Source organism: Pseudomonas sp. UMAB-40 (genome assembly GCF_900095275.1).
In the GTDB taxonomy this organism is placed as follows: Bacteria; Pseudomonadota; Gammaproteobacteria; order Pseudomonadales; family Pseudomonadaceae; genus Aquipseudomonas; species Aquipseudomonas mandelii_B.
In genome coordinates this window covers 1-57671 of record NZ_LT607565.1, presented here as the reverse complement: position 1 = coordinate 57671, position 57671 = coordinate 1, and the positions used below count along the sequence as shown (strand labels likewise).

Sequence of the window (57671 nt, the reverse complement as noted above, 5' to 3'; positions counted from 1 at the left end):
GATAAGCGGTTTCCATGGTGGCCATGCCGCGCACGGCAGAGGTGTGCTCACGTGCTTCTTCAAGGCCAAGCCCGACGGCTTCCTCGATCAGCAGGCCTTCAAGGCCTTTGGGGCAAGTGAGAAAGATTTCGAATTGATCGGACATTGGAATTTCAGAGCCTTTAGCTAAGTGAACCGGCAACGCATTGCCGGCCCGGTTTTCAATCAGGCGCTTTTCTAAAAGAGCGCCCGCGTGGCACGAAGGTGTGCCGTCCCACCTGTGCTGCTCAGGTTAGAAGAGCTTAGATGCACAGGCAGATAAAAAAGTTGATGCAACAAAATGTCATAAGTCGACCCTTCGTCGAATAGTCCTCTTGCTTAACAGGAGCGATTCTCACAAAGGATTAACCCCATCATTCTGTGGGGGGCCGATCATACAGGGCTTTGGCCAATAAACACGGGACAAACATCGTGTTACTTATGGCCTTAGCATCTTTATGGTTACGTTCTTATGACAAAACGATCATTCCCTCGATGTGACGCATTGGTTAGAACTCAACACAGGTTGACGCCGCAACGACGTCAACACCTTGGCTCGCGACGCCGGCAGCGAGCCCCAACGGCAGGAGTTTTTCTGCCAGACCTCAATTGAGGTCGACGCGATAAATACAGTCAACAAGTGAGGGCAACACCCTATGAGAAGACTTAAGCGTGATCCGTTGGAAAGAGCATTTTTGCGCGGATATCAATATGGCGTTGGTGGCAAATCCCGTGAGCTTTGCCCATTTACTCTACCGTCGGTACGCCAAGCCTGGATTAACGGCTGGCGAGAAGGACGCGGCGACAACTGGGACGGTATGACCGGCACTGCGGGAATCCACAGACTCAACGAACTTCACGCCGTCGGCTAACACAGGGCACACACTCCGACACGACAATCTGATTACGTAACGACTTAACACGCACGCCCCATCCGGGCGGCGGGCTCCGGCCCAGGGGCTCCTTCGAGGAGCCCTTTTTTATGCCTGCTTTTCGCCGAAATACAATTCCCTGTGTAGAAGCCGGCTTGCTGGCGATGGCGTCCTAAAGATCGCTATCGCCAGCAAGCCGGCTCCTACACAGGGTTCAGCGCAGGGCCGCGATGGCGTCGACACACTCGCGAATCAGCGCCGGGCCTTTGTAGATGAAGCCGGAGTAGATCTGCACAAGGCTCGCCCCTGCGGCGATTTTCTCAGCCGCGTGCTTGCCTTCGGTGATGCCGCCTACGGCGATGATCGGCAAGCGACCGGCCAGTTCGGCTGCCAGCACCTTCACGGTGTGGGTGCTCTTGTCGCGAACCGGTGCGCCGGACAGACCGCCCGCCTCGTCACCATGCTCCATGCCTTCGACGCCTACGCGACTCAGGGTGGTGTTGGTGGCGATCACCGCGTCCATCCCGGTTTCGATCAACGCTTGCGCGACCTGCGCGGTTTCTTCATCGGTCATGTCCGGCGCGATCTTGATCGCCAGCGGTACATGTTTGCCGTGGCGCAACGCCAGTTCTGCGCGACGGGTCGCCAGATCAGCCAGCAATTGCTTGAGCGAATCGCCGAATTGCAGGCTGCGCAAGCCCGGGGTGTTCGGTGAGCTGACGTTGACCGTCACATAGCTGGCGTGGGCGTAGACCTTGTCCAGGCAGATCAGGTAATCGTCGACCGCACGCTCAACCGGCGTATCGAAGTTCTTGCCGATGTTGATGCCCAGCACGCCCTTGTACTTGGCCGCCGCCACGCGCGCCAGCAGGTGATCGACGCCGAGGTTGTTGAACCCCATGCGGTTGATGATTGCCTCGGCTTCCGGCAGGCGGAAAATCCGTGGCTTGGGGTTGCCCGGCTGCGGACGCGGGGTGATGGTGCCGATTTCGACAAAACCGAAACCCAGCTGGGCAAACCCGTCGATGGCCGCACCGTTCTTGTCCAGACCGGCCGCCAAACCTACCGGGTTCGGAAACTCCAGGCCCATGACGTTCACCGGCATTTTCGCCGGCGCCTTGCACAGCAAACCGTTGAGGCCCAAACGCCCGCCCGCGCCGATCAGGTCCAGGGACAGATCGTGGGAGGTTTCCGGGGAAAGTTTGAACAACAGCTGACGGGCCAGGGTGTACATGGGCGGTTTTGACTCGAATGGCGGCGAAATGAGGCGGCGATTATAGCCGGGCATCGGTGTCGCAAGCGAGGCGCGCGACAAAATCAACGGGCGATGGCATATGCCTTGCACCGTCACTGACATCAGCACTCATGCCAACGGCGGGATGAGTCGAAAGACAAAGGCGTCGTCACCTGGCCTTGCCCCTGGCAAGCAGCCCGGTACGACGCTTTTTTTTTGGAAGGTGTTTAACCATGAATGAAACCACAGCGGGCCCACTGGCCTGGGTCAATGGCAGCGATGCCCCGGAAAAGACTGAAATCAACCTCGGTTTCATGGCCCTGAGTGATTGCGCCTCGGTGGTGGTCACGGCCACGCAGGGTTTCGCGCAGCCTTACGGCCTGACCCTGAACCTCAAGCGCCAGTCGTCCTGGGCCAACTTGCGGGACAAACTGGTCAGCGGCGAACTCGACGCCGCGCACAGCCTGTACGGCCTGATCTACGCCGTGCACCTGGGCATCGGCGGCGTGGCGCCGACCGACATGGCGGTGCTCATGGGCCTGAACCAGAACGGCCAGAGCATCAACCTTTCTCATGGTTTGCAGGCCTTGGGGGTGACCAGTCCTGAAGCACTGGACCGGCACGTGCACCAAAGTCGCCCAAAACTGACCTTCGCCCAGACATTTCCGACAGGCACCCACGCCATGTGGCTGTATTACTGGCTCGCAAGTCAGGGCATTCATCCGTTGCAGGACGTCGACAGCGTGGTGGTGCCGCCGCCGCAAATGGTCGCGCACCTGCAAGCCGGGCGCATTGATGGTTTCTGCGTCGGCGAGCCGTGGTCCGCCAGCGCGGTGAAGCAGAACCTGGGGTTCACCCTGGCAACGACCCAGACCATCTGGCCCGATCACCCGGAAAAAGTCCTCGGCTGCACCCGCGCCTTTGTCGAGCAGTACCCGAACACCGCCCGGGCGCTGGTGATGGCGATCCTCGAAGCCAGCCGCTTCATCGAAGACAGCAGCGAAAACCGCCGCAGCACCGCGAAGCTATTGAGCGCGCCCGAATACCTTGACGCACCGCTCGATTGCATCGAACCGCGCTTGCTCGGCGACTACGCCGATGGCCTCGGCAATCGCTGGCAGGACCCGCACGCGCTGCGCTTCCATGCGGGCGGTGAGGTCAACGTGCCGTACTTGTCCGATGGCATGTGGTTCATGACACAGTTCCGCCGCTGGGGCTTGTTGCGCGACGACCCGGATTACCTCGGCGTGGCCCGTGAGGTCCAGCAACTGGACGTGTACCGTGAGGCCGCCGGCGCAGTCGGTGTTGCCGCCGAGGGTGAGGACATGCGCAGCAGTCAATTGATCGACGGCAAAATCTGGGACGGCTCCGACCCGACCGGCTATGCCCGCAGTTTCAAGCTGCACGCCATGAGCGAAAGCTCGCCCCTTCTCGCCAGCCGCTGACAGGAGACTGCGAATATGTTGCGTATCCTGCTGATCAACGACACTGCGAAGAAAGTCGGTCGCCTGAAAGCGGCCCTGACCGAAGCCGGGTTCGAGGTGATCGACGAATCAGGTCTGACCATCGACCTGCCCGCGCGCGTCGAAACGGTGCGTCCGGACGTGATTTTGATCGATACCGAGTCACCCAGCCGCGATGTGATGGAGCAAGTGGTACTCGTGAGTCGCGACCAACCGCGGCCGATTGTGATGTTTACCGATGAACATGACCCCGATGTGATGCGCCAGGCGATCAAGTCCGGGGTCAGTGCCTACATCGTCGAAGGCATTCACGCACAACGCTTGCAGCCGATTCTCGACGTCGCCATGGCACGCTTCGAAAGCGACCAGGCCCTGCGCGCCCAGCTCAACGCCCGCGACCAGCAACTGGCCGAGCGCAAGCGCATCGAACTGGCCAAGGGGCTGCTGATGAAGATGAAGGACTGCAACGAGGAAGAGGCCTACACCCTCATGCGCCGCCAGGCCATGAGCCGGCAGCAGAAACTGATTCAGGTGGCGGAGCAGATTATTGCCATGAGTGAATTGCTTGGCTGAAGCCTTGCGGAGCCTATGAAGACGCCTTCGCGGGCAAGCCTCGCTCCTACAGGTCTTGTGTCGCCCACACCCTCTGAACTCACCAAAAAACCCGTAGGAGCGAGGCTTGCCCGCGAATGGCCACGACGCGGTTTCACCTGTTGGCACAGATCTCGCTAAGCAATCACTACAGGTAACCAACGGCGGTTGCCCCACCTACGACAAAGACGTCGCTCACCTCATTTGCCCATGGCGAATCGGGTGGCGGCGTTTTTTCGTTTTGGCCCCAGAGATCGGGGCCGGTGGTGCGGCCGAGGCGGCGCCCCACCTGCAAGCTCCTGACTCCTTCTCGAGACTCCCTACAGCTGAGGTGCGCGATGAATTCAAGCTTCTGGAAATCTGGCCATACCCCGACATTGTTCGCGGCCTTCCTCTATTTTGACCTGAGTTTCATGGTCTGGTACCTGCTCGGCCCCTTGGCGGTGCAGATCGCCGCCGACCTGCACCTGACCACCCAACAGCGCGGGCTGGTGGTGGCCACGCCGATTCTGGCCGGCGCCGTGCTGCGCTTTGTCATGGGCCTGCTGGCGGATCGCCTGTCGCCAAAAACCGCCGGACTGATCGGCCAGGTGATCGTCATCTGTGCGCTGTTCGGTGCCTGGAAACTCGGCATTCACAGTTATGAACAAGCCTTGGTGCTGGGACTGTTCCTCGGCATGGCCGGTGCGTCATTCGCCGTCGCGCTGCCGCTGGCCTCGCAATGGTATCCACCGCAGCATCAAGGCAAGGCCATGGGCATCGCCGGTGCTGGCAACTCGGGCACCGTGCTTGCCGCATTGATCGCCCCGGTGCTCGCGGCAGCCTTCGGCTGGAGCAACGTATTCGGCTTCGCCCTGATCCCGCTGATCCTGACCCTCATCGTGTTTGCCTGGCTGGCCAAAAACGCCCCTGAGCGGCCGAAAGCCAAGTCCATGTCCGACTACTTCAAGGCCTTGGGCGACCGCGACAGTTGGTGGTTCATGTTTTTCTACAGCGTGACCTTCGGTGGCTTCATCGGCCTGGCCAGCGCCCTGCCCGGCTACTTCAACGACCAATACGGCCTGAGCCCGGTGACTGCCGGCTACTACACCGCGGCCTGCGTGTTCGGCGGCAGCCTGATGCGTCCACTGGGCGGCGCCTTGGCCGACCGTTTCGGCGGGATTCGCACGTTGCTGGGGATGTACACGGTTGCAGCGATCTGCATCGCCGCGGTGGGTTTCAACCTGCCGAGTTCCTACGCGGCACTGGCACTTTTCGTCTGCACCATGCTCGGTTTGGGTGCGGGTAACGGCGCAGTGTTCCAATTGGTCCCGCAGCGTTTTCGTCGCGAGATTGGTGTGATGACCGGTTTGATCGGCATGGCCGGCGGTATTGGTGGATTTGCACTGGCAGCGGGCATGGGCGCGATCAAACAAAGCACCGGCAGCTATCAACTGGCTCTGTGGTTGTTCGCCAGCCTCGGCGTGCTTGCCTGGTTCGGCCTGCACGGCGTGAAGCGTCGCTGGAGAACCACCTGGGGTTCGGCCGCAGTGACCGCTGCCCGGGTCTGAGACCGCAATGAGCCTGCAACTGAGTTTTGCCGAAGCGAGCGCCATTGGCCCTCGCGAGGAAAATCAGGACGCCCTGCGCCTGGTCACTCCGGCCCCGGCGCTGGCGGCGAGCAAGGGTTACCTGTTCGCCATCGCCGACGGGGTCAGCCAGTGCGCCGATGGCGGTCTCGCCGCCCGTTCGACCTTGCAGGCCCTGGCGCTGGACTATTACGCCACCCCGGAAACCTGGGGTGTCGCGCAAGCGCTGGATCGCCTGCTGCTGGCGCAGAATCGCTGGTTGCAGGCCAATGGTGGTGGGCAACCGCTGCTGACCACGGTCAGTGCCTTGGTCATGCGCGGCAGGCGTTTTACCTTGGCTCATGTGGGCGATTGCCGGGTTTATCGCTGGCACGCCGACACCTTGCAACGGGTCAGCGAAGATCATGTCTGGGACCAACCGGGCATGCAGCATGTGCTCAAGCGTGCGCTGGGGCTCGATCAGCATTTGGTCCTGGACTTTCTCGACGGTGAACTTCGCCTCGATGAGAGCTTTGTGCTGCTCAGCGATGGCATCTGGGCGGTGCTGGGCGACACGGCCATTGCGGCGATTCTGCGCGACCAACCGGACCTGCACAGCGCTGCGCAAACCCTGGTCAGCGCAGCGCATCTGGCCGGCAGCCAGGACAATGCCAGCGCCCTGCTGGTGCGGGTCGATGCCCTCGGTGAAACGAGCATCGGCGATGCGCTGATTCATCTGCAGCAATGGCCGCTGCCACCCGCGCTGAAACCGGGCCAGACGTTCGAGGGTTGGCAGGTCGAAGGGATTCTCGGCCAGAGCCAGCAATCGTTGCTCTATCGGGTTCGCGACAGCCAGCAACAACCCTGGCTGCTGAAAACCTTGCCCGCTGCACTGCGCGACGATCACCTCGCCGGGCAGGCATTGCTGTCGGAGGAATGGTTTCTCAAGCGCGTGGCCGGACGGCATTTTCCTGAAGTCCATGCCGCCAGTCAGCGTCAGCATTTGTATTACGTGATGCGCGAATATTCCGGCTCCACTCTGGCGCATCTGCACGAACGGGTTGCCGCGCTGCCGCTGGCGCAATGGCAGGATCTGGCCGAACGTCTGCTCAAGGCCGTCGGCATGCTGCATCGCCGGCAGATTCTTCATCGCGACATCAAACCGGAGAATCTGTTGCTGGGCGACGACGGCGAGCTGCGCCTGCTGGATTTCGGCCTCGCCTACTGCCCCGGTCTTTCAGAAGATCAACCCACGACCTTGCCCGGCACGCCGAGCTACATCGCGCCGGAAGCCTTTGCCGGTGAGGCTCCGACACCGCAACAGGATTTGTACGCCGTCGGTGTGACCCTGTATTTCCTGCTGACCGGGCATTATCCCTACGGCGAAATCGAAGCCTTCCAGCGTCCACGGTTTGGCGTGCCTGTCAGCGCCAGCCGCTACCGCCCCGACCTGCCGGACTGGATCGCGCAAAGCCTGGAGCGCGCGGTGGCGGCGGATCCGGGTGAGCGCTTTGAAACGACGGAGGAATGGTTGCTGCTATTGGAACAGGGCGAGCGGCGCAGTTTGAGTGTGCGGCCCAGACCGCTGCTGGAGCGCGAGCCGTTAAAGGTCTGGCGGACGTTGGCGCTGGTGTCGTTGGTGGTGAACCTGGTGCTGCTGGTTTTGGTGTTTCACTCATCCTGACTCGAACCAGATCCACTGTGGCGAGGGAGCTTGCGCCCGTTCAACCGCGCAGCGGTCGCAGAATGTTTGGGTCTGCTTCGCAGCCCAGCGGAAGCAAGCTCCCTCGCCACAGGTTCGACATGCGCCAAGACCGGGCGGCCCGCCTCGAATCGGTGCAGAAAAACAGTGAATCTGATCCTGAAATCCTGCTCAGAACCCACTAAAGCCGAACCCTGAACGACTTGGCACAACCACTGCATTACCTCTCCCAACAGACATAAAGCCCAGCCTTCAACGATGAAGGGTGCGCTTCCCGAGAGAACGGGACCAGGACAAAGGCGTCCTCGCTAGGCAACTAGCGGGACGCCTTTTTTGTTTGCGCAAAATATGTCGAGCAAGACCTGACAGCCCTGATGAGGCGGGTCCGAGCTCCCCGGAGAACCTGATGAAAAAACTAAAACTGGTGATGATCGGCAACGGCATGGCCGGGGTTCGTACCCTGGAAGAACTGCTCAAGCTGAGCAACGAGCTGTACGACATCACGGTCTTCGGCGCCGAACCCCATACCAACTACAACCGCATCCTGCTGTCACCGGTACTGGCCGGTGAACAGACCTTCGACGAGATCGTACTGAACGATCTCGACTGGTACCTGGACAACCACATCAAATTGCTGCTCAACCGCAGAGTGGTGGAGATCGACCGGATCAAACGCAGGGTCATCGCCGACGACGGCACCGAAGCGGAATACGATCGCCTGCTGATCGCGACCGGCTCGACCCCGTTCATCCTGCCGATCCCCGGCAACACTTTGCAGGGTGTGATTGGCTATCGCGACATCGCCGACACCCAGGCCATGATCAACACTGCGAAAACCCACAAGCATGCCGTGGTGATCGGTGGCGGCCTGCTCGGCCTGGAAGCTGCCAACGGCCTGATGCTGCGCGGCATGCACGTCACCGTGGTGCACATCGGCGAGTGGCTGCTGGAGCGGCAGCTGGACAAAACCAGTGGTCAACTCCTGCAAACCGCCCTGGAAGCCCGCGGCCTGCATTTTCGTCTGAGCGAACAGACCCAGGCCCTGCACGATGCCGGCAACGGCCGGGTCGGCTCGGTTGAATTCAAGCATGGCGACATCATCCCCGCCGACCTGGTGGTCATGGCTGCCGGCATTCGCCCTAGCACTGAACTGGCGGAAAAATCCGGCATTCCCTGCCATCGCGGGATTCTGGTCAATGACACCCTGCAAACCTATGACCCACGGATCTATGCCATCGGCGAATGCGCCAGCCACCGAGGAACCGCCTACGGCCTGGTCGCGCCGCTGTTCGAGCAAGCCAAGGTTTGCGCCAACCACCTCGCGCAACTGGGCTTCGCCACCTATAAAGGCTCGGTGACCTCGACCAAATTGAAAGTCACGGGCATCGACCTGTTCTCCGCCGGCGACTTCATGGGCGGCGAAGGCACCGAAACCATCACCCTCTCCGACCCGATCGGTGGGGTCTACAAAAAACTGGTGATCAAGGATGACGTGCTGGTCGGTGCCTGTCTGTACGGCGATACGGCCGATGGCGGGTGGTATTTCCGACAGATTCGTGAAAATCACGACATCGACGAGATCCGCGATCACCTGATGTTCGGCGACGCTTCGTTCATGGAGCAGGCCATCGGCGACGCAGGACACTCAGGCAGGGAAGCAAGCTGATGAACCAGATTACCGCTTCCACCTGCTGCTACTGCGGGGTCGGCTGCGGCGTGCTGATCGAGCATGACGGCGAGCGCATTCTCGGCGTCAGCGGCGATCCGAGCCACCCGGCGAACTTCGGCAAATTGTGCAGCAAAGGCTCGACCTTGCACCTGACGGGCGACTTGACCGCGCGAGCGTTGTACCCCGAACTGCGCCTGGGCAAAGGCCTGGCCCGCAGCCGCACCGACTGGGACACCGCCCTCGATCACGCGGCCAATGTCTTTGCCCGAACCATCGCCGAACACGGCCCGGACAGCGTGGCGTTCTACATTTCCGGACAGTTGCTGACCGAGGACTATTACGCCTTCAACAAACTGGCGCGGGCGCTGGTGGGCACCAACAACATCGACAGCAATTCGCGGCTGTGCATGTCGTCCGCAGTGGTCGGCTACAAGCGCAGCCTCGGGGCCGATGCGCCGCCATGCAGCTACGAAGACCTGGAACTGAGCGACTGCGTGATGATCGTCGGCAGCAACATGGCCTACGCCCACCCGGTACTGTTTCGTCGCCTGGAAGAAGCCCGGTCCCGTCGCCCGCAGATGAAAGTCATCGTCATTGACCCCCGTCGTACCGACACCTGCGATTTGGCCGACCTGCACCTGGCGATTCTTCCCGGGACCGATGTCGCCTTGTTCCATGGGATTTTGCACCTGTTGCTGTGGGAAGACTGGGTCGACCGCGACTTCATCCAGGCTCATACCGAAGGTTTGGCCGAACTGAAAAATCTTGTACGCGATTACACGCCGTCAATGGTGTCGCAGCTGTGTGGGATCGAGGTCGAGCAATTACAGGAATGCGCCAAGTGGGTGGGCACCTCCACGAGTTTTCTGTCGCTGTGGTGCATGGGATTGAACCAGTCCACCGCCGGGAGCGCCAAAAACAGCGCGCTGATCAACCTGCACCTGGCCACCGGGCAAATCGGCCGGCCGGGTGCAGGACCTTTCTCCCTGACCGGTCAGCCAAATGCCATGGGCGGACGGGAAACCGGCAGCCTGTCGAACTTGCTGCCTGGCCATCGCGAAGCGGCCAATGCCTTGCATCGCGCGGAGGTCGCGGCCTATTGGGGCGTTGATCAACTGCCGGAAAATACCGGGCTCACCGCGATCGAGTTGTTCGAGCAGGTTCGCAGCGGAACAATCAAAGCCCTGTGGATCGCCTGCACCAACCCCGCGCAATCACTGCCAGACCAAACCGCCGTGCGCGCCGCCCTGGAGGCCTGCCCTTTTGTGGTGTTGCAGGAAGCCTTTCGCACCACCGAAACCGCCGCGTTCGCCGACCTGCTGTTGCCTGCCGCCAGTTGGGGCGAAAAGGACGGCACGGTGACCAACTCCGAACGGCGCATTTCCCACGTTCGCCGGGCCATCGTCGCACCGGGTGAAGCGCGTTCCGACTGGGCGATCACGGTGGATTTCGCACAACGCCTGGAAAAACAGCTGCGCCCCGGGCAAAACAGTTTGTTTGCCTTTGAAACGCCGGCGCAGGTCTTTGACGAATACAAACTCCTGACCTGCGGGCGTGATCTGGATTTGTCCGGCATCAGTCATGAGCTGATCGATCGCCTCGGACCACAACAATGGCCCTTCCCCACTGGCGCCAGCGAAGGCACTGCACGCCTTTATCTCGACGGTATTTTCCCGACCGCCAGCGGACGCGCTCAGTTTGTGGCCGATCCATATCGCGCGGCCAAGGAACAACGCGACGCACACTTCCCGCTGACGCTGATCACCGGCCGCTTGCGCGATCAATGGCACGGCATGAGCCGCACCGGCACCGCCGCGCAGCTGTTCGGTCATGTCAGCGAAGCCGTGTTGAGCCTGCACCCGGATGAATTGCGTCGGCATCGCTTGCAACCTGGCGATCTGATCAGTCTGAAAAGTCGTCGTGGCGCGGTGATCGTGCCGGTCGCCAGCGACGACAGCGTGCGGCCTGGCCAGGCCTTTCTGCCGATGCATTTTGGTGACCGTTTTCTCAAGGGTGGTGTGAACACCCTCACCCTGCCCGCCTTCGATCCACTGTCGAAACAACCGGAACTCAAACACAGCGGCGTGCGACTTGAGCCGGTGCAGTTACCGTGGCAGCTGTTCGCCCTGGTCGAAGGCAATGTTCAACAACATTTTGAGACGCTACGACCGCTCTGTGAGGCGTTTTCCTACGCCAGCCTCAGCCTTGTCGGCCGAGAACGTCCTGCGCTGCTGATACGCGCTGCCAGCGCCATCGCGCCTGATCCGCAACTGCTGCGTGACATCGACCAATGCCTGGCGCTCAACAACGGTCCGGTACTGGCCTACGACGACCCACGGCGCTCCATCGGCAAACGCGTGCGGATCGAGAACGGGCGGATCACCGCGATTCGCCTGGCCGGCGAAACACTCGCCCAACACTGGCTGCAAAACCTCTGGCTTGAGGGACGCGTCGACGAACAACTGCGGCGCTGGCTGCTGGCACCGCTGAGCGCGCAACCGGGTAACGCGGGTACAGCGGCCACTGGCACGAAAACCCTGTGCAACTGCAAGAACGTCAGTCAAAGCGCGGTCTGCGTCGGCATCAGCCGTGGCCTGGACTTGCAGGGCCTGAAACAAGAATTGGGCTGCGGCACGCAATGCGGCTCCTGCGTACCGGAAATCAAACGTCTGCTGGCTGCCACTGCGCAGCCGATCGCCGTCATCTCGTGAGGAAAATACGATGAGCGCAAAAGTCTGGCTGGTGGGCGCAGGTCCTGGCGACCCTGAATTACTGACCCTCAAGGCTGTTCGGGCGTTGAGAGAAGCGGATGTGGTGTTGATCGACGATCTGGTCAATGACGCGGTGCTGGAGCATTGCCCCGGCGCGCGGATCATTGCCGTGGGCAAACGCGGCGGCTGTCGCTCCACGCCTCAAGCCTTCATTCATCGACTGATGCTGCGTTATGCGCGCCATGGCAAATGCGTGGTGCGGCTGAAGGGCGGCGATCCGTGCATCTTTGGTCGCGGTGGGGAGGAGGCGCAGTGGCTGCGCGAGCGCGGCGTTGAAGTCGAATTGGTCAACGGCATCACTGCCGGGCTGGCGGGTGCTACGCAATGCGATATTCCGTTGACCCTCAGAGGCGTTGCCCGCGGCGTGACGCTGGTCACCGCCCATACGCAGGATGGCAGCAGCCTGAACTGGCAAGCCCTTGCCCAAAGCGGTACGACGCTGGTGATCTACATGGGTGTGGCGAAACTGAGTGAGATCCGCGAGCAGCTGCTGGCCGGGGGGATGGCTGCGGATACGCCGGTGGCGATGATTGAAAACGCGTCCCTGCCGCACCAACGGGAATGTCGGAGCGATTTGACGACCATGGAACAGGATGCCTCAGCGTTTGAATTAAAAAGCCCGGCCATCCTGGTAATAGGCGCTGTTGCAGCCCGCTCTGCGTTTTACTGTGGGAACGAGCCTGCTCGCGAGGAGGCCTTGTCCGTCGACATCAATGTTGGATGTCGACGCGTCTGACGGTTTGCCCCTCACCAAATCGCAGACAAAGAAAAGCCCGGCCTAAGCCGGGCTTTTCTCAGAGCTGCGGGCTAATTACTTAGCTTGAGCTTCAACCTGCGCTTCTACGCGACGGTTTACAGCGCGGCCAGCTTCAGTTTTGTTGTCAGCAACTGGGCGGGATTCGCCGTAGCCAACAGACTGAACGCGGGACGATTCAACACCGTACTGGTTGGTCAGAACTTGCTTAACGGCGTTTGCACGACGCTCGGACAGTTTCTGGTTGTAAGCGTCAGGACCGACGGAGTCAGTGTGACCTTCAACAGTGGTGCTGGTGGATGGGTACTGCTTCATGAAGTCAGCGAGGTTCTTGATGTCGCCGTAGCTGTTAGGCTTGACTACCGACTTGTCGAAGTCGAACTTCACGTCCAGCTCAACACGAACAACTTCAGCAACTGCTGGGCAGCCATCAGCGTCAACAGTTACGTTGGCTGGGGTGTCCGGGCACTTGTCAACGTTGTCGCAAACGCCATCGTTGTCGCTGTCGGAGCAGACTTCAGCTGGTGCTGGAACTGGAGCAGCAGCAGGCTTGGAGCCGCCACCGAAGTTCACACCGATACCGACGCTTGGAGCCCACTCGGTGTCGCCCTGGTCGATGTTGTATTGAGCTTCAACGCCAGCACGGGCGTAGAAGTTCTCGGTGAAGTACAGCTTAGCACCGCCACCAACGTTGGCGAAGGTGGAACGGTTACGACCACTCGAACCGTTCTGACCGATGCTCTGATCGGAGAAACCAGCCGATACGTACGGACGCAGCATGTCACCTGGGTTGTTGAAGTGGTACAGAGCGTCCAGAGCGGTGTTAGCGCCCTTGATGTTACGACCGTCGTCGGAACGCACGTTGTGCACTTCGTCGTAGCCCAGACGCAGTTCAACGTCGTCGGTCAGGAAGTAACCAACGGAACCGCCGAACAGGTTGCCGTTGTTCTTGAAGTTACGAGCGCTGTCGAATTGCTCTTTCTTTGCGAAGCCTTCGATTTCAACTGCGCCTTGGCCTTGTGCCAGAGCGCCGAACGAAGTGGCGGCAATCAAAGAACCAATGGCCAAGCCCAAGGTGTTTTTCAGTTTCATCCGTTAAATCCCCATCTGGTGATTGTGAAGCAGTCCCGCAAACCGGGGGACAACTCGGCGGCAAGTCTATCAGAACTTGCCTACACGTAAGAGATATTTGCGCCGAACTAAGTTTCAGCAATGCCTGCAAATTTCTCACGCAATTTATCTAGAGCGCGTTTGTACCGCATTTTTGTTGCACTCAAACCCATGTGCATGATGTCTGCGATCTCCTGAAATTCCAGCTCTGCGACAAATCGTAGCACCAGAATTTCACGGTCAATCGGGTTCACATACACCAGCCAGCGATCGAGTCCGCCCTTGTCCTCGGGTTTCGGCATCTTTTCTTCAGACGCTTCCTCGAGGGGGTCCAGACTCAAAGCATCCATCAAGCGACGCTTTCGCCGTTCCTTCCGATACTGTGTGATGCATTCGTTGTACGTGATGCTGTAGAGCCAGGTCTTGAACTTCGATTTCCCCTCAAAGTTCTTCAGGCCATACAACACCTTCAACATCACTTCCTGACAGACATCGTCTGCGTCGCGATCGTTCCCCAGATATCGTGCACAGACGTTAAATAATGTTCGTTGGTAACGCCGCATCAGTTCTTCATAGGCGCGTGTTACGTGAAACAGCTCGGTATGCGAGCGCGCGACCAACTCCTCATCAGAGAGCTCGCGGGGGTCGTAGCGCGTGGAGAGCGATTGAGCTTTATTCAAAACAAGTCGGGCCGACAGTCAGGTCAATGTCCGCCGCGGCCCTTACAGGGCCATTTGCGGCGGCATACATTAGCAGGGTTTGCCGGGTTAGCGGCTACTCACATGCTGCTCCAGGAGGATCCGATTGGAGAGAGAGACTAGCTCACCCTCATCGGTCAGCAATGTGGTTTTAACCGTGCCGATCTCTTCGATCTGACCTTCGACCTCGCCAACACGCACTTGTTGCCCAACCTGATACAACTCACGCACATAGATTCCCGCAAGAATCTGACCGGCGATTTCCCGGCTTCCCAACCCCATGGCCAGCGCAACCGCCAGACCAACGGTAATCAATACGATCACAATCACGTGGTTGAGCAGGTCAGTCTTGACCTCCAACTGGCTGATCGCGACCGAAATACTGATGATAATAACCAGCCCCTGGGCAATTCGCCCCAGGCCCGCAGCGTAATCCAGACCTACGCCCTCTGCGGCACCACGCACCAGCCCATTGGCCAGTTGCGCCAGCAAAACACCCACCAGCAACACCAGCGCGGCGCCAAATACTTTTGGCAAATACAGCGCAAGCATGTCAAGCGTAGCCGAAACTCGCTCAAGTCCAAGGGATTCTGCGGCAGAAACCAGAAAAATCAGCAGAACGAACCAATAGACAATCTTGCCAATCAGGGTCGAGATCGGCACTTGCAGGCCGGCCCGGGACAGCAACTTGGTCAGACCGGTGCCGCCCATCAGGCGATCAAGGCCCAGCTTGGCGAGCAACTTGGACAGCAAAGTATCCAAAAGTTTCGCAACGACAAAACCCAACAGCAGCACGACCAGTGCGCCGAACAGGTTCGGGATGAAATTGGCCACTTTGGTCCACAACGCAGTCATTGCAGTGACGAGGCTCTGAGTCCAGAGATCAAGTTCCATATTCAATCAGCCTTATCAGCGGTGCGAACGGTAGGTTTACGGTGACGGGATACCGGCGAGACATGGGCCGAGCCGTTATTGAGAGCAATCATCAGCGCGGGCAACCAGCGGCCCAGCAGGCTGAACAGATCGCCGGCGCCGACCTGGCGGTTGGCGGTTTTCAGGACACGCCCAAGGCACGCATCGTCGTCACGGGTGGACGGCGAAGCGTTCAGCATGTCGCGCAAAGACTGTTCAAACGGATCGTGCATACGCACCTCTCGTGATGTCTGTGAAAGACGCGGTCAAATTTGCCCGGGTCACATGGCTCATCGTCACACCCAGCGCAAACGTCGAAATAACCACCACTGCCCGAGCGCCACCGAGACCATCATCAGGCAGGCAATCAGGAAGCCATACGGGCTTGCCGAGAACGGAATGCCGCCGACATTGATGCCCAGGAGGCCGGTGAGGAAACTCATCGGCAGGAAGATCCCGGTGATGATCCCGAAGCGGTACATCGTGCGGTTCATGCGCACGCTCAAACGTCGGTCTTCGGCCTCGAGGACCAGCCCCACCCGCTCCCGGGTCAATTCCAGCTCCTCGAGATATCGGGTCAGGCTGTTGTTCAATTCGTTCCAGTAATCGCCATCGTCTTCGACGAACCAGGGCAGTTTTATCCGCGTCAGCTGTCCGAAAATTTCCCGCTGCGGAGCAAGGAAACGTTTCAGTGCTGCAGCCCGGCGACGGATCTGCAAAATGGCGCCGTGCTCGGGGGTATACCGTTCGTCGGCATCCAGCTTTTCTTCTTCCTCATCGACCACTTCCGAGAGGCAACTGACCAGATCCTGCACCTTATGGGTGAGGTACTGAGCCATATAAAGGATGAGTTCGGAGGCGGTTTTCGGCCCTTTGCCTTCGGCCAGCGTCACCAGCAACTCATCGGTGGCGCGCAATGGACGCAGACGAAGGGAAATCACACGCTGGGCGGAGGCAAAGATGCGCACCGAGACCATGTCTTCCGGTTCTGCGCCCGGGTTGAGGTTGACCCCACGCAGAAACAGCAGCAGTTCGGAGTCCGGCAGCGGCAGAAGGCGCGGACGGGTGTTCTCTTCAAGCAGCAAGTCACAGCTGAATTCACTCAGACCGCTTGATTTGCGCAGCCAGGTCTGGGTTTGCGGGTGACTGCGATCCCAGTGCAGCCACAGGCTTTCATGGGCCTGTAGCTGCAAGTCATCGAGTTCAGTCCGGGCTATCGAACGCGCACCGCCTTTACCATCCAGCACCAGGGCATGCACCAGGCCCCACTGCGCGTTTTCTTCCTCGAACATCCTCACCCCTTTGTTGGTCTTGCGCTTTATTCAGGCATCTTCAGCGGGCTTGGCGAGATGATCACGCCGTTGTTGTCCGCATAAATGTAATGGCCTGGATGGAAGGTCACGCCCGCAAAGGTCACCGCCACGTTGAGATCGCCAATACCGCGCTTGTCGGTCTTCATCGGGTGGCTCGCCAAGGCCTGAACCCCCAGGTCGGTTTGCGCAATGACGTCGACGTCACGGATGCAACCGTAGATCACCAGCCCTTCCCAGCCGTTATTCGCGGCCTTCTCGGCGATCATGTCGCCCAGCAGCGCACGACGCAGGGAACCGCCACCGTCGACCACCAGCACCTTGCCATTGCCCTTGAGCTCGGCTTGTTCCTTTACCAGCGAGTTGTCTTCGAAGCACTTGATGGTCACGATTTCGCCGCCGAACGAGTCACGGCCGCCGAAATTGCTGAACATCGGTTCCAGCACCTGTACCAGCTCCGGGTAGGCGTCGCACAGGTCAGGCGTAAGGTAATGGTTCATCGAGAAACTCCTGTAAAGAGGAAGACAATCGAGTGTGTCGCAAAGTGACCGGAACAGCTCAATGCGTCATATCTTAGCCTCAAGCCGAACAGAGCGAAATGCCCTTGTTAGAGCATCAGGCTCAGACTGCCGTGGCCAAATTCGGCTTTTCTCCCAGTAAAGGCGTTTGCTGATCGACCAGCCAGCGCGCCACCAACGGCCAGACTTCGGCTTGCGCGGCTTTGCTGACGAGCATTTCAACGTGACCGAAATTATCGCCAAAGCCCTGCTCGCGGCCAAGGTTGATGAATTGCTTGTGTTCGCAACCCACCTGATCGAACAACTTGCGACAAGCCCAGGTCGGGTCCTGGTGATCGCCGGCGGCGCTCACGGCCAGCACCGGCAGTTGAACCTCAGCCAATCCCGCCCACCAGTCCTTGTCCGCATCGCCAAAGCGCCCGAACAGGCCATACCAGCGCATGCTTTCCAGGGCCAGGCCAATCGGCTCGTCCTCCGGGCCGCGCTTGAGCCGTGAACCGGACAGTTGGGCAAAACGCTTGAGAATGAAGCGCCCGCTCCACTCCACCGGTGGAATTTTCAATGGCCAGTAGGTGCGACTGACTTGCGTACCGAAGAACGCCGCAGACGCGACAACAGGCTCGCCGATGTATTGCCCACCCAGTGCCGCCGCCAGTGTGATGCCGCCCAGCGAGTGACCGATCCAGTGAGGAACCTGGCCGCTCTGCTCACGCACGAACGCGCCAATCGCCGGCAGATCGTAACGGGCGTAGTCGGCAACACGGTTCTTGCGGTAGTTCTGATTACGCTGGGACAGACCGTGACCGCGCATTTCGGGAATCCAGACATCGAACCCCAGACGCGCCAGGTAGGCGCCCAGCCCGAGCCCTTTGGGCGAGAACCAGAACCGGCGATTGGAAAAACTGCCGTGCAACAAAATCACCGGCACGCCACGCACGGACGGTTCATCAGCCATGCCAAGGCGCGTTACAGCCAGTTCGACGGTGCCGTCAGGGCTGTTGCCAGGTTTCAAACGATAGACATCTTCGCTCAGATCGCCGCGACGCTCGGCGCTGATCAGGGCGACAGGAAATAGGTTGCTGCTGCTTTGCATAATGCTCTTGCACAAAAAAGGGCGGCTTCCAGAGGAGCCCGCCCTGCTTGAATCTCTAAAAAGACCGCCCCTTGTGGGAGCGAGCCTGCTCGCGAAAGCAGTATATCCGCCGACACCTCTGTTAGATGTCAGTCCGTCTTCGCGAGCAGGCTCGCTCCTACAGGAGAGCGGCCCTTTCACTCACACCATCAAACTGCAGCCTGACCTTCAGCCAGGAAGAACCAGGTTTCCAGTACGGAATCGGGGTTCAGCGAAACGCTTTCGATGCCCTGCTCCATCAGCCACTTGGCCAGATCAGGGTGGTCCGAAGGGCCCTGACCGCAAATGCCGATGTACTTGCCAGCCTTGTTGCAGGCCTGAATCGCGTTGGCCAGCAGCTTCTTGACCGCCGGATTCCGCTCGTCGAACAGGTGCGCGATGATCCCGGAGTCACGGTCCAGGCCCAGCGTCAGCTGAGTCAGGTCGTTGGAGCCGATGGAGAAACCGTCGAAGAACTCGAGGAACTCTTCAGCCAGGATCGCGTTGGACGGCAGTTCGCACATCATGATGATGCGCAGACCATTTTCGCCACGCTTCAGACCGTTCTCCGCCAACAGGTCGATGACCTGGCTGGCTTCGCCGAGGGTACGGACGAACGGCACCATGATTTCGACGTTGGTCAGGCCCATCTCGTTGCGCACGCGCTTGAGGGCACGGCATTCGAGTTCGAAGCAGTCGCGGAAAGATTCGCTGATGTAACGCGAGGCGCCACGGAAACCCAGCATCGGGTTTTCTTCTTCCGGCTCGTAGAGCTTGCCGCCGATCAGGTTCGCGTATTCGTTGGACTTGAAGTCCGACAGACGCACGATGACTTTTTTCGGGGTGAACGCAGCGGCCAAGGTGCTGATGCCTTCAACCAGTTTCTCGACATAGAAACCGACCGGATCATCGTAGCCGGCAATGCGCTTGTCGACGCTGTCCTTGATGTCCTGCGGCAGCCCGGCGTAGTTCAGCAGCGCCTTGGGGTGCACGCCGATCATGCGGTTGATGATGAATTCCAGACGGGCCAGGCCCACACCGGCGTTCGGCAGTTGCGCGAAGTCGAATGCACGGTCCGGGTTACCGACGTTCATCATGATCTTGAACGGCAGATCAGGCATGGCATCGACGGAGTTTTTCTTGATGTCGAAGCCCAGTTCGCCTTCAAAGATGTAACCGGTGTCGCCTTCAGCGCAGGAAACAGTCACGCCCTGGCCGTCTTTCAACAGCTGGGTGGCGTTGCCGCAACCGACCACGGCCGGGATGCCCAGTTCGCGAGCGATGATCGCCGCGTGGCAGGTACGACCGCCACGGTTGGTGACAATGGCGCTGGCGCGCTTCATGACCGGTTCCCAGTCCGGGTCGGTCATGTCGGAGACCAGAACATCGCCTGGCTGGACTTTGTCCATCTCGGACACGTCCTTGATGATGCGGACCTTGCCGGCGCCGATGCGCTGGCCGATGGCGCGACCTTCAACCAGCACGGTGCCGGTTTCTTTCAACAGGTAGCGTTCCATGACATTGGCCGAGGTGCGGCTCTTCACGGTTTCAGGACGGGCCTGAACGATGTAGAGCTTGCCGTCGTCGCCGTCTTTGGCCCATTCGATGTCCATCGGGCACTTGTAGTGCTTTTCGATGATCATCGCTTGCTTGGCCAGTTCGCTGACTTCGGCGTCGGTCAGGCAGAAACGGGCGCGATCAGCCTTGTCCACGTCGATGGTCTTGACCGACTTGCCGGCCGTGGCGACTTCGCCGTAGATCATCTTGATGGCCTTGCTGCCCAGGTTGCGACGCAGGATGGCCGGACGACCGGCGGCCAGCGTGCCTTTGTGGACGTAGAACTCATCCGGGTTCACCGCGCCTTGTACGACGGTTTCACCCAGGCCGTAGGCACCGGTGATGAACACCACGTCACGGAAGCCCGATTCGGTATCGAGGGTGAACATCACGCCGGCGGTGCCGGTTTCGGAGCGGACCATGCGCTGCACGCCGGCCGACAGGGCGACCAGCTTGTGGTCGAAGCCCTGGTGGACGCGGTAGGAAATCGCGCGGTCATTGAATAGGGACGCGAACACCTCTTTGGCGGCGCGAATGACGTTTTCGACACCACGGATGTTCAGGAAAGTTTCCTGCTGACCGGCAAAGGAAGCGTCCGGCAGGTCTTCGGCGGTAGCGGAAGAGCGCACGGCCACGGCCATGTCAGGGTTGCCGGCTGACAGCGTGGCGAACGCGGTGCGGATCTCGGCGTTGAGCTTCTCGGGGAATTCGGCTTCCATGATCCATTGACGGATCTGGGCGCCGGTCTTGGCCAGGGCGTTGACATCGTCGACGTCGAGAGCGTCGAGGGCAGCGTGGATCTGATCGTTCAGGCCGCTCAGTTCCAGAAAATCACGATAAGCCTGAGCTGTCGTGGCGAAGCCACCGGGCACCGATACACCGGCACCTGCAAGGTTACTGATCATCTCGCCCAGGGATGCGTTCTTGCCCCCTACGTGCTCTACATCATGGACGCCGAGCTTATCGAGGGAAACTACGTACTCTACCAAGGTGATCTCTCCACTAACTGTGTTGGAAAAGCTCAGAAGCCGGCTGCTCGGGGGAGCGTTTGCCGGCTGTATGGCCTGGACCTGGAAAATAAGTGAGAATGCGGACCACTGGCGGCCGGCAAATCGCGCCTATCATATCCAAGATTCGTTACTAGCTTAAGGCCCAAGGTGCAAATGAAACGATCTGCTTTCTTTATTTCCGACGGTACTGGCATCACAGCCGAAACCCTCGGCCAAAGCCTCCTGGCGCAGTTCGAAAACATTACCTTCAGCAAATTCACGCGTCCGTACATCGACAACGTGGATAAAGCGCGGGCCATGGTACAACAAATCAACAAAGCCGCCGAAACCGACGGCTTCCGGCCGATTATCTTTGACACCATCGTCAATCAGGACATCCGTGAGATCCTCGCAACGTCCAATGGTTTCATGATCGACATTTTCTCGACCTTCCTGGCGCCGCTTGAACAGGAACTGACCGAGCATTCTTCCTACACCGTCGGCAAATCCCACTCCATCGGCACCAACTCCAATTACATGGAGCGGATCGAGGCGGTGAACTTCGCCCTCGACAACGACGACGGCGCGCGCACGCATTATTACGACAAGGCCGACCTCATCCTAGTGGGCGTGTCGCGTTGTGGTAAGACACCGACGTGCCTGTACATGGCCATGCAATTCGGCATCCGCGCGGCCAACTACCCGCTGACCGAAGACGACATGGAGCGCCTGCAACTGCCGAACGCCCTGCGCGCCCACCAGCACAAGCTGTTCGGCCTGACCATCGACCCGGACCGTCTCACCGCCATCCGCAACGAGCGCAAGCCCAACAGCCGCTATTCCAGCTACGCGCAGTGCGAGTTTGAAGTGCGCGAGGTGGAGAACCTGTTCCGCCGGGAGAACATTCCGAACATCAATTCCACGCATTTTTCGGTGGAAGAGATTTCGGCGAAGATCCTTGTGGAGAAAGGGGTTGAGCGGCGTTTCAAGTAGTTATTGCGCGATAGTTACACCGTCTTCGCGAGCAAGCCCGCTCCCACATTCGACCGAGTCGTGACAGAGGAACACGGTCATATGTGGGAGCGGGCTTGCTCGCGAAGAACGATCACGCGGTCTCCCTCAACGCCCCCACCAACGCTTCAAACCCTTCCAGCAACAACCGATCATCCCCCGCCGAATTACACACACTCGCCCTGATGAACTGCGGCACCGCCCCATGCCCGACCGCAAACGCCTCGGCGGTGGCCACCAGGTAATTGTTCTGTTTGAGCTCCGCCGCAATCTGCGACGCCCGCCACGGCTCGGGCACTTCGATCCAGAAGTGTGGGCTGTGGGGATGAGTCTTGTATCCGACCTCTTCTAACATTGGGCTGACCAAACGCTTGCGGCGACTGATTTCAGCAATCTGCTGCCTCAGCAACTGCTCGGCGATACCGTTTTCGATCCACGCCGTCGCCAGCTCCATCGACAGCGGATTCGCCATCCAGCACGTCCCGCGCACCGCTGCGCTCAGCCGTCCGATCAACGGTTGCGGCGCGTGCAGATAACCCGCACGCAAACCCGCCGAAACCGCTTTGCTCAAGCTGCCGATCAACACCGAACGCTCCGGGGCAAAGTGACTCAAGGGCAACGGACGCTGCTGCGCCAGCACGGCGTGGGCTTCGTCCTCGATGATCAGCAGATTATGTTGGCGACAGACCTCGGCAATCGCCTCACGTCGTGGGACAGACATCACCGCCGCGGTAGGATTCTGGATGGTCGGCGTGCAATACACCGCAGATACCCGATGATGTTGGCAAATCTCCGACAACGCGTCGGGCAGCAATCCCTCGTCATCCATCCCGACGCCGATCAGCTTTATGCCGAGCATGCGGGCGACGCTGATCAGCCCGGGGTAAGTCAACTGCTCGGTGACCAGCGTGTCGCCGGGCTTGAGCAACGCCATCAACACGCAGAGCAAGCCGTGCTGGCCGCCATTGACGCAAATGACCTGCTCGGCGCTCGGTACGAACGCCTGATGCCGAAGCCAATGGGCACCTGCCGCACGATGGCGGGGTAATCCGGCATCGGCCGTGTAACCGCTGATCATCTGCAAGGTGTGCGGATCGCTCGCGAGGGTCTGCAGGCTTTGACTGAGAAAAGCGCCTTCCTGCCCCGGAATCGGCTGATTCCGACTCATATCGAAGTAAGGCTGTGGCTCGTCGCTGACATTGCGAAAGCCGGAATCCCGCGGCCGCTCCATCCCGCGCTGACGCACATAGGTGCCATCTCCTACACGAGCCACGACCAACCCTACCCGCTCCAGTTCGCCATACGCACGGCTGATAGTGCCGATGGTCACGCCCACGCTGTCTGCCAACAAACGATGGGGCGGCAATTTGCTGCCGGGCTCGATCAAGCCTTCGCCGATGCTCTTTTCGAGGGCCTCGGCCAGGCGTTTGTACTTCACGCCGCGCCCCAGAGCCAGGCCTTCGCGTAGAATTGACACCGTTGCAATACTTGTTTTGACAGTCATTTCCATCCCGAATAGCGTGCTTAAAACCGGTTCAATCAGGAATAGACCCATTTGGTAACCGGGTCAATTTCGACGACGAAGGAGCACGATCATGTTCACGGCCCTCAGCGCCTCTTCCAGCATCCGAAAACCCTGGCTGGCCGGACTGGTCACCAGCGTACTGTTCCTGATCGTTTGCCTGAGTTGGGGCACGACGTGGCTGGGCATCAAGATTGCCGTCAAAAGTGTGCCGCCGCTGACCGCCGCCGGGCTACGTTTTCTGATCGCCTTTCCGCTGTTTTTGAGTTTCGCCCTGCTGCGTCGCGAGCCGCTGCTGTTTCCCCGGCAAAGCCGCTGGTTTTTTGTGTTCGTCACGCTGTCGTATTTCAGCCTGCCGTATTACTTGCTCAACTACGGCGAGATGCACGTGTCGTCTGGCCTGACCGCGCTGCTGTTCAGCTGCATGCCGGTGTTCATCCTGCTGTTTTCCGCCGTGTTTCTGCGGGAGAAAATCTACCCCTCGCAAGTGATGGGCATCGCCATCGGTTTTGGCAGTCTGTTCATGATTATCCGCAGCCAGGGGCTGCACCTGGACCAGGCCGAATTCTTCGGGGTGCTGGCGATTCTGGCGGCGGCGGTCATGCATGCGCTGTGTTACGTGATCACCAAGAAGCAAGGCAGTGCGATCAGCGTGATTACTTACAACACACTGCCCATCGGCCTCGCGGGTTTAATGCTGTTTGTGGCGGGGCTGAGCGTTGAAGCGCCAGTGTTCGATGACATCACCACGCGCTCGTGGGGCGCCCTGCTCTACCTGGGGCTGGTGGCGTCGGTGGGCGGGTTTATCGTTTACTTTTTGCTGCTCAAACGACTGAGCCCGATCATTCTGTCGTTTGTGTTCATTATTTTTCCGGTGTTCGCGGTGGTGATTGGCGCGTGGTACGAAGGGCAAAGTCTGAGCCGGGAGTTGATGGGGTATTCGGCGGTGCTGCTGACCGGGTTTGCTGTCACCAAATTACCCGTCGAAAAATGGCTCAAGGGCTGAGCACCTTCCTGTAGGAGCCAAACCGTGGCTCCCCCAGGTTTATGTACATGCGATCAGATGACGAACAGGTCCATAAAGCGGTTGACCGGTGTCGCTTCAAGGGCTGCCTGATCCTTGCACAACGCAAAAATTTCCGTACTGCGCTGGGCGGTAAAGCGTGTCGCCAGGTTGGCCTTGAACTTGTCCTCCAGCAACGGAATGCCAGCGGTACGGCGACGGCGATGGCCGATCGGATATTCCACCACGACCTTCTCGGTGCTGGACCCATCCTTGAAAAACACCTGGATCGCGTTGGCAATGGAACGCTTGTCAGCCTCCAGGTATTCGCGGGTGTACTGCGGGTCTTCGATGATGACCATTTTTTCGCGCAACACATCGATGATCGGGTGCGCCGTGTGGAAGCTGTCTTCGTACTGCTCGGCGACCAGATTGCCAAAGGCCAGCGGCACCGCCGTCATGTATTGAATGCAGTGGTCGCGGTCGGCCGCGTTGGCCAACGGGCCGACCTTGGAAATGATGCGGATCGCCGATTCGTGGGTGGTAATGACGATTTTGTCGATCTCATGCAGACGATTTCGAACCTGCGGATGCAGGGTCACTGCCGCTTCGCAGGCGGTTTGTGCGTGGAATTCAGCGGGGAAACTGATTTTGAACAGCACGTTTTCCATCACGTAGGTGCCGTATGGGCGGGAGAAGCTGAAGGCGCGTTTGTCTTCGGGCTTGAGCGCCAGATCGTTGTTGGTGTGGCTGAACAACACGTCGTAAAAGCCCCACTGTCTGGCCGTCAGCACGCCGGGAATCCCCATCTCGCCGCGCATCGCCATGTCCGCCAGACGCACGCCGCGACTGGACGCATCGCCCGCCGCCCAGGACTTGCGCGACCCGGCATTCGGCGCATGCCGATACGTGCGCAGCGCCTGGCCGTCGGCGAAGGCGTGGGACAACGCTGACAGCAACTGCTCGCGATTGGCGCCCATGAGTTTGGCGGTGACGGCGGTCGAGGCGACTTTCACCAGGATGACGTGATCGAGCCCTACCCGATTGAAGGAGTTTTCCAGTGCGATCACGCCTTGAATCTCGTGGGCCATGATCATGGCTTCGAGCACCGCGCGAACGGTCAGCGGCGCATCGCCATTGGCCAGGCGCTTTTGCGACAGGTGATCGGCCACGGCGAGAATGCCGCCGAGGTTATCGGACGGATGGCCCCATTCAGCGGCAAGCCAGGTGTCGTTGTAGTCGAGCCAGCGCACGATGCAGCCGATGTCCCATGCCGCCTTGACGGGATCGAGCCGGAATGGGGTGCCTGGCACGCGTGCACCGAACGGGACGATGGTGCCTTCCACGATAGGGCCCAGGTGTTTGGTGCATTCGGGGAAGCGCAGGGCCAGCAGGCCGCAGCCGAGGGTGTCGATCAGGCAGTTGCGGGCGGTGTCCAACGCTTCTTTGGATTCGATTTTGAAGTTGAGGACGTAATCGGCAATGTCCTGCAGGACGGTGTCGTAGTCGGGGCGGTTGTTCAGGTCGACGTTGGCGCTCATGTTCGATTCACTCGGTTAGTGGTTCGTTGATGGGACCTCGGTTCAGGGCAATCTCGATTAGTTACAACATGCTTAGTATTGAAACGCAGTCCTGTGGGAGCGGGCTTGCCCGCGATGGCGGTGTATCACCAACTTGGATGCCGAATGTGAAGGCCTCATCGCGGGCAAGCCCGCTCCCACAGGGTTTAGTGTTTATCTCGGGACTTGTGTCAGAACGAATCGCCCGGCACTCGCACGAAGCCTTCCATCAACACCCGCGCACTGCGGCTCATGATGGCTTTGTTGACGGTCCATTCACCGTTCACCTGGCTGGCCTCGGCGCCCACCCGCAAGGTGCCGGACGGATGCCCGAAGCGCACGGCATTACGTTCGATGCCACCGGCCGCCAGGTTGACCAACGTCCCGGAAATCGCTGCAGCAGTACCGATGGCAACCGCCGCCGTGCCCATCATTGCGTGGTGCAATTTGCCCATCGACAACGCGCGCACCAGCAAGTCGACATCACCCGCCGCAATCGCTTTACCACTCGAAGCAACGTAGTCCGCAGGCTTGGCGACAAAGGCCACCTTCGGCGTGTGCTGACGCTTGGCGGCTTCGTCCAGGTCTTTGATCAAGCCCATGCGCAACGCGCCATAAGCACGGATGGTCTCGAACATCAGCAGCGCTTTCGGATCGCTGTTGATCGCACCCTGCAACTCGGTGCCGGTGTAGCCGATGTCTTCGGCATTGACGAAAATCGTCGGGATGCCGGCATTGATCATGGTCGCCTTGAAGGTTCCGACGCCGGGTACTTCCAGGTCATCCACCAGATTGCCGGTGGGGAACATCGAACCGCCGCCCCCCTCTTCTTCCGCGGCCGGGTCCATGAATTCGACCTGCACTTCAGCGGCCGGGAAGGTCACGCCGTCGAGTTCGAAATCACCGGTTTCCTGCACTTCACCGTTGGTGATCGGCACGTGGGCGATGATGGTCTTGCCAATGTTGGCCTGCCACACGCGAACCACCGCCACACCGTTGTGCGGAATGCGGCTGGCATCCACCAGCCCGTTGCTGATAGCGAACGAACCGACAGCGGCCGACAGGTTGCCGCAGTTGCCACTCCAGTCGACGAAAGGCTTGTCGATGGACACCTGACCGAACAGGTAATCGACGTCGTGATCGGCCTTGATGCTTTTCGACAGGATCACGGTTTTGCTGGTGCTGGAGGTCGCGCCGCCCATGCCGTCGATTTGCTTGTCGTACGGGTCGGGGCTGCCGATCACGCGCAGCAACAAGGCATCGCGCGCCGGGCCTGGAACCTGTGCCGCTTCGGGCAGGTCTTTCAGGCTGAAAAACACGCCCTTGCTGGTGCCACCACGCATGTAGGTGGCGGCGATTTTAATTTGAGGTACGTGAGCCATGATGTTCCTTTTAGGATCGAGCGGGACCGCGGGTCCCGCCCGAACTCATCGTGTTAAACGGCAACCGCCGATTCTTCGAGGAAGTCCTGCGCGAAGCGCTGCAACACGCCACCCGCCTCGTAGATCGACACTTCTTCAGCGGTGTCGAGGCGGCAGGTCACCGGCACTTCGACGCGTTCGCCGTTCTTGCGGTTGATCACCAGCGTCAGCTCGGCGCGCGGCGTGCGCTCACCGATCACGTCGTAGGTTTCGCTGCCGTCGATGGCCAGGGTGTGACGGTCGGTGCCCGGTTTGAATTCCAGCGGCAATACGCCCATGCCCACCAGATTGGTGCGGTGAATGCGCTCGAAGCCTTCAGCGGCAATCGCCTCGACACCGGCCAGACGCACGCCCTTGGCCGCCCAGTCGCGGGACGAACCCTGACCGTAATCGGCGCCGGCGATGATGATCAGCGGCTGCTTGCGTTCCATGTAGGTTTCGATGGCTTCCCACATGCGCATCACTTGGCCTTCCGGCTCGACGCGAGCGAGAGAACCCTGCTTGACCTTGCCGTTTTCCTGAACCATTTCATTGAACAGTTTCGGGTTGGCGAAGGTTGCACGTTGCGCGGTCAAGTGATCACCGCGGTGGGTCGCGTAAGAGTTGAAGTCCTCTTCCGGCAAGCCCATTTTCGCCAGGTATTCACCTGCCGCGCTGTCCAGCATGATCGCGTTCGACGGCGACAGGTGATCGGTGGTGATGTTGTCCGGCAGCACCGCCAGCGGGCGCATGCCCTTGAGCGGACGCGCCCCGGCCAGCGCGCCTTCCCAGTACGGCGGACGGCGGATGTAAGTGCTCATCTCGCGCCAGTCGTACAACGGCGTGACTTTCGGGCCGGTGTCTTCGTGGATGGCGAACATCGGGATGTAGACCTGACGGAACTGCTCCGGCTTGACCGAGGCTTTCACCACCGCGTCGATTTCTTCGTCGCTCGGCCAGATGTCTTTCAGGCGGATTTCCTTGCCATCGACCACACCCAGCACATCTTTTTCGATGTCGAAACGGATGGTGCCGGCGATGGCGTAAGCGACCACCAACGGTGGCGAAGCAAGGAAGGCGTTCTTGGCATACGGGTGAATCCGGCCGTCGAAGTTACGGTTACCGGACAGCACCGCAGTGGCGTACAGGTCGCGGTCGATGATCTCTTGCTGGATCACCGGGTCCAGCGCGCCGGACATGCCGTTGCAGGTGGTGCAAGCGAAGGCCACGATGCCGAAACCGAGCTGCTCCAGTTCGGTGGTCAGGCCGGCTTCGTCCAGGTACAGCGCCACGGTTTTCGAACCCGGCGCCAGGGACGATTTGACCCACGGTTTGCGGGTCAGCCCGAGCTTGTTGGCATTGCGTGCCAGCAGGCCGGCGGCGATGACGTTGCGCGGGTTGCTGGTGTTGGTGCAACTGGTGATCGCGGCGATGATCACCGCGCCGTCCGGCATCTGGCCCGGCACTTCGGTCCACTGGCCGGAGATGCCTTGGGCGGCCAGATCTGACGTCGCGACGCGGGCGTGGGGGTTGCTCGGGCCGGCCATGTTGCGCACCACCGAGGACAGGTTGAAGGTCAAGCCGCGCTCGTATTGTGCATTCTTCAAGCTGTCAGCCCACAGGCCGGTTTGCTTGGCGTAGTTCTCGACCAACTGCACTTGCTCGTCTTCACGGCCGGTGAGTTTGAGGTAGTCGATGGTCTGCTGATCGATGTAGAACATCGCTGCCGTGGCGCCGTATTCCGGGGCCATGTTGGAGATGGTGGCGCGGTCGCCGAGGGTCAGCGCGGCGGCGCCTTCACCGAAGAATTCCAGCCATGCACCGACGACTTTTTGCTTGCGCAGGAACTCGGTCAACGCCAGCACCATGTCGGTGGCGGTGATGCCCGGTTGCAGCTTGCCCGTCAATTCGACGCCGACGCTTTCTGGCAGACGCATCCACGACGCGCGGCCGAGCATCACGCTTTCAGCTTCCAGGCCACCGACACCGATGGCAATCACGCCCAGCGCATCAACGTGCGGGGTGTGGCTGTCGGTGCCGACGCATGTGTCGGGGAACGCCACGCCGTCACGCACCTGAATCACCGGAGACATTTTCTCCAGGTTGATCTGGTGCATGATCCCGTTGCCTGGCGGAATCACATCAACGTTCTTGAAGGCCTTTTTGGTCCAGTTGATGAAGTGGAAACGGTCTTCGTTGCGACGGTCTTCGATGGCGCGGTTCTTCTCGAACGCCTCTGGATCGAAGCCACCGCGCTCGACGGCCAGGGAGTGGTCGACGATCAACTGCGTCGGCACCACCGGGTTCACTTGCGCCGGGTCGCCACCTTGCAGGGCGATGGCGTCACGCAGGCCGGCGAGGTCGACCAGCGCGGTCTGGCCGAGGATGTCGTGGCACACCACGCGAGCCGGGAACCACGGGAAGTCGAGGTCGCGTTTGCGCTCGATGAATTGCTTCAGGGATTCGGTGAGCGTGGCCGGGTCGCAGCGACGCACCAGGTTTTCCGCCAGCACGCGAGAGGTGTACGGCAGAGTGTCGTAGGCGCCAGGCTGGATGGCCTCGACAGCCGCACGGACGTCGAAGTAATCCAGATGGCTGCCGGGCAGCGGTTTACGGAATTCAGTGTTCATCGTCAGGACTCGGTCACGGTAGTTTCAAAGGGTGGGGCCAGACATCCGGTTTGAATTCAACACGTCCCCTGTGGGAGCGGGCTTGCCCGCGATTGCGGTGGGTCAGGCGACATTTATGTCGAATGTGACTCCGTCATCGCGGGCAAGCCCGCTCCCACAGGAATTTGCATTACTTTCAAATCCCTGCGTCGGCTTTCACCATTCAGCGTTGTTCGATTGGCACGAACTTGCGCTGTTCGACGCCGACGTACTCGGCGCTCGGGCGGATGATGCGGTTGTTGGCACGTTGTTCGAACACATGGGCCGCCCAGCCGGTCAGGCGCGAGCAGACGAAGATCGGTGTGAACAACTTGGTCGGAATGCCCATGAAGTGGTACGTCGACGCATGGTAGAAGTCAGCGTTCGGGAACAGTTTCTTCTGCTCCCACATGGTGGCGTCGATGGCTTCGGAAACCGGGAACAGCACGGTATCGCCCACTTCATCAGCGAGTTTTTTCGACCAGCCCTTGATCACCTCGTTGCGCGGATCGTTGTCCTTATAGATCGCGTGACCGAAGCCCATGATCTTGTCCTTGCGCGCCAGCATGCCGAGGGTGCCCTCGACCGCCTCTTGCGGCGAGCTGAAGCGCTCGATCATTTCCATCGCCGCTTCGTTGGCGCCGCCATGCAGCGGACCACGCAGCGAGCCGATGGCGGCCGTGACGCAGGAATACATGTCCGACAGCGTCGAGGCGCATACCCGTGCGGTGAAGGTCGAGGCGTTGAACTCGTGTTCCGCGTAGAGGATCAGCGAAACGTTCATCACTTTGACGTGCAATTCGCTCGGCTTCTTGTCGTGCAGCAGGTGCAGGAAGTGGCCGCCGATGGATTGCTCGTCGCTCACACAGCTGATGCGTTTGCCGTCATGGCTGAAGCGATACCAGTAGCACATGATCGCCGGGAACGCGGCCAGCAGGCGGTCGGTCACGTCGTGTTGTTCGGAGAAGTCTTTCTCCGGTTCGATGTTGCCCAGGAACGAGCAACCGGTGCGCATCACGTCCATCGGGTGGGCGTCGGCGGGGATGCGTTCCAGCACTTCTTTCAGCGCTTGCGGCAGGTCGCGCAGCTTGCCCAGTTTGCTGATGTAAGCAGCGAGTTGTGCCTTGGTCGGCAGTTCGCCGTAAAGCAGCAGGTAGGCGACTTCTTCGAATTGTGCGTCAGCCGCCAGTTCGCGAACGTCGTAGCCGCGATAGGTCAGGCCGGCGCCCGATTGGCCCACGGTGGACAGAGCGGTTTGCCCGGCAACCTGGCCACGGAGCCCGGCGCCACTGAGTACTTTTGCTTCGGCCATTGCTGTCTCCAGTTTTTGAATTTGTTAGGGAACCTGCAATTTCTACACGGTTATCTTGATTCTGTAGCAGCTGCCAAGCATCGCGAGGCTGCGTTCGGTTCGGGCCGCGTTCGGACGAAGCAGTGGTAAACCTGCACGCGATCGCCTGGCTTGGCCTGGCGAGTCCTTCGGCCTCGAACGCAGCCTCGCGATGCTCGGCAGCTGCTACATAAACCTTTACTTCTTCGCGGCGAACAACGCATCGAGCTTCTGCTCGAAGGTGTGGTAGTCGATGCGATCGTAAAGCTCCATGCGGGTCTGCATGGTGTCGATGACGTTCTGTTGCGTGCCGTCGCGGCGGATTGCGGTGTAGACGTTTTCCGCCGCCTTGTTCATGGCGCGGAAAGCGGACAGCGGGTACAGCACCAGTGACACGTCGGCAGCGGCGAGTTGCTCGGTGGTGTACAGCGGCGTCGCGCCGAATTCGGTGATGTTGGCCAGGATCGGCGCTTTCACGCGGCTGGCGAACAGCTTGTACATGTCCAGTTCGGTGATGGCTTCCGGGAAGATCATGTCGGCGCCGGCCTCGATGCACGCGGCAGCGCGATCCAAAGCAGATTCCAGACCTTCCACTGCGAGGGCGTCGGTGCGAGCCATGATCACGAAGCTGTCATCGGTGCGTGCATCGACGGCGGCCTTGATCCGGTCGACCATTTCCTGCAGCGACACGATCTCTTTATTAGGACGGTGACCGCAGCGCTTGGCGCCAACCTGGTCTTCGATGTGAATCGCCGCCGCGCCGAACTTGATCATCGACTTGACGGTGCGCGCGACGTTGAACGCCGAGGAACCGAAACCGGTGTCCACGTCCACCAGCAGCGGCAGGTCGCAAACGTCGGTAATGCGACGCACATCGGTCAGCACGTCATCCAGGCCGGTGATGCCCAGGTCCGGCACGCCGAGGGAGCCGGCAGCCACCCCGCCACCCGACAGGTAAATAGCCTTGAAACCGGCGCGCTTGGCCAGCAGCGCGTGGTTGGCGTTGATCGCGCCGACCACTTGCAGCGGATGTTCGCTGGCGACCGCATCGCGGAAACGCTGGCCTGGAGTGCTCTTGTTGGAACTCATGACTCACCTCGTTCAGTGGCTGTCTGGTTAGCGCCGTCCTGGTAGTGACGGGCGATATTGCGTTTGGAGGCGCCGATGTGACGGCGCATCAACAACTCGGCTAGCTCACCGTCACGGTCGGCGATGGCGTCGAGAATTCGGTGGTGTTCGGCAAAGGCCTGGTGCGGGCGATTGGGTGTGGTGGAAAACTGGATGCGGTACATGCGCACCAGCTGATAGAGCTCGCCGCAGAGCATTTGCGTCAGGGTGCGGTTGCCGCTGCCCTGGATGATCCGGTAGTGGAAGTCGAAGTCGCCTTCCTGCTGGTAATAGCCAACGCCGGCCTGAAACGCCTCATCGCGCTCGTGGGTTTCGAGGACCCGGCGCAGTTCGTCGATTTCTTCGACAGTCATGCGCTCGGCCGCCAGACGACAGGCCATGCCTTCGAGGGATTCGCGAATTTCGTAGAGTTCCAGCAGCTCGGCATGGCTCAACGAAACCACCCGCGCCCCGACGTGCGGCACGCGAACCAGCAAACGCTGGCCTTCCAGGCGATGGATCGCCTCGCGCAGCGGTCCGCGGCTGATGCCATAGGTGCGGGCCAGCTCCGGCTCGGAGATCTTGCTGCCCGGCGCGATCTCGCCTTTGACGATGGCCGCCTGAATGCGGCGGAAGACGTTTTCGGAAAGCGTCTCCGACTCGTCTTGCGTAACCACCGGGGGATCGAGTTGATCCAGCATATTGTCGACACCTTGAAAGCCAATGCCGCAAAAACTAGCGAATACAGGCGCAACAGTCAAAGGATAAATAGGTATTGTCGACAATCGTCTAATAACCGACTGCACCACAACGAAGCAGCCCCTCTGTTTATAGCCCCCCGCCAGCGCTGGCGCCATCAACCCACCGTGCTAGAATGCCGCCCGCATTTGTTTGTGACATCTGCACTGCTTGTCATAAATAGTTGATAGGCATACGAGGGAGCTTGCGCAGCGATGCCAGGGCCTTGAATCGAAGTACGGACCGCTGCGCACCAGGATTTATGAGACTCAAGCCCTTCCCGACATTCCTTTATATTCTTTGCCTGCCCGGTTTCGCCGTGGCGGGGGAAAAGACCGTGTACGGCCTCAACGAGTACGCGTCCCTGGACGGCATTAACCTTGAAGTCGCCGCCAAACTCGACACTGGGGCGAAAACAGCGTCCCTGAGTGCTCGCGACATCAAACGTTTCAAACGCAATGGCGAGTCCTGGGTGCGCTTCTATCTGGCCATCGACGCCGCGCATTCGCACCCCATCGAACGGCCTCTGGCCCGCGTCAGCAAGATCAAGCGTCGTGCCGGCGACTACGACCCGGATGAAGGCAAGAAGTACACCGCCCGTCCGGTGATCGAGCTGGATATCTGCATGGGTTCGGCTTTACGCAGCATCGAAGTGAACCTAACTGACCGTAGTGCCTTCCAATATCCGCTCTTGATCGGCTCCGAAGCGCTGAAACGCTTCGACGCGCTGGTCGACCCCAGTCTTAAATACGCTGCTGGCAAACCCGCCTGCGCCACCGACGCACATACCGCAGAGTAATTCCAATGCGCTCTCTTACCCTCCATCTGAAACTGCTGATCGCCATCCTGGTGGTGCTGGGCATTTCAGTTACGGCCTATCAGATTTTCGTGCTCGGTATTCCCGTGACCGAGGACGCCACCGACGACTTGTGGAACATCGACGCCAAGGTCGAGTTCGTCGCCAGTGCCAAAGACCCGGTCAAGATCCAGATGTTCGTGCCGCCGCTGAGCCGCGATTACGTCAGCCTCAACGAGAGCTTCATTTCCAATAACTACGGCGTGGCCGTGAACCGCGTCGACGGCAACCGCAAGGTCACCTGGTCGGCGCGCCGGGCCAAGGGCAATCAGACCCTTTATTACCGTCTGGTGCTGACCAAGCGCTACACCGGCGAAAAATCCAAGGTCAAGGGCCCGACCTTCCGCGACAGCATCGCCGTCGAAGGCGCAGAAAAAATCGCCGCCGAAGCCCTGCTCGCGCCGATCCGCCAACACTCGGCCGACGTCGAAACCTTCATCGGCGAAGCCATCAAGCGTGTCAACAATCTCAACGACGACAATGTGAAGCTGTTGCTGGGCGGCGATCCGTCCCCCGGGCACAAGGCGAAAATCGTCGAGCTGGTGCTGTCCATCGCCCACGTGCCGGTGGAAAAGGTCCACACCATTCGTCTGGTGGCCGACCAGCCGCAAACACCGGAACTCTGGCTGCGCAGCTTCAACGGCACCGACTGGCTGTACTTCAACCCGGAAACCGGCGAACAAGGCCTGCCGACCGACCGCCTGCTGTGGTGGACCGGCGACGAAAACCTGATCACCGTCGATGGCGGCAAGAAAGCCAACGTGACGTTCAGCCTGAACAACAGCGAAATGAACGCGATTCGCCTGGCCAAGCTGACCGACGAAAACACCGACGCCAACTTCCTCGAATACTCGCTGTACGGTTTGCCGCTGCAAACCCAGCAGACCTTCATGATCATGGTGATGATCCCCATCGGCGTGCTGGTGATCCTGATCCTGCGTAACCTGATCGGCTTGCAGACCCTCGGCACCTTTACCCCGGTGCTGATCGCCCTCGCCTTCCGCGAAACCCAGCTCGGCTTCGGCATCGTGCTGTTCACGATCATCACGGCGCTGGGACTTTCGCTGCGCTCCTACCTTGAACACTTGAAGTTGCAGATGCTGCCGAGGCTGTCGGTGGTGCTGACCTTTGTGGTGGTGCTGATCGCGGCGATCAGCCTGTTCAGCCATAAACTTGGCCTGGAACGCGGGCTGTCGGTGGCGCTGTTCCCGATGGTGATTCTGACCATGACCATCGAACGCCTGTCGATTACCTGGGAAGAACGCGGTTCCGGCCATGCAATGAAAGTGGCAATCGGTACGCTGTTTGCCGCCTCCCTGGCGCACCTGATCATGAGCGTGCCGGAGCTGGTGTACTTCGTGTTCACCTTCCCGGCAATCCTGCTGATTCTGGTGGGCTTCATGCTGGCGATGGGTCGTTATCGCGGTTACCGCCTGACCGAACTGGTGCGTTTCAAGGCTTTCCTGAAGAAGGCTGACGCCTGATGTTCGGCTTCTGGAAGACCTGGAAGGCCCTGGAAGCCCGGGGCATCATGGGGATCAATCGGCGTAACGCGGACTACGTGCTCAAGTACAACAAGCGCAGCCTGTACCCGATTGTCGATGACAAGATCATCACCAAGGAACGCGCGATCGCCGCCGGCATTCATGTGCCGGAGCTGTACGGCGTGATCTCCACCGAGAAGGAAATCGATAACCTCGACAAGATCATCGACGGGCGCACCGACTTCGTGATCAAACCGGCCCAGGGTGCGGGCGGCGACGGCATCATTGTGGTTGCCGACCGTTTCGAGGGCCGTTATCGCACGGTGTCCGGCAAGATCATCAGTCATGAGGAGATCGAGCACCATGTCTCCAGCATCCTCACCGGCCTGTATTCCCTGGGCGGCCACCGTGACCGCGCACTGATCGAATACCGCGTGATCCCGGACCAGATCTTCAAAAGCATCAGCTACGAAGGCGTCCCGGACATTCGCATCATCGTGTTGATGGGCTACCCGGTGATGGCGATGTTGCGCCTGCCGACGCGCCAGTCCGGCGGCAAGGCCAACCTGCACCAGGGCGCCATCGGCGTCGGCGTCGACCTCGCGACCGGGCAGACATTGCGCGGCACCTGGCTGAACAACATCATCACCAAACACCCGGACACCACCAACGCGGTGGACGGCGTGCAACTGCCCTACTGGGACGGTTTCATGAAACTCGCTGCCGGTTGTTATGAGCTGTGCGGGCTGGGCTACATCGGTGTCGACATGGTGCTCGACCAGGAAAAGGGCCCGCTGATTCTTGAGCTTAATGCCCGGCCCGGGTTGAATATCCAGATTGCCAACGATTGCGGCCTGACGCTGCGCACCCATGCGGTTGAAGCGCGGTTGGAAGAGTTGAAGGCTCGCGGGGTTGTTGAGACGGTTCAGGAGCGGGTTGAGTTTGTCCAGGAGATGTTTGGGCATATTCCTGCGGTTGAGGGTTGATCCGATACTGAGTTGCTGCCATCGCGGGCAAGCCCGCTCCCACAGGGATTGTGCAAAACTTGTGGGAGCGGGCTTGCCCGCGAAGACTGACTAGCAGCACCAAACCTCTCAACTCTGCCCCCAATCTACCAATCCCCGACATCCCCTCTAGGAGCAAATCCTGCAGAGGACTACAATCGCCCCCCCGCCTCGATGGCTGATCTGCCCCGCCCATGTTGACCTGTTCCGTACACCCGCTGCCCTATCGCGCCAACCCCGCCGACTACTTCGCGGCGATTCGTCTTGCTCCCGGTGCCGTGCTGCTCGACAGCGGCCGGCCCACCGCTGATCGCGGGCGTTATGACCTGCTCAGCGCCTGGCCGCTGGAGCAAATAGCGGTATTGCCTGACGAAAGTGGCAGCGATTTCCTGCAACGCCTTCGCGACCATCTGGCACGACTGGGTGAAGCAGCGGTTCCCGATGAACTGCCGTTCGCCGGCGGCCTGATCGGTTATCTGAGTTATGACTTCGGACGGCATCTTGAACACCTGCCGAGCCAGGCGCAGGACGACCTGCAATTGCCGGATGCGCGTTTCGGGCTGTACGACTGGGCATTGATCAGCGATCACCACCTGGCCACCAGTCAATTGGTGTTCCACCCGACACTGATCGACAGCGAGCGCCAGCGCCTGATCGCCTTGTTCAGTCAGCCTGCGGTTGAACCGATCGAGCCGTTCAAATTGAAAGCCCCGATGAAAGCCGACCTGAGCGCTGACGAGTATCGCCAAGCGCTTGAGCGCATTCAGCAGTACATCCAGGCCGGCGATTGCTACCAGGTCAACTTCGCCCAGCGCTTTCGTGCGCAATGTGTGGGTGATCCGTGGGCCGCGTATGTCGCGCTGCGGGCCGCGTGCCCGACACCGTTTTCCGGTTTCCAGAGCTTGCCCGACGGCGGCGCGGTGTTGAGCCTGTCCCCTGAGCGCTTCGTCAAAGTCAGTGAACGTCATGTGGAAACCCGCCCGATCAAAGGCACCCGCCCGCGCGGCCTGACGGCTGCCGAAGACGCTGCGAACGCCGCCGAACTGCTGGCCAGTCCCAAGGACCGTGCGGAGAACCTGATGATCGTCGACCTGCTGCGCAACGACCTCGGCCGCACCTGCCGCATCGGCTCGGTGCGGGTGCCGGAGTTGTTCAGTCTGGAAAGCTATCCGAATGTGCATCACCTGGTGAGCAGCGTGACCGGCGAACTGGCGGATGACCGGGATGCCCTGGACCTGATCGCCGGCAGTTTCCCGGGCGGATCGATCACCGGTGCACCGAAGATTCGTGCCATGCAGATTATCGACGAGCTGGAGCCGACCCGACGTGGGTTGTATTGCGGTTCGTTGCTGTATCTGGATGTGCGCGGCGAGATGGACAGCTCCATCGCGATTCGCAGCTTGCTGGTCAAGGATGGGCAGGTGTGCTGCTGGGGCGGCGGCGGGATTGTCGCGGACTCGGAGTGGCAGGCCGAATATCAGGAGTCGATTACCAAGGTTAAGGTCCTGCTCGATACCCTGCAAAACCTTTGATTCCGGGCTTTTGTGGCGAGGGAGCTTGCGCCCGCCGGGGTGCGAAGCGCCCCCAAAATCTTTGCGACTGCTGCGCAGCCGAGCGGGACGGTGCGGCGATCCGACAAGCTCCCTCGCCACAGGTTGTTCTTACAGACTTAGGGCGCGGTTGGAAGCCTTGATGAACTCCTGCTTCAAGTCCTCAAAAGTATGTACCGCCGGGAATTGCGGAAACTCGCGAATCACATTATCCGGCGCATGGAACAGAATCCCCGCATCCGCCTCACCCAGCATCGTGGTGTCGTTGTAGGAATCCCCTGCCGCAATCACCCGGTAGTAAAGGCTCTTGAACGCCAGAACCGACTGGCGCTTCGGATCTTTCTGACGCAACTGATAGCTCGTCACCCGTCCCGAATCGTCGGTAATCAGGCGATGGCACAGCAGTGTCGGGAAGCCCAGTTGACGCATCAGCGGCTGGGAAAACTCGTAGAACGTGTCCGACAGAATCACCACCTGAAACCGCTCACGCAGCCAGTTGACGAACTCGATGGCACCGTCCAGCGGCTTCAGCGTGGCGATCACTTCCTGAATATCAGTGAGTTTCAAGCCGTGCTCGTCGAGAATCCGCAGGCGCTGCTTCATCAGCACGTCGTAGTCGGGAATGTCCCGAGTGGTCGCCCTCAGGGATTCAATACCGGTTTTTTCAGCGAACGCGATCCAGATTTCCGGGACCAGCACACCTTCGAGATCCAGACAGGCAATTTCCACAAGACACTCCCATTTGTATTGATTATTGAGTCGAGCGAGTAAAAGGACTGCCGAACTCTAGCGACTCAGGCTGCCCCGCGCAACGCACAGGGCGCGCCCGCCGCTGCAGGATTTTGTTACCATCAGCCCTATATAGAGCGCCCAGCGCCACCGACCTGTAGGAAGCCGCCCTGATGAGCCCATCGTTCGATGTCGTGGAACTCGCCACGACCTATGCCAACAAATCCGCCCAGGACATCCTGAAACTCGCGTTTGCCGAGTTTGGCGATGACCTGTGGATATCTTTCAGCGGCGCCGAAGACGTGGTGCTCGTGGACATGGCCTGGAAGCTGAACAAGAACGTCAAAGTGTTCAGTCTCGACACCGGCCGCTTGCACCCGGAGACCTACCGTTTCATCGATCAGGTGCGCGAGCACTACAAGATCGACATCGAGCTTGTATCCCCGGACTACACGAAACTGGAACCGTTCGTGAAGGAAAAAGGCCTGTTCAGTTTCTACAAGGACGGCCATGGCGAGTGCTGCGGCATCCGCAAGATCGAACCGCTGCGCCGCAAGCTGTCGGGCGTGAGCGCCTGGGCCACCGGCCAGCGCCGGGACCAGAGCCCGGGCACCCGCAGCGCCGTCGCGGTGATGGAGATCGACACCGCGTTTTCCACCCCGGAACGCACCCTCTACAAATTCAACCCGCTGGCGCAGATGACCAGCGAAGAGATCTGGGGCTACATCCGCATGCTCGAACTGCCGTACAACAGCCTCCACGAGCGCGGCTTCATCAGCATTGGTTGCGAACCCTGCACCCGCCCGGTGCTGCCGAACCAGCATGAACGTGAAGGCCGTTGGTGGTGGGAAGAGGCGACGCAGAAAGAATGCGGGCTGCATGCGGGGAATATCATCAGCAAGTCCAAGGCCTGATCCCGCCTGGCGAAATTCATTGTAGGAGCCGGCTTGCTGGCGAAAGCGGTCTTTCAGTTGATGAATCTTTTGACTGACACACTACAATCGCCAACAAGACGGCTCCTACAGGTTTCATTTCAAGTCGACTAAATTTGTACACACAAATGTCACCATAGGTGCCATTTATGTGTGCACTTTTAGTTTCTGCGCCCCAAAAGGTTACATCCTTCTCTCCTGACCTCCCCTTTCTCGATTTCCCACGACCCGTACCGAAAAATAATTACCTGTTCAATCGGTCAATTTATATCGCCTTTTTTTCAGTCACTTATCATTTCCATCTAACAAAACGAAATTAACAACGACTTCCATAGGTCCGTAACTGGCATGGTTATGGCTTAAGTTCATATATGTTTTGTATACAATTACAACAGAACATACACACACTTTAGATCCGCAAGCCTGAAGCGCCCTATCCCGTACAGGCTGCAGATGCCCCGTAACCAATGATGCTTATTGCCCGCGACGAAGATTTGTCGAGCCCACGCTCATGCACAGTCATCGCGACGCCAAGCTCGGAGCCTGCCGGAATGCGTACTAGCCTCTCCAATAACAACATCGCGCTGGATCTGCCCTCCTTTCCACCCACCGCTCAAGATCAAACTTTTCAAGAACCTGTGGTGCTCAGTCCTCGTTTGCACAACAAGGACCTGGCGCCGACCAAGGCCGAAGGCCGACGCTGGGGCCGCTACAGCATCTTTGCCCTGTGGACCAACGACGTTCACAACATCGCCAACTATTCCTTCGCCATTGGCCTGTATGCGCTGGGTCTGGGTGGCTGGCAGATTCTGTTGTCCCTGGGCATCGGCGCGGCGCTGGTGTATTGCTTCATGAACCTCTCCGGTTATATGGGGCAAAAGACCGGCGTGCCGTTTCCTGTCATCAGCCGGATCAGTTTCGGCATCCACGGAGCGCAGATTCCTGCATTGATCCGTGCTGTTATCGCCATCGCCTGGTTCGGCATTCAGACGTACCTGGCGTCCGTGGTGTTTCGCGTGTTGCTGACGGCGGTGCATCCCGGCTTCGCCGACTACGACCACGACTCGATCCTTGGCCTGTCGAGCCTGGGCTGGGTGTGTTTCGTGGCGATCTGGTTGGTGCAACTGGGCATCCTCGCCTACGGCATGGAAATGGTACGGCGCTATGAAGCGTTCGCCGGGCCGGTGATTCTGCTGACCGTCGCCGCCCTCGCCGCCTGGATGTACACCCAGGCCAACGCAACCATCGCCTGGTCGATCCGCGAGCCGCTGACCGGCGGCGAGATGTGGCGCAATATTTTTGCCGGTGGCGCATTGTGGCTGGCGATCTACGGGACGTTGATCCTCAACTTCTGCGACTTCGCCCGGTCATCGCCGTGCCGCAAAACCATCAAGGTCGGAAATTTCTGGGGTCTGCCGGTGAATATTCTGGTGTTCGCGGCCATCACCGTCCTGCTCTGTGGTGCGCAATTTCAGATCAATGGCCGGATCATCGAAAGCCCGACTGAAATCATCGCCTCGATCCCCAATACCATCTTCCTGGTGCTCGGCTGCCTGGCGTTCTTGATCGTCACCGTGGCGGTGAACATCATGGCCAACTTCGTCGCCCCGGCCTTCGTGCTCAGCAACCTGGCGCCCAAGTACCTGACCTTCCGCCGCGCCGGCCTGATCAGCGCGACCATCGCAGTGCTGATCCTGCCGTGGAACCTCTACAACAGCCCGCTGGTGATCGTGTATTTCCTGTCCGGCCTCGGCGCTCTGCTCGGGCCGTTGTATGGCGTGATCATGGTCGACTACTGGCTTGTACGAAAAGGTCAGGTCAACGTGCCGCAGTTGTACAGCGAGGACCCCAACGGCGCTTATTACTACAGCCGTGGGGTCAATTTACGCGCCGTAGCGGCGTTTATTCCTGCCGCGTTGATCGCCATCGTCCTGGCGCTGGCGCCGGGTTTCCACCTCGTTTCACCGTTCTCGTGGCTGATTGGCGCCGGGATCGCCGGAATGCTCTACCTGATCATCGCCAAACGGCAGCCCCATTACGCCGACGTCAGCGGTGAAAGCATCGCGGTCGACAACGTCTGCCACTAATCCACTGGCGGCCCGGCAGCGACGGGCCGCAGAACCACCCTGCAATAAGGACTGCTCATGCGAATTCTCGTGGTCAACGTCAACACCACCGAATCCATCACCCAGGCCATCGCCCGTTCCGCCCAGGCGGTGGCCGCGCCGGGAACGGAAATCGTCGGCCTGACGCCCTACTTCGGCGCCGACTCCATCGAAGGCAATTTCGAAAGCTACCTGGCCGCCATCGCCGTAATGGACCGGGTCATGGCCTACGACCAGCCCTTCGATGCCGTGATCCAGGCCGGTTACGGCGAACACGGTCGCGAAGGCTTGCAGGAATTGCTCAACGTTCCGGTGGTGGACATCACCGATGCGGCGGCCAGTACGGCAATGTTCCTCGGTCATGCCTACTCGGTGGTCACCACCCTGGACCGCACCGTGCCCCTGATCGAGGACCGGCTGAAACTGTCGGGGCTGTGGGACCGTTGCGCGTCGGTGCGGGCCAGTGGCCTGGCGGTGCTGGAACTGGAATCCGATCCGCAGCGGGCGCTGGAGGCGATTGTCCGTCAGGCGGAACTGGCGGTAAAGGAAGACAAGGCTGAAGTGATTTGCCTGGGCTGCGGCGGCATGGCCGGGCTGGATGAACAGATTCGCCAGCGCACCGGGGTTCCGGTGGTGGATGGCGTGACGGCGGCGGTGACCATTGCCGAATCGCTGGTGCGGTTGGGGTTGTCCACTTCCAAGGTGCGGACGTATGCGACGCCGCGACCGAAGAACATTATTGGTTGGCCGGGGCGGTTCGGTCGCTGAGTTTACAAAGGTAAACCGAGTCGTCCCCATCGCGGGCAAGCCACGCTCCCACAGAGTTTGCGTCGTTCCACGGTGATGTGAACAACGCAAAACCTGTGGGAGCGTGGCTTGACCGCGATGGGGACGACTCGGTATCAAGCCAAACTCAAACCGCACTGAACCGCTGCCCCAACCCCTGCTCCGCAAACTGCTCAATGATGAAATCCACAAACGCCCGGGTCTTGCCCGGCAGCAGTTTGTGCTCCGCGTAATAGATAGAAATGTTTCCGTCGTCGACATACCAGTCCGGCAACACTCGTTGCAACGTCCCGGCCTGCAGATACCCCGCCGCAAACGGCATGCTCACCAACGCGATGCCCAACCCCTGGGCCGCTGTCGCACACGCCGCTTCCGAATCACTCATGGTCATACGCGCCTTGAGCGTCAGCGGGTTGTGTTGCTGATTACGACTGGTCAATTGCCAGGAACGCACCCGACCGGTTTGTGGGGAACGGATCAGGATGCCGTCGTGGTCCTTGAGTTGATCGGGCTCGACGATCGCAGGCCGCGCCGCCAGATACCCGGCCGAAGCCACCAACACCCGATGCGCCGGCGTCAGCTTGCGCGCCACCACGCCTTGCGGCAGCTCGAATCCCCCACCAATCGCCGCATCGAAACCCTGAGCGATCAGATCGACCTGACGGTTATCGAAATGCCAATCCGGGTTGATCGCCGGAAAACGCCGCAGAAACTCGCCCAGCAAGGGCACCACATATAAACGCCCGAACACCGTGCCCATGCTGACCTTCAGTGTTCCCGCCGGCCGACCCTCGGCGCTGGCGAGGTTGGCCACCGCATTCTGGATTGTGTGCAAGCTGGAACTGACTTCGCCGAGAAACAGATGACCGGCCTCGGTCAACGTCAGGCTGCGCGTGCTGCGCTGGAACAGCCGCACACCCAGCCGGGCCTCAAGCTTTGCAACACTTTTGCCCACCGCCGCGGGGGTCAGACTCAAGCGTCGCGCGGCTTCGGCGAAGCTGCCAACCTCGGCGCTGCGCACGAAGCATTCGATACTGCTGAAGGTTTCCATAGGCGCCACTATAAACTTCTGGTTTACACAGACTATCGCAATTGCCGTCTACACAGCGTGTAATCCCCAATCGATACTAGGCTCCATCAACCGAGACATCTCGCCTCGGGACTTCGGAGATCGTTATGACTACTCAAAACCTCAGCGGCAAAGTGGCTTTGATTCAAGGCGGGTCCCGCGGCATCGGCGCCGCCATTGTCAAACGCCTGGCCGCTGAAGGCGCGACTGTTGCCTTCACCTACGTCAGCTCCACGGCCAAAGCCGAAGCCTTGCAAGACAGCATCACTGGCAATGGCGGCAAAGCCCTCGCCATCAAGGCCGACAGCGCCGACGCCGAGGCCATTCGCAACGCCGTGACCACCACCGTAGAAACCTTTGGTCGACTCGACATCCTCGTCAACAACGCCGGCGTGCTGGCCGTTGCGCCACTGGAGGACTTCAAACTCGAAGATTTCGACCAGACCCTGGCCATCAACGTGCGCAGCGTGTTCATCGCCACCCAGGCCGCCGCCAAGCACATGACTGAAGGCGGTCGCATCATCAACATCGGCAGCACCAACGCCGACCGCATGCCCTTCGCCGGTGGCGGCCCTTACGCCATGAGCAAGTCGGCGCTGGTCGGCCTGACCAAAGGCCTGGCCCGCGACCTCGGCCCGCGCGGCATCACCATCAACAACGTGCAACCGGGCCCGGTCGACACCGACATGAACCCGGCCAGTGGTGATTTCGCCGACAGCCTGATCCCGCTGATGGCTGTGGGCCGTTACGGCAAAGCAGAGGAAATCGCCAGTTTTGTCGCCTACCTGGTAGGGCCGGAAGCCGGTTACATCACAGGGGCGAGCCTGACTATCGACGGTGGTTTTGGCGCCTGATGCGCTAGACGCAATTAAAATGTGGGAGCGAGCCTGCTCGCGAAGACGGTGTGTCAGGCGACATTGATGTCGTCTGACCTTCCGCTTTCGCGAGCAGGCTCACTCCCACATTTCTACATCAAGCCCATTCGAGGGCTGGCAAACCACAAGCACTCGGCTTGAACGCCTTCAACGAACGAAGAATGCCATCCGCGTGCGCATACTTTTCGTCAGCCATCGCCGCGTCGGGAATCGCAATCGCCGTCATCCCCGCCGCTTTCGCCGCCGTGACACCGAACGGCGAATCTTCGAACACCAGGCAGTCTTCGGGCGCAACGCCCAGGCGCCGCGCCGCCGTGAGGAAGATGTCCGGCGCCGGTTTGGCCGCGCCCACTTCAGGGTCATCGGCCGTCACAACAAAGTCGAACAGCGCGAACCAGTCGCGGTGCAAGGTGGTTTTCTGGCCGAATGACTGGCGCGAAGAACTGGTGCCGACCGCGATTGGAATGTTGTTGGCTTTCAAGTGCCGGACCAGTTCCTCGGCGCCAGGCATCGCCAGCGCTTGCGGAAAACGCTCGCGCATCAGCGGTTCGCGGATCACCAGAAACTCTTCGGCGGTGATGGGCAACTCCAGCGCCTCGACCACGTACCGCGCCAGATCACCCGCGCCACGGCCGATGATGTTCTGCTTGATACTCCAGTCGAAGACCCGACCGTAGCGCGCGGCAATCATGGACGTGACCTCGGTATAAATGCCCTCGGTGTCCAGCAGCAAGCCGTCCATATCAAAAATCACGGCCTTGATCGGGCCGTATTCATTCAGCGGTGCATTCATCGCATCTGATCCGTTTTCTAATGACATCCCAGAGGCGGCTCAGGTGCGGCCGGGTCCGTGATCGATTAAAGGATTCAGCAGCATAGCGAGCGCGGCGGCCATCGAGCAACGGGCAATCCCTGACAGATACAAAAAGTGCTCGTCGTCATTTAGCGATTTTCCCTACATAAAACGCCTCCTTTCCCGACTTCTTTACCCGTTGATCCCAAGCAAAGTCTCGCGCTCAAACTTGATCTGCGCGAGGGACTGCGAATGTTCGTACCTGACAAGGTACTGGCCTTGAATAACGCCATCGGCTTGCTGGTGGTTGCCGCCATGGACCCCGAGCAGCCGGATGTCGAAGCGCTGCTCGGTGACTTCCGGCTTTGCCTCAATGACTACGACGCCTGGGCCGAAAGTTTCTGGACCGGCAAGGCGCTGGATATCGAACAGGTGTTCAAGGTCGGTCACGACGTTCGCCTGGTCGCGCCCAAGAACTCCACCACGCCTGTCAGTTCCACCGTCGCCGCGTGCCGGGCGGCGGGTCCCCTGACGCTGGTGCACATGTTCGACGCAGCGCGGTTCGTGCCGATCGGCAACACCCCGGTGATGCTTGAGCCTTTGAACGCTGACGGTACGTTCGGCAAGCCGGTTTATGACGAGATCGGCCCCAGCGGCATCCTCGAAATCCGCGAGTGCGAACGCAGCCTGCGTTACCGCATCACCTTCTTCCCGAATGTTTCCGCTGAACATGTCAAAGCGCTTTATGCCTCTTATCAAGGCGTCATCAGAGGTCTGGAAGGCTGGCTGCGTAACGAGTGGACGATCGAATTCGAACCCTCATGGGCCGAGTTCGCCGAGGCCGGTTTCATCAAGCGTTACGGCCTGCTGCAACAGGCCGACTGGCGCGGTTTCGAGAATTCGCTGAACGGGTTGTGGGATGACGTGAAGCAGATCTACGAGTTGATCGCGGACCTGCAAGCGAACAGTGAAAAACTCCTTGAGTACCTGACCGAAACCGAACTTGAAACGCTGCTGGAGGCTTCAGCGCAATCCATCGCCAATCTGTTGCTGGTGTTGAGTGATGAGCCGCTGATGTTCATTCATCTGGCGGCGATCACCAGTTGGCTGAGGATGTTGCCGCCGCAGTTCATTGCCGAAGTCGTGGCGGAGATTCGTACCGGAATATTGATCGGCTTCCTGCTCGCGCGCTTCACGGGTTCTGCCGGGTTGAAGCTTGGCATCAGCGCCAGGGTGTTGGACAAGGTCAAATCCGACCGCGCGCGCAACTGGCTGGCCGCCGCGAGCCTGAGGTTGGCCGGGCTGGAGGCCAAATCCGACCTGACGACCCACGCTGGGGTGCTCAAACCCCTCGCGGTCAATGTCCGAAATGCTCCGCTAAACCCCGCGCCCGCCGTGCCGTTGCAGATCAGCACGGGCACTACGCCAGTTTTGTTAGTGAAAAATCCGGTCGCCATTGCTCGCGACAAATCCGCAGCCATGACCCGGCTGGGCCGGCAGGAATACCGTGACGACGTTCCCGATCAAGCGAAAAACCCCAACGGCGACAGCGCCGATTGCGGGCCGCTGACTTGCACCAACGGATGCCCGGTGTCGATGGTCACCGGCGAAGAATTGCTGACACTCGACGATGGATCGCTTAACGGCTTGCTGCCTTTCGCGTTTACCCGGTTGTACCGAACCAGCGCCGTGGAAATGGATTGCGGGCTGGGTTGGGGATGGAGTCATTCGCTGGCGCATCGCCTGGAGCTGGACGCAGAACAGGTCGTCTGGACCGACCATGAAAACCGTCGCACGACGTTTCCACTGCCCAGTCTTTCGCGTCCGGCGATTCATAACAGCCTGTCCCGGTCGGCCATTTATCTCGGAAATAAACCTGAGGAGCTGATTCTTGCACTGGCCGGTGAGTCGTCACGGTTCTATCACTTTGAGAATGGTCGGCTGACGACCATCAGTGATGCCTACGACAACCGGCTGCACATCACCCGCGACCGTCAGGATCGCATTCAACGCATCGACAACGGTACAGGACGTTCACTGCTATTGCGTTACGAACGCCGGCACATCATGACGGTCGAGTATCAGTCGTTTCACTCCGCCGACGGGTTGGTGGATGCCTGGCATACCGAGCAAACGCTGATTGCCTACCGGTACGACGCGCGTCACCGCCTGATCGAAGCGACCAATGCTGCCGGCGAAAGCGAGCGGTACGACTACGACGATCAACACGTGATTCTCCAGCGGCAACTGGCCGGTGGGGCAAGTTTCTTTTGGGAGTGGGAAAGGTCTGGCAAGGCGGCCAGATGTGTCAGGCACTGGGCGACTTTTTCGCAGATGGATACGCGTTATGCCTGGGATGACGACGGCGCAGTGCTGGTTAAAAACGTCGATGGCAGCGAAGAAGTTTATGTCCATGACGATAAGGCGCGATTGGTGCGTCGGGTTGAGCCGGATGGTGGCGAGCATCTCAAGGCCTACGACGACCAGGGCCGATTGACGACCGAGCGCGGTCCATCAGGGGCGATCACCCAGTATCGCTACGACGAGGTCGGGCGGCTGATCGCGCTGATTCCACCGGAAGACGAGCCAACGTCCTACGAATATCGCTACGGTTTCCTGCATGCGCGATATCGCGGTAAAGCGGTGTGGAAATACCGACGCAATGTTCAGGGGGATGTCACCGAGGCCATCGATCCCGATGGTCACATCACTCACTACCACTACGATGCTCAAGGACGGTTGCTGTCTATCCGTTACCCGGACACTGGCCGTCATGTGTTCGTGTGGGATGCCATCGGGCAACTGGTCGAAGAGACGTTGCCGGACGGCGGTCAGCGGCGTTTTTCCTACGATGTATTGGGTCGGCAGATAGCCCGCCAGGACGAACACGGCGCCGTCACTCAATACCAATGGGACGCCGTTGGCCGACTGATCCAGACGATTCTCCCTACAGGCGCCAGACGTGCGTTCAGTTACAACGCCTACGGCAAAATCACCGCCGAACGCGATGAACTGGGGCGCGTCACCCGTTTTGAATACGACGATGACCTGCACCTGGTCAGCCGCCGAATCAATCCCGACGGCACGCAGTTGCGTTATCGCTACGACAACGCCCGGCTGCTCCTGACAGATATCGAAAACGAATCCGGCGAACACTATCGACTGGACTACACGCCCGGCGGATTGATCCGACAGGAAACCGGCTTCGATGGCCGGCGTACAGCATATGCCTACGACCTCAACGGCCATCTACTGGAAAAAACCGAATTCGGTGATGACGGCTCGAAGCTGTTTACGAGTTACCAGCGGGATGCAGCCGGACGCCTGTTGGTCAAAAACCTGCCCAATGGTGTCAACGTCGAGTATCGCCATGACCGCCTCGGTCGATTGGTCAGCGTCGATGACGGCCAGGACCATCCGCTGGAGTTCGAGTACGACCAGCAGAACCGCCTGATCACCGAGCATCAGGGCTGGGGCACGCTGCGCTATGCCTACGACGCCTGCGGCAAACTCAACCATCTGCGTCTGCCAGACAACAGCAAACTCGACTATCACCACGCCAAGGGTGGTGCGCTGACAGCCATCGACCTGAACGGCACACGCCTTACAAGCCACACGTACAAGTCCGGCCGCGAGCTTCAACGCCAACAAGGCCTGTTGCTCAACCACTATGACTACGACGAACAAGGCCGCCTGAAAGGCCACGCCGTTAGCCAACACCATCAGCCGTTGTATCGCCGCGACTATGCCTACAGCGCCAACGGCAATCTCGAGCACATCGCCGACACCCGTCATGGCCAACGCAGCTATCAATACGATCCGCTCGACCGTCTGATCCGCGTCCGCCACTCCCGCGACCAGCAGCCCGAAAGCTTCGCCCATGACCCCGCCGGCAACCTGGTGATGCAGGATCGGCCCGGCCCCGCCACCCTAAAAGGCAATCGCCTGCTGATGCAAGGCGATCGCCATTTCGACTACGACGCCTTCGGCAACCTGATCCGCGAGCGCCGAGGCACCGCCCAAAAACTCGTCACCGAATACCGCTACGACTGCCAGCACCGCTTGACCGGCGTCACCCTCCCGAACGGCAACACCGCCAGCTACCGCTACGACGCCTTCGGCCGCCGCATCAGCAAAACCGTCGAAGGCCATACCACCGAGTACTTCTGGCAGGGCGACAACCTCGTCGCCGAAAGTGGCCGCGAGCATTACCGCAGCTACGTCTACGAACCCGGCACCTTCCGCCCACTGGCCATGCTCGACGGCAAAGGCCCGCGCCAGGCCTGCCCGTTCTACTACCAACTCGACCACCTTGGGACACCGCAAGAACTCACCGACTACGGCGGCGACATTATCTGGGCCGCGCAATACACGGCGTATGGCCGCCTGACACGCCTGAACCGCGATACCCATCAGGTTCTGGATCAGCCGTTACGGTTTCAGGGGCAGTATTACGATGCGGAGACGGGACTGCATTACAACCGGCACCGGTACTACAACCCGGACCTGGGACGGTATCTGACGCCGGATCCGAGCAAGTTGGCGGGTGGGTTAAACGGATATCAGTACACGCGCAATCCGACGGGGTGGGTTGATCCGCTGGGGTTGAATGATTGTCCTGGGGGGGATGGGTGTAAGAGGCCTTCGTTTGGGGATGAGGATCCGGCGGGGAAGGTGAAGGTTGATGAGGGGGAGCCCGCTGCTCCTTCCACGAAACCAAAGAATCGGTATTTGTACCGTGGAGACTCACGAGAAGACTGGGAAATTTTTGAAGCGGGTTTTGAGCCACTGGGAGACAGTATGGACCTCTACCTACACGCATTGGACAACCGGAGCCCTCCCAGCTTCTTTGTCAGTACTTCGACTTCAGAAAAGGAAGCTATAAAATTTGCAACGGGCTACGGATATGAAGACGGCTTCGTCTACGTAATAAAAAATATTCGCGGGATAGATGTGAATAAAAAACTCGGCATGATGTCGCCTCATAGTCGTGAGACTGAAATAGCTATGCCTGGAGGCGTAGACAGTCGAGACATTCTCGGTGTTACCCCCGTCAACGCCGATGGCAGCTATAAGGGCTACTCAATTCCTAACCCACGCAGGAAGTGATCATGAAAAAAACAATAGAAATCTCCATAAACACCTGCGGAGTTACTGAAAAAACCTCAATCGAATGCGACCGAAAAAATCTGACGTTAGCGTTCAAAATGAAAAATGGCCTGAGTAAAACGTACACGGCTCAAGATCTTTACGAATGCTTTGGGCTGTTGCGAGCCGATTTTCCAGAAATAAGTTTTCTATGCAAAGGTGCCAAACTCAATGTGCACCCATCACGCATGGCGTCGCAAATGGCTGGCGGAATAGTTGCGTATGAACTTCATATGGGACAACCCACTGATACAGAAGACGTGGTTAATATCTTCGATTTTGAAGAGACAGACATCACAAATGACATACAAGAACAAAGGGATTTCTATAAGCGCTGGCTCGAATCATTAGTGCACTAGCATGGGGGGCTATGGACCATAAAAATCAACTCGTACAAAAATAAAAAACCGAGTGACAAGTTAAAGGGAGCAGCTGAAATTAGCCAGACACCTCCACTAAAAAAGCCCAGTTAAAACTGGGTTAATGGGGCAAGTTTATTTAACTAAACAACACCCCAAGATAAAACCACCAGACCTTAAAATGAATGACATAAAAACTATAAAGATCCTTCACGTCAGCGAGACGAACGAAGAAGACGTAACACTCCTGATTGACGGACACACCGTTGAATGTTTTATCAACTCATGCCCTCACAAAATAGAAATCGGAAAAATATATCAAGCCGAGCTAACGTTAAATCTGCCCGATTCTTATCAGATAGCAAAAACACCTAATAATACCGCGCTTATTGAGAAAAAAGCAAAAGGCTATGCTTACTTTCTGTGCGGCACATTAAAAAACGAAATCTTTGAATCGTTCACGGACTTTCATGATGAAGACATACATTACGAGCACCCGGAATTAAACGATACTTTTTTAAAACTAGAAGTAGATCGTATTGATGTTAATTTCCTATAGAAACAACAATCACGTCCAAGCAGCCAGCACGAGAGATGTATTGGGTTGCAAGTAAGATCCGCAACCAGCTAAGCGTCAGAACGATGCATGAACATCCAGCCGCAGAGATCTAATATTGGAAACGGACGAGTGATTGACCTAACATTCATCACGGGAAAAATCACTTACGATGAGATTTCCGTATTGAAAAAGATCGATCTTTCAAATCAGATCGACCTACTGAAAGAAGACATGCTTCAAGTGGATTATCAAGGCACACACTTGCTAGATGTCGGCTGGTATCCATCATTCGATATAAAAGGTTCTTTTCAAATCAGAGTTATCAAGGATTACAACTGGGACGCGCCACTCGTGTACTCAACGGCTGGTACGATTCGATTACTTATCGAAGAGATAAATGCTGCTCAGAATGTGATCAATAAGGAACAATAACCAACTTTGCCCATCCATTTTTACAATCCGCTCGCCTATTCAACAAAAAGCCCAGCTCGTTGCTGGGCTTTGATTTTTGAATAACAGCCGGGCTAACCACCCGAACCACCAGTCCCACCCCCAGCTCCACCCGTCCCTCCTCCCGCACTCCCCGAACTTCCACCGCTCCCACCACCGCTCATCCCTGAACCACCAGAACTACCGGATCCTCCAGACCCACCTCCAGAACCGCTCCCAGTCGAACTTCCACCGCTCATCGACCCGCTTCCCGCCCCCGGGCTCGTGCTACTCCCGTTCGCATCACCAGCATTACCACCACCAATGGAGCCAGGCGGCAACGCCTTCCCGTTTCCATAACCCGCATTCATTTCAGTGGAAGGCGGCATCCCGCCCTTTTCAACCGGCGCGTCATTACCGGAAGATTGAGCAAACGCCGCCATTGAACTGACCGACAACACGCCGCTCACCGTCAGGACCATCAAGGTTGACCTGATCATGGTGCATCTCCTTTAAAAAGGTGCGTACCTGATATCTGGCAGCGATCGCTTTTTAATGGTGCCGCTCAATCGACGAATGGTTTTTCAACTCGGCTCACCGGATGCATCGTTACCGGCAATATCCGGATCTTCGGGCGTGGCCTCGACATCGCCACGTTTCACATCATCAGTCGGCACTTGCTCAACCGCAGTGTCATCGTCAGGCGGACGTTGATCGCGACTCAAGGAATCGGTGGGCGAAGGCAGCGGGTATTCAGGGGTGTCGTCATCGTCGACTTTCGGATCAGCATTCATAAAGCACCTCTCGAAGGGCCTGAAAAGCAGGCCCTGAAATTTCGAGGGCTGGGCAATGCTTGCGTTCGATTAGAAAGACGATCGGTCGATAGCACTACAACGCCGGTCAGTCTTCGTCTGCTTCCTCTTCTTCATACTCGAGGTTTCCCACATCGCCGGCGTCATCGGAATCGTTGAGCGGCACCGTTGCGTCATCCATCAGAGAACCCGGATCTTCGTTGCCGGGGTCATTGATGAACGGAAGCCCGCTCGGGCCTTTTTCTTCTTTGCCTTCGGTTTCAGGAGTCATGGCAGTCCTCTTAACGTTGGGGTGTATGACGTTCGAGGCGGCCTGCGACCAAACGTTCCGGGGTCCAGCGAGCAGATACGAAAAACCCGGCCTGGGCCGGGTTTCTGATATCACTCGATGTCGAATCAGTGATGTTTATTTTTGTGTTTGTTCTTGTGCTTGTTTTTGTGACCGCCCCCGGAATGGGAGCCGCCGTTGTCGTTGCCGAGGTTGTTGCCGACCGCACCACCCGCTGCGCCACCCAGGCCTGCGCCAATGGTCGAGCCGGTAGAACCGCCAAGGCTATTGCCGATCACCGAGCCGCCTGCCGAGCCTAATCCGCCGCCAATCGCTGCCTCTGTGCGACTGCCCTTGTTCGCACCCACCGCACTGCCCGCAGCGCCGCCAACGCCGGCGCCAATCGCTGCGCCGGTGCTGCCGCCCATTTGCTGACCCACTACGTTACCCAGTGCGCCGCCAAGGCCGCCACCCACTGCCGCAGTGCCATCACCGGCAGCCATTGCACCTTGAGCGACCAAAAGTCCCAGAAACAACGTGGACAATGTCAAACGCATGATATGAACCTCAAATTCCGCATCGGGGGTAAGAGTACGCATTGCGGATGGGCGTGAGTCTAGCACCTGCACTCACTGAATCCGGCCAGCGATGAAGGTTGGACAGCTGTAAATTCGAAGTCTGTGAAAAACGAAACATCCAGATACGAAAAGCCCGGCACATAGCCGGGCTTTTCGAGGTGATCGCTCAGGATCAGTGACGCTTGTGACCTTTGGCCAGATTGCTGCCCACGCCGCCGCCCAATGCGCCGCCCAAGCCTGCACCAATGGTCGAACCGGTCTTGCCGCCCAGGCTGTTGCCGATCACCGAACCACCGGCCGCGCCGACACCGCCACCAATGGCCGCTTTGGTGCGGCTGCCTTTCCGTGCGGCCACGGCACTGCCGGCTGCGCCCGCAACGCCTGCGCCGATTGCCGCGCCGGTGCTGCCGCCCATGCTCTGGCCGACCACGTTACCCAACGCACCACCCAGACCACCACCGATCGCAGCAGTGCCATCACCGGCAGCCATCGCACCTTGAGTCACCAGAAGTCCCAGAACCAGAGCAGGCAGTGTTAAACGCATGACGAAAAACCTCAAAAATAGGGAATACCGAAAAGCCGGGGATTGAATGCTTTCGAGGAGCAAACGTCCACACAAAATCCGCCGCTCCTCGCAATTGGCGACGTTTGGACAGCTTTTATGGAAAAGGTTTTATGACAGGCAAAAAAAAGCCCGCTGGGGAACGGGCTATGGTACTGCTTTCTAACGGATGAGCTGAGACTACGTAGGCCGGTGTGAAAACTTTGTGAAAAAACATCAACAGAAAATTCTCGTTTGTCGGTCGGCCATTTTCGGGGTGTCGAGCCCCTCTAAAAATAAAAACCCCACTCATTGGCGGGGTTTGTCCGGTTGACCATTACTTCCTGGATGTCACTCTTTTGGGCAAAAACTTCGACCTGACCACTTTGGTCGCGGTGGATTTAACTTTGTTGATCTGGATCGGATCTTCACCGAAGCCCGCCACATACTCCGTCTGGCCACACTGCACACAATTGTTGATTGGAAATTCTGCCCCGTCGTCTTCGATATACGGATCAGCCATAGCCCTTCCCCTCTCAAAGCGGGATCGATACCGGCAAGCCCATTGCCTGAAAAATACCGACCACCAAGGCTTTTGAGACTAGCCGGTCATTACCGGACTTGTAATTCAGTTTTCCGCATGCCCGACGAATGGCCCCCGCCGCTTCCTACAAAATCAATTGACGATTAAACAGATTCATTCCGTCACTCACCTCAGCTTGACCGCCGTCCCGGTCACAAACACCACGACCATCCCGCCCTTGCCGGCCGGCATGCTGATCTCAAAATCGAGCCCCACCACCGCATCCGCCTGAAGCGCCCGTGCCCGCTCCTTGATCTCCTCGGTCGCCTGGATCCGCGCCTCCTTCAACGCCCGCTCCAGCGTCTGGGAACGCCCACCGAAGAAATCCCGCATGCCAGCGAACAAGTCGCGGATAACGTTGACGCCCTGCACCGACTCGGCGCTGACGATGTCCAAGTAAGCAGTGATTTGTCGGCCTTCGATGGCGTGGGTTGTGGTCGTGATCATGGGGATTCCCTCTTCATTCAGGCGCGCATTATTCCTAGGCGGCCAATCGTTGAAAACAAAAAGCCCAGCAGTGGCGCTGGGCTTCGAAACTCATGTATCGCTAATCTTCAAGCGTATTGGCAGAGTCAAAGAAGCTTGATCAACACCGTCGTGATGGTTGCCACCGTGCCTATCAGTCCAGTCGCAACCGCCACTGGATACCAAAAGGTTTCACGGGTCATCTTGCCGGCTTCAGCGTTCAGCTTTCGCTGCTCAGCCATCAGCTTGACGATTTCCACATGAACCTTTTCCAGCTCTGCCTGTTTCATGATCATTTCCTGCATAACGCACGTCTGTCCATTCCGGATAGTGGGGGGCGCCATATGCGCTGCCCTTTGATTCATTTTGTACCCCAGAGGTGCAAAACGAATACCCCTTCCCGAGATGGCTCATTTGAGGCGCTTGAATCTACAGAAGCCCCCATCCGCCTGGCGTTCCTGCATTACTTCCCACACTCCTCTCACTATTCCTACATCATTTTCAGAAGTGACTTCGCTCATTCGCTTGAGCCAACAACGGTGTCAAGATTCAAATTCTAACGCCAAAAACCACAAAACCCCTGATTTCTCTCGAAATCAGGGGTTCTGGTTACATCGAATTTGGCGGTGAAGGAGAGATTCTATTTTATCACCCATCAAGCCCTTTAAACCCCGTATTCCGGGCCTCTCCCAGTAGCGAGTGGCACAATTGAGTGGCACAATCAGCCTTACCACTTTCCCCCGGCGCACCCAACCATGGCTGACAATCTGATTCAGAAACCCGGCGAAGGCACTTGGTACGTCAAGCTATCGATCCCGGCTGATGTGCGATCAGCATTGGGCGGAAAAACTGTATTCGTTCGGTCTTTGCAGACGGGCCTTCGTTCCGAAGCTATGGAACGGCGGCATGCGTTCATTGCTGAGTGGAAGGCGGCGATTGCACAAGCAAGGGGAAAACGGGCGGCGCGTGGTGACGCTTGGAAAGATCCGGTAGCGGCAGCAGCTCAAGACCTCGCACTGAGAGTACGCGACATGAAAATTGCGGCGGCTTTAGGCGAGGAATATCGAACCGAGCCCGCCCCTCTCGCTCTCAAAAGCGAGTTCACATCCTTCACCAACCTCCCAGAGCTGGAAGCACGCCAAGAGGAAGCTAACAGGATTTTCGCGATACCGGGGGAAGACGGTGCGCAGGTTAAAATCAGGTTTGCAAACGAAGTGGCATCGGCAATCTTGGTTAGACGATTCGGCGAACTACACGAGCTGTCTCCGGCAGAACAGGCGGAAGCCCTACTGATACTCAACGACCCCAAGGCACACAAGCCGAAGTCGCCAATCACCGATGCCAGACTCAAGGCGTTCCGCGAGTTCCGGGAGAGCCGTGGAGGCGCCCCTAAACACGTCGATCAACAAGTGAGGCGGATGGAGGATTTGTCTAAATTCCTCAAGGATAATTCGCTACCACTCGAATTCGACTCGATTGATGCATGGATAAAATCACTCAATCGAGCGCCTGCAACACTCAGCCAGCACTTGATGTCGGGAACGGCACTCTGGTCGTGGGCAGTCCGCTACGACGCCGGATGGCGCGTGGAATACAAAGACAAGGCTGACCCCTTTAAAGGGCATGAGTTGCCCAAAGGTGGAGGCAGAGAAACAGCAGGCGAAAAACGGGAGGCATACACTGTTGCCGAGCTGGAGAAGCTTCACAAAGCTGCACAAGACGCCGGGAACATGCCACTCGCTGATTTGATATTGCTGGGCGCCTTTACGGGGTGCCGTATCGAACAGCTTTGCCAATTGAAGACTGAACACATCATCAAGGAAGACGGGATCACCAGCTTCAACTTCCTGAAAGGGAAGAACAAGAAGTCCAGACGAATCGTACCGGTTCACCCGGCGCTCAAGAATGTCATTGAGCGTTTGATAAAAGACTCAACCGACGACTTCCTGATCCCCGCAACCGAAAACCTCTACCTGAAAAGGTCGCATGCGCTATCGAGGGCGTTCGGCAAATTGAAGGAGAAGCAGGGATTCGGCCCGCTGCACGTGTTCCACTCAACGCGAAACACCGTGATCACCACACTGCTGAGAGCAGATGTACCGGATTACATTGTTCAAGAAATTGTCGGACATGCGAACGGCAGTGAGACTCACGACACGTACAGTCGCGGTGCATCCGCTCAGCAGAAGCTGGACGCCATCAAGAAGCTTCCCGCCCTAACGACTGAATAAACGTCAGCTCCGCTGACAGGAATACACCTTCACCAGCGCAGCATGAGCACGGAGCTACCATGAAAGAAACGGTGTACAACTTCTACCTGATAGCCGATGCACAGGAACGAGTCCTCTACTTTGGACACATCTTTTATGAGCTGGACGGCACCGAAGAGGTGAAGGCAACCTTCTTGCGAACGGCGGCTGAGCGAGACTACAAACAAGCAAAGCTGACCAAGGCCCCTCTTGGACTCACCATCGAAGCGTACAACGCAAGGAACCGCTTGGGCAAAGGTCTTGAACTGTTCGAGTACGCTTTTCAAGAGCATCAGCCGGTAGCACTGAATCGCCCCGGATTTTCTAGACACTCTCCAGGCTCGCTGCGTAAC

General features: G+C 59.0%; 49 protein-coding genes and 2 pseudogenes (1 of these 51 running past the window's edge). 24 read left to right on the top strand and 27 right to left on the bottom strand.

From position 1 onward, the window contains the following. On the bottom strand, positions 1 to 145 hold the beginning of the coding sequence (gene rlmKL / locus K0F88_RS20865) for a bifunctional 23S rRNA (guanine(2069)-N(7))-methyltransferase RlmK/23S rRNA (guanine(2445)-N(2))-methyltransferase RlmL (protein WP_219096383.1). Its footprint begins 2126 nt before the window's first position; only the first 145 of its 2271 coding nucleotides appear in the window; it begins with the start codon at positions 143 to 145; its stop codon lies beyond the left edge, outside the window. Positions 146 to 674: 529 nt separating this feature from the next. Between rlmKL and rmf the strand changes: the two genes are divergently transcribed. After that, complete coding sequence (rmf, locus tag K0F88_RS20860) at positions 675 to 890, top strand: ribosome modulation factor (protein ID WP_003223300.1); 216 nt, start codon at positions 675 to 677, stop codon at positions 888 to 890. A 214-nt stretch (positions 891 to 1104) separates the two neighbouring features. Here the strand turns inward: rmf and K0F88_RS20855 are convergent, their stop codons facing one another. Beyond that, the gene (locus K0F88_RS20855) at positions 1105 to 2124 is read right to left on the bottom strand and encodes a quinone-dependent dihydroorotate dehydrogenase (RefSeq protein WP_219096382.1); all 1020 of its coding nucleotides are present in this window, start codon (positions 2122 to 2124) and stop codon (positions 1105 to 1107) included. Positions 2125 to 2357: 233 nt separating this feature from the next. Between K0F88_RS20855 and K0F88_RS20850 the strand changes: the two genes are divergently transcribed. From K0F88_RS20850 to cobA, 7 genes and pseudogenes are all read left to right on the top strand, one after another. Continuing rightward, positions 2358 to 3569 carry a CmpA/NrtA family ABC transporter substrate-binding protein gene (locus K0F88_RS20850; protein ID WP_219096381.1) on the top strand — a complete coding sequence of 404 codons (1212 nt, stop codon included), beginning with the start codon at positions 2358 to 2360 and terminating at the stop codon, positions 3567 to 3569. A 15-nt stretch (positions 3570 to 3584) separates the two neighbouring features. Then, positions 3585 to 4160: an ANTAR domain-containing response regulator gene (locus K0F88_RS20845; protein ID WP_008146285.1), complete on the top strand. Its 576-nt coding sequence runs from the start codon at positions 3585 to 3587 to the stop codon at positions 4158 to 4160. A gap of 356 nt (positions 4161 to 4516) precedes the next feature. Continuing rightward, on the top strand, positions 4517 to 5728 hold the full coding sequence (locus K0F88_RS20840) for a NarK/NasA family nitrate transporter (protein WP_219096380.1): 1212 nt from the start codon (positions 4517 to 4519) through the stop codon (positions 5726 to 5728). A gap of 7 nt (positions 5729 to 5735) precedes the next feature. Next, positions 5736 to 7409, top strand: a complete 1674-nt coding sequence (locus tag K0F88_RS20835) for a bifunctional protein-serine/threonine kinase/phosphatase (protein WP_219096379.1) — start codon at positions 5736 to 5738, stop codon at positions 7407 to 7409. A gap of 424 nt (positions 7410 to 7833) precedes the next feature. Then, positions 7834 to 9090: pseudogene (locus K0F88_RS20830) on the top strand (NAD(P)/FAD-dependent oxidoreductase); the annotation flags it as partial. A gap of 2 nt (positions 9091 to 9092) precedes the next feature. After that, positions 9093 to 11807: a nitrate reductase gene (locus K0F88_RS20825; protein ID WP_219096378.1), complete on the top strand. Its 2715-nt coding sequence runs from the start codon at positions 9093 to 9095 to the stop codon at positions 11805 to 11807. Between the two features lie 10 nt (positions 11808 to 11817). Beyond that, a complete protein-coding gene (cobA, locus tag K0F88_RS20820) occupies positions 11818 to 12603 on the top strand; it encodes a uroporphyrinogen-III C-methyltransferase (RefSeq protein WP_094471456.1) in 786 nt (261 codons plus the stop codon). A gap of 75 nt (positions 12604 to 12678) precedes the next feature. Here the strand turns inward: cobA and K0F88_RS20815 are convergent, their stop codons facing one another. From K0F88_RS20815 to ppsA, 8 genes are all read right to left on the bottom strand, one after another. After that, positions 12679 to 13713, bottom strand: coding sequence for an OmpA family protein (locus K0F88_RS20815; protein WP_219096377.1), 1035 nt, complete (start codon positions 13711 to 13713; stop codon positions 12679 to 12681). Between the two features lie 107 nt (positions 13714 to 13820). After that, entirely contained in the window at positions 13821 to 14411 is a 591-nt protein-coding gene (gene sigX, locus K0F88_RS20810) for an RNA polymerase sigma factor SigX (protein WP_131062998.1), read from the bottom strand. Positions 14412 to 14498: 87 nt separating this feature from the next. After that, a complete protein-coding gene (locus tag K0F88_RS20805) occupies positions 14499 to 15323 on the bottom strand; it encodes a mechanosensitive ion channel domain-containing protein (protein ID WP_008027407.1) in 825 nt (274 codons plus the stop codon). A gap of 2 nt (positions 15324 to 15325) precedes the next feature. Beyond that, entirely contained in the window at positions 15326 to 15574 is a 249-nt protein-coding gene (locus K0F88_RS20800; RefSeq protein ID WP_007944521.1) for a hypothetical protein, read from the bottom strand. 63 nt (positions 15575 to 15637) lie between these two features. After that, positions 15638 to 16633, bottom strand: coding sequence for a zinc transporter ZntB (locus K0F88_RS20795; RefSeq protein WP_083376059.1), 996 nt, complete (start codon positions 16631 to 16633; stop codon positions 15638 to 15640). Between the two features lie 26 nt (positions 16634 to 16659). Further along, positions 16660 to 17151 (bottom strand): ribonuclease E activity regulator RraA, encoded by a 492-nt coding sequence (gene rraA, locus K0F88_RS20790; protein ID WP_010456528.1) that lies wholly within the window; start codon positions 17149 to 17151, stop codon positions 16660 to 16662. Positions 17152 to 17272: 121 nt separating this feature from the next. Next, positions 17273 to 18262: an alpha/beta fold hydrolase gene (locus K0F88_RS20785; RefSeq protein WP_094471448.1), complete on the bottom strand. Its 990-nt coding sequence runs from the start codon at positions 18260 to 18262 to the stop codon at positions 17273 to 17275. A 188-nt stretch (positions 18263 to 18450) separates the two neighbouring features. After that, positions 18451 to 20826 (bottom strand): phosphoenolpyruvate synthase, encoded by a 2376-nt coding sequence (ppsA, locus tag K0F88_RS20780; RefSeq protein ID WP_219096376.1) that lies wholly within the window; start codon positions 20824 to 20826, stop codon positions 18451 to 18453. Between the two features lie 174 nt (positions 20827 to 21000). On the opposite strand from ppsA, the gene K0F88_RS20775 reads away from it, so the two are divergent. Beyond that, positions 21001 to 21819 carry a pyruvate, water dikinase regulatory protein gene (locus K0F88_RS20775; protein ID WP_219096375.1) on the top strand — a complete coding sequence of 273 codons (819 nt, stop codon included), beginning with the start codon at positions 21001 to 21003 and terminating at the stop codon, positions 21817 to 21819. A 112-nt stretch (positions 21820 to 21931) separates the two neighbouring features. On the opposite strand, the gene K0F88_RS20770 is transcribed toward K0F88_RS20775, so the two are convergent. After that, positions 21932 to 23341, bottom strand: a complete 1410-nt coding sequence (locus K0F88_RS20770; protein WP_219096374.1) for a PLP-dependent aminotransferase family protein — start codon at positions 23339 to 23341, stop codon at positions 21932 to 21934. A 136-nt stretch (positions 23342 to 23477) separates the two neighbouring features. On the opposite strand from K0F88_RS20770, the gene K0F88_RS20765 reads away from it, so the two are divergent. After that, positions 23478 to 24365, top strand: a complete 888-nt coding sequence (locus K0F88_RS20765; protein ID WP_219096462.1) for a DMT family transporter — start codon at positions 23478 to 23480, stop codon at positions 24363 to 24365. A gap of 53 nt (positions 24366 to 24418) precedes the next feature. On the opposite strand, the gene prpD is transcribed toward K0F88_RS20765, so the two are convergent. From prpD to K0F88_RS20735, 6 genes are all read right to left on the bottom strand, one after another. Beyond that, a complete protein-coding gene (gene prpD / locus K0F88_RS20760) occupies positions 24419 to 25903 on the bottom strand; it encodes a 2-methylcitrate dehydratase (protein ID WP_219096373.1) in 1485 nt (494 codons plus the stop codon). Between the two features lie 209 nt (positions 25904 to 26112). Beyond that, positions 26113 to 27303: a 2-methylaconitate cis-trans isomerase PrpF gene (gene prpF, locus K0F88_RS20755; RefSeq protein WP_219096372.1), complete on the bottom strand. Its 1191-nt coding sequence runs from the start codon at positions 27301 to 27303 to the stop codon at positions 26113 to 26115. 53 nt (positions 27304 to 27356) lie between these two features. After that, positions 27357 to 29951, bottom strand: coding sequence for a Fe/S-dependent 2-methylisocitrate dehydratase AcnD (gene acnD, locus K0F88_RS20750; RefSeq protein ID WP_219096371.1), 2595 nt, complete (start codon positions 29949 to 29951; stop codon positions 27357 to 27359). Positions 29952 to 30153: 202 nt separating this feature from the next. Continuing rightward, entirely contained in the window at positions 30154 to 31281 is a 1128-nt protein-coding gene (gene prpC, locus K0F88_RS20745; protein ID WP_219096370.1) for a 2-methylcitrate synthase, read from the bottom strand. 216 nt (positions 31282 to 31497) lie between these two features. Further along, on the bottom strand, positions 31498 to 32388 hold the full coding sequence (prpB, locus tag K0F88_RS20740; RefSeq protein ID WP_008146328.1) for a methylisocitrate lyase: 891 nt from the start codon (positions 32386 to 32388) through the stop codon (positions 31498 to 31500). Continuing rightward, entirely contained in the window at positions 32385 to 33107 is a 723-nt protein-coding gene (locus K0F88_RS20735; protein ID WP_010456551.1) for a GntR family transcriptional regulator, read from the bottom strand. The genes prpB and K0F88_RS20735 overlap by 4 nt, the downstream gene beginning before the upstream one ends. Before the next feature lie 299 nt (positions 33108 to 33406). Between K0F88_RS20735 and K0F88_RS20730 the strand changes: the two genes are divergently transcribed. From K0F88_RS20730 to pabB, 4 genes are all read left to right on the top strand, one after another. After that, positions 33407 to 33943, top strand: coding sequence for an ATP-dependent zinc protease (locus tag K0F88_RS20730; RefSeq protein ID WP_219096369.1), 537 nt, complete (start codon positions 33407 to 33409; stop codon positions 33941 to 33943). 5 nt (positions 33944 to 33948) lie between these two features. Beyond that, positions 33949 to 35484 carry an inactive transglutaminase family protein gene (locus K0F88_RS20725; protein WP_219096368.1) on the top strand — a complete coding sequence of 512 codons (1536 nt, stop codon included), beginning with the start codon at positions 33949 to 33951 and terminating at the stop codon, positions 35482 to 35484. After that, entirely contained in the window at positions 35484 to 36470 is a 987-nt protein-coding gene (locus K0F88_RS20720) for an alpha-L-glutamate ligase-like protein (RefSeq protein WP_219096367.1), read from the top strand. Before K0F88_RS20725 ends, K0F88_RS20720 begins: the two co-directional genes overlap by 1 nt. 212 nt (positions 36471 to 36682) lie before the next feature. Then, positions 36683 to 38020, top strand: a complete 1338-nt coding sequence (pabB, locus tag K0F88_RS20715) for an aminodeoxychorismate synthase component I (RefSeq protein ID WP_219096366.1) — start codon at positions 36683 to 36685, stop codon at positions 38018 to 38020. A gap of 129 nt (positions 38021 to 38149) precedes the next feature. Here the strand turns inward: pabB and thrH are convergent, their stop codons facing one another. Then, positions 38150 to 38767, bottom strand: coding sequence for a bifunctional phosphoserine phosphatase/homoserine phosphotransferase ThrH (gene thrH, locus K0F88_RS20710; protein ID WP_033055708.1), 618 nt, complete (start codon positions 38765 to 38767; stop codon positions 38150 to 38152). Positions 38768 to 38940: 173 nt separating this feature from the next. On the opposite strand from thrH, the gene K0F88_RS20705 reads away from it, so the two are divergent. The 3 genes from K0F88_RS20705 to K0F88_RS20695 all read left to right on the top strand — a co-directional run bounded on the left by K0F88_RS20705 (position 38941) and on the right by K0F88_RS20695 (position 42572). Further along, complete coding sequence (locus K0F88_RS20705) at positions 38941 to 39681, top strand: phosphoadenylyl-sulfate reductase (RefSeq protein WP_010456562.1); 741 nt, start codon at positions 38941 to 38943, stop codon at positions 39679 to 39681. Positions 39682 to 40250: 569 nt separating this feature from the next. Next, a complete protein-coding gene (locus K0F88_RS20700) occupies positions 40251 to 41786 on the top strand; it encodes an NCS1 family nucleobase:cation symporter-1 (protein WP_219096365.1) in 1536 nt (511 codons plus the stop codon). A gap of 57 nt (positions 41787 to 41843) precedes the next feature. Next, on the top strand, positions 41844 to 42572 hold the full coding sequence (locus K0F88_RS20695) for an aspartate/glutamate racemase family protein (protein WP_219096364.1): 729 nt from the start codon (positions 41844 to 41846) through the stop codon (positions 42570 to 42572). A 145-nt stretch (positions 42573 to 42717) separates the two neighbouring features. On the opposite strand, the gene K0F88_RS20690 is transcribed toward K0F88_RS20695, so the two are convergent. Continuing rightward, a complete protein-coding gene (locus K0F88_RS20690; RefSeq protein WP_219096363.1) occupies positions 42718 to 43641 on the bottom strand; it encodes a LysR family transcriptional regulator in 924 nt (307 codons plus the stop codon). Positions 43642 to 43766: 125 nt separating this feature from the next. On the opposite strand from K0F88_RS20690, the gene K0F88_RS20685 reads away from it, so the two are divergent. After that, complete coding sequence (locus K0F88_RS20685; RefSeq protein ID WP_219096362.1) at positions 43767 to 44513, top strand: 3-oxoacyl-ACP reductase family protein; 747 nt, start codon at positions 43767 to 43769, stop codon at positions 44511 to 44513. A gap of 118 nt (positions 44514 to 44631) precedes the next feature. Here K0F88_RS20685 and K0F88_RS20680 read toward each other — a convergent pair whose 3' ends face one another. After that, complete coding sequence (locus K0F88_RS20680) at positions 44632 to 45327, bottom strand: HAD-IA family hydrolase (protein ID WP_094471427.1); 696 nt, start codon at positions 45325 to 45327, stop codon at positions 44632 to 44634. 252 nt (positions 45328 to 45579) lie between these two features. Here K0F88_RS20680 and K0F88_RS20675 point away from each other — a divergent pair, with 252 nt between their 5' ends. The 4 genes from K0F88_RS20675 to K0F88_RS20660 all read left to right on the top strand — a co-directional run bounded on the left by K0F88_RS20675 (position 45580) and on the right by K0F88_RS20660 (position 51825). Then, complete coding sequence (locus K0F88_RS20675; protein WP_219096361.1) at positions 45580 to 50436, top strand: RHS repeat-associated core domain-containing protein; 4857 nt, start codon at positions 45580 to 45582, stop codon at positions 50434 to 50436. Positions 50437 to 50438: 2 nt separating this feature from the next. Further along, entirely contained in the window at positions 50439 to 50834 is a 396-nt protein-coding gene (locus tag K0F88_RS20670; RefSeq protein ID WP_094471425.1) for a hypothetical protein, read from the top strand. A 181-nt stretch (positions 50835 to 51015) separates the two neighbouring features. Next, positions 51016 to 51393, top strand: a complete 378-nt coding sequence (locus K0F88_RS20665) for a hypothetical protein (RefSeq protein ID WP_219096360.1) — start codon at positions 51016 to 51018, stop codon at positions 51391 to 51393. Positions 51394 to 51480: 87 nt separating this feature from the next. Further along, positions 51481 to 51825 carry a hypothetical protein gene (locus K0F88_RS20660; RefSeq protein WP_257605312.1) on the top strand — a complete coding sequence of 115 codons (345 nt, stop codon included), beginning with the start codon at positions 51481 to 51483 and terminating at the stop codon, positions 51823 to 51825. 581 nt (positions 51826 to 52406) lie between these two features. Here K0F88_RS20660 and K0F88_RS20655 read toward each other — a convergent pair. From K0F88_RS20655 to K0F88_RS20630, 7 genes are all read right to left on the bottom strand, one after another. Beyond that, the gene (locus K0F88_RS20655) at positions 52407 to 52616 is read right to left on the bottom strand and encodes a hypothetical protein (RefSeq protein WP_094471423.1); all 210 of its coding nucleotides are present in this window, start codon (positions 52614 to 52616) and stop codon (positions 52407 to 52409) included. A gap of 106 nt (positions 52617 to 52722) precedes the next feature. After that, the gene (locus K0F88_RS20650; RefSeq protein WP_094471422.1) at positions 52723 to 52905 is read right to left on the bottom strand and encodes a hypothetical protein; all 183 of its coding nucleotides are present in this window, start codon (positions 52903 to 52905) and stop codon (positions 52723 to 52725) included. 125 nt (positions 52906 to 53030) lie between these two features. Then, a complete protein-coding gene (locus K0F88_RS20645) occupies positions 53031 to 53459 on the bottom strand; it encodes a glycine zipper domain-containing protein (protein ID WP_010456581.1) in 429 nt (142 codons plus the stop codon). A 193-nt stretch (positions 53460 to 53652) separates the two neighbouring features. Further along, positions 53653 to 54024, bottom strand: a complete 372-nt coding sequence (locus K0F88_RS20640; RefSeq protein WP_010456583.1) for a hypothetical protein — start codon at positions 54022 to 54024, stop codon at positions 53653 to 53655. 334 nt (positions 54025 to 54358) lie between these two features. Further along, on the bottom strand, positions 54359 to 54544 hold the full coding sequence (locus tag K0F88_RS32495; protein WP_094471421.1) for a hypothetical protein: 186 nt from the start codon (positions 54542 to 54544) through the stop codon (positions 54359 to 54361). A 186-nt stretch (positions 54545 to 54730) separates the two neighbouring features. Continuing rightward, entirely contained in the window at positions 54731 to 55051 is a 321-nt protein-coding gene (locus K0F88_RS20635) for a YbjQ family protein (protein WP_094471420.1), read from the bottom strand. 125 nt (positions 55052 to 55176) lie between these two features. Beyond that, complete coding sequence (locus K0F88_RS20630) at positions 55177 to 55359, bottom strand: hypothetical protein (protein WP_109635988.1); 183 nt, start codon at positions 55357 to 55359, stop codon at positions 55177 to 55179. A 465-nt stretch (positions 55360 to 55824) separates the two neighbouring features. On the opposite strand from K0F88_RS20630, the gene K0F88_RS20625 reads away from it, so the two are divergent. Both K0F88_RS20625 and K0F88_RS20620 read left to right on the top strand, forming a co-directional pair. Further along, positions 55825 to 57300 carry a tyrosine-type recombinase/integrase gene (locus K0F88_RS20625; protein WP_219096359.1) on the top strand — a complete coding sequence of 492 codons (1476 nt, stop codon included), beginning with the start codon at positions 55825 to 55827 and terminating at the stop codon, positions 57298 to 57300. A gap of 59 nt (positions 57301 to 57359) precedes the next feature. Beyond that, a pseudogene (locus K0F88_RS20620) lies at positions 57360 to 57671 on the top strand (hypothetical protein); the annotation flags it as partial.

What these genes read in the sequence shown, in the direction of transcription:
- K0F88_RS20650 (WP_094471422.1), bottom strand. Translation starts at nt 52,905, where the DNA reads ATGACTCCTGAAACCGAAGGCAAAGAAGAAAAAGGCCCGAGCGGGCTT.
- K0F88_RS20805 (WP_008027407.1), bottom strand. Translation starts at nt 15,323, where the DNA reads ATGGAACTTGATCTCTGGACTCAGAGCCTCGTCACTGCAATGACTGCG.
- K0F88_RS20770 (WP_219096374.1), bottom strand. Translation starts at nt 23,341, where the DNA reads ATGACTGTCAAAACAAGTATTGCAACGGTGTCAATTCTACGCGAAGGC.
- K0F88_RS20635 (WP_094471420.1), bottom strand. Translation starts at nt 55,051, where the DNA reads ATGATCACGACCACAACCCACGCCATCGAAGGCCGACAAATCACTGCT.
- K0F88_RS20665 (WP_219096360.1), top strand. Translation starts at nt 51,016, where the DNA reads ATGAATGACATAAAAACTATAAAGATCCTTCACGTCAGCGAGACGAAC.
- K0F88_RS20660 (WP_257605312.1), top strand. Translation starts at nt 51,481, where the DNA reads ATGAACATCCAGCCGCAGAGATCTAATATTGGAAACGGACGAGTGATT.
- prpB (WP_008146328.1), bottom strand. Translation starts at nt 32,388, where the DNA reads ATGAGTTCCAACAAGAGCACTCCAGGCCAGCGTTTCCGCGATGCGGTC.
- K0F88_RS20730 (WP_219096369.1), top strand. Translation starts at nt 33,407, where the DNA reads ATGAGACTCAAGCCCTTCCCGACATTCCTTTATATTCTTTGCCTGCCC.
- K0F88_RS20850 (WP_219096381.1), top strand. Translation starts at nt 2,358, where the DNA reads ATGAATGAAACCACAGCGGGCCCACTGGCCTGGGTCAATGGCAGCGAT.
- K0F88_RS20775 (WP_219096375.1), top strand. Translation starts at nt 21,001, where the DNA reads ATGAAACGATCTGCTTTCTTTATTTCCGACGGTACTGGCATCACAGCC.
- K0F88_RS20630 (WP_109635988.1), bottom strand. Translation starts at nt 55,359, where the DNA reads ATGAAACAGGCAGAGCTGGAAAAGGTTCATGTGGAAATCGTCAAGCTG.
- K0F88_RS20640 (WP_010456583.1), bottom strand. Translation starts at nt 54,024, where the DNA reads ATGCGTTTAACACTGCCTGCTCTGGTTCTGGGACTTCTGGTGACTCAA.
- K0F88_RS20700 (WP_219096365.1), top strand. Translation starts at nt 40,251, where the DNA reads ATGCGTACTAGCCTCTCCAATAACAACATCGCGCTGGATCTGCCCTCC.
- rraA (WP_010456528.1), bottom strand. Translation starts at nt 17,151, where the DNA reads ATGAACCATTACCTTACGCCTGACCTGTGCGACGCCTACCCGGAGCTG.
- K0F88_RS20725 (WP_219096368.1), top strand. Translation starts at nt 33,949, where the DNA reads ATGCGCTCTCTTACCCTCCATCTGAAACTGCTGATCGCCATCCTGGTG.
- prpC (WP_219096370.1), bottom strand. Translation starts at nt 31,281, where the DNA reads ATGGCCGAAGCAAAAGTACTCAGTGGCGCCGGGCTCCGTGGCCAGGTT.
- cobA (WP_094471456.1), top strand. Translation starts at nt 11,818, where the DNA reads ATGAGCGCAAAAGTCTGGCTGGTGGGCGCAGGTCCTGGCGACCCTGAA.
- K0F88_RS20680 (WP_094471427.1), bottom strand. Translation starts at nt 45,327, where the DNA reads ATGAATGCACCGCTGAATGAATACGGCCCGATCAAGGCCGTGATTTTT.
- K0F88_RS20670 (WP_094471425.1), top strand. Translation starts at nt 50,439, where the DNA reads ATGAAAAAAACAATAGAAATCTCCATAAACACCTGCGGAGTTACTGAA.
- K0F88_RS20675 (WP_219096361.1), top strand. Translation starts at nt 45,580, where the DNA reads ATGTTCGTACCTGACAAGGTACTGGCCTTGAATAACGCCATCGGCTTG.
- K0F88_RS20685 (WP_219096362.1), top strand. Translation starts at nt 43,767, where the DNA reads ATGACTACTCAAAACCTCAGCGGCAAAGTGGCTTTGATTCAAGGCGGG.
- K0F88_RS20785 (WP_094471448.1), bottom strand. Translation starts at nt 18,262, where the DNA reads ATGCAAAGCAGCAGCAACCTATTTCCTGTCGCCCTGATCAGCGCCGAG.
- K0F88_RS20800 (WP_007944521.1), bottom strand. Translation starts at nt 15,574, where the DNA reads ATGCACGATCCGTTTGAACAGTCTTTGCGCGACATGCTGAACGCTTCG.
- K0F88_RS20720 (WP_219096367.1), top strand. Translation starts at nt 35,484, where the DNA reads ATGTTCGGCTTCTGGAAGACCTGGAAGGCCCTGGAAGCCCGGGGCATC.
- prpF (WP_219096372.1), bottom strand. Translation starts at nt 27,303, where the DNA reads ATGGCTCACGTACCTCAAATTAAAATCGCCGCCACCTACATGCGTGGT.
- K0F88_RS20855 (WP_219096382.1), bottom strand. Translation starts at nt 2,124, where the DNA reads ATGTACACCCTGGCCCGTCAGCTGTTGTTCAAACTTTCCCCGGAAACC.
- acnD (WP_219096371.1), bottom strand. Translation starts at nt 29,951, where the DNA reads ATGAACACTGAATTCCGTAAACCGCTGCCCGGCAGCCATCTGGATTAC.
- K0F88_RS20705 (WP_010456562.1), top strand. Translation starts at nt 38,941, where the DNA reads ATGAGCCCATCGTTCGATGTCGTGGAACTCGCCACGACCTATGCCAAC.
- K0F88_RS20815 (WP_219096377.1), bottom strand. Translation starts at nt 13,713, where the DNA reads ATGAAACTGAAAAACACCTTGGGCTTGGCCATTGGTTCTTTGATTGCC.
- K0F88_RS20625 (WP_219096359.1), top strand. Translation starts at nt 55,825, where the DNA reads ATGGCTGACAATCTGATTCAGAAACCCGGCGAAGGCACTTGGTACGTC.
- K0F88_RS20825 (WP_219096378.1), top strand. Translation starts at nt 9,093, where the DNA reads ATGAACCAGATTACCGCTTCCACCTGCTGCTACTGCGGGGTCGGCTGC.
- K0F88_RS20795 (WP_083376059.1), bottom strand. Translation starts at nt 16,633, where the DNA reads ATGTTCGAGGAAGAAAACGCGCAGTGGGGCCTGGTGCATGCCCTGGTG.
- K0F88_RS20735 (WP_010456551.1), bottom strand. Translation starts at nt 33,107, where the DNA reads ATGCTGGATCAACTCGATCCCCCGGTGGTTACGCAAGACGAGTCGGAG.
- K0F88_RS20690 (WP_219096363.1), bottom strand. Translation starts at nt 43,641, where the DNA reads ATGGAAACCTTCAGCAGTATCGAATGCTTCGTGCGCAGCGCCGAGGTT.
- K0F88_RS20655 (WP_094471423.1), bottom strand. Translation starts at nt 52,616, where the DNA reads ATGAATGCTGATCCGAAAGTCGACGATGACGACACCCCTGAATACCCG.
- K0F88_RS20845 (WP_008146285.1), top strand. Translation starts at nt 3,585, where the DNA reads ATGTTGCGTATCCTGCTGATCAACGACACTGCGAAGAAAGTCGGTCGC.
- K0F88_RS20840 (WP_219096380.1), top strand. Translation starts at nt 4,517, where the DNA reads ATGAATTCAAGCTTCTGGAAATCTGGCCATACCCCGACATTGTTCGCG.
- pabB (WP_219096366.1), top strand. Translation starts at nt 36,683, where the DNA reads ATGTTGACCTGTTCCGTACACCCGCTGCCCTATCGCGCCAACCCCGCC.
- K0F88_RS32495 (WP_094471421.1), bottom strand. Translation starts at nt 54,544, where the DNA reads ATGGCTGATCCGTATATCGAAGACGACGGGGCAGAATTTCCAATCAAC.
- K0F88_RS20645 (WP_010456581.1), bottom strand. Translation starts at nt 53,459, where the DNA reads ATGCGTTTGACATTGTCCACGTTGTTTCTGGGACTTTTGGTCGCTCAA.
- K0F88_RS20835 (WP_219096379.1), top strand. Translation starts at nt 5,736, where the DNA reads ATGAGCCTGCAACTGAGTTTTGCCGAAGCGAGCGCCATTGGCCCTCGC.
- K0F88_RS20695 (WP_219096364.1), top strand. Translation starts at nt 41,844, where the DNA reads ATGCGAATTCTCGTGGTCAACGTCAACACCACCGAATCCATCACCCAG.
- prpD (WP_219096373.1), bottom strand. Translation starts at nt 25,903, where the DNA reads ATGAGCGCCAACGTCGACCTGAACAACCGCCCCGACTACGACACCGTC.
- rmf (WP_003223300.1), top strand. Translation starts at nt 675, where the DNA reads ATGAGAAGACTTAAGCGTGATCCGTTGGAAAGAGCATTTTTGCGCGGA.